At 66.1% G+C, this 54,454-nt stretch carries 63 protein-coding genes and 1 riboswitch (2 of these 64 only partly in view); of the genes, 22 read left to right on the forward strand and 41 right to left on the reverse strand.

The window, feature by feature from the left end:
* Positions 1-1,111, forward strand: the 3' portion of a protein-coding gene (locus DBY63_RS05850; protein ID WP_108581481.1) for a PLP-dependent aminotransferase family protein. It extends 293 nt beyond the left edge of the window; only the last 1,111 of its 1,404 coding nucleotides appear in the window; the start codon falls outside the window, past its left edge; its stop codon occupies positions 1,109-1,111.
* On the opposite strand, the gene DBY63_RS05855 is transcribed toward DBY63_RS05850, so the two are convergent.
* The 3 genes from DBY63_RS05855 to mpl form a co-directional block, all read right to left on the reverse strand.
* On the reverse strand, positions 1,108-1,380 hold the full coding sequence (locus DBY63_RS05855) for a YceK/YidQ family lipoprotein (protein ID WP_027601095.1): 273 nt from the start codon (positions 1,378-1,380) through the stop codon (positions 1,108-1,110). The genes DBY63_RS05850 and DBY63_RS05855 overlap by 4 nt on opposite strands.
* A 194-nt stretch (positions 1,381-1,574) precedes the next feature.
* Entirely contained in the window at positions 1,575-2,207 is a 633-nt protein-coding gene (ubiX, locus tag DBY63_RS05860; protein ID WP_108581567.1) for a flavin prenyltransferase UbiX, read from the reverse strand.
* Positions 2,207-3,562, reverse strand: a complete 1,356-nt coding sequence (gene mpl / locus DBY63_RS05865) for a UDP-N-acetylmuramate:L-alanyl-gamma-D-glutamyl-meso-diaminopimelate ligase (RefSeq protein ID WP_108581482.1) — start codon at positions 3,560-3,562, stop codon at positions 2,207-2,209. Before mpl ends, ubiX begins: the two co-directional genes overlap by 1 nt.
* A gap of 207 nt (positions 3,563-3,769) precedes the next feature.
* Here mpl and DBY63_RS05870 point away from each other — a divergent pair, with 207 nt between their 5' ends.
* Both DBY63_RS05870 and DBY63_RS05875 read left to right on the forward strand, forming a co-directional pair.
* Positions 3,770-4,144, forward strand: coding sequence for a hypothetical protein (locus DBY63_RS05870; protein ID WP_108581483.1), 375 nt, complete (start codon positions 3,770-3,772; stop codon positions 4,142-4,144).
* 130 nt (positions 4,145-4,274) lie between these two features.
* The gene (locus DBY63_RS05875) at positions 4,275-5,435 is read left to right on the forward strand and encodes a C4-dicarboxylate ABC transporter (RefSeq protein WP_108581484.1); all 1,161 of its coding nucleotides are present in this window, start codon (positions 4,275-4,277) and stop codon (positions 5,433-5,435) included.
* 185 nt (positions 5,436-5,620) lie between these two features.
* On the opposite strand, the gene DBY63_RS05880 is transcribed toward DBY63_RS05875, so the two are convergent.
* On the reverse strand, positions 5,621-7,513 hold the full coding sequence (locus DBY63_RS05880) for a sigma-54-dependent Fis family transcriptional regulator (protein ID WP_027598866.1): 1,893 nt from the start codon (positions 7,511-7,513) through the stop codon (positions 5,621-5,623).
* Between the two features lie 247 nt (positions 7,514-7,760).
* On the opposite strand from DBY63_RS05880, the gene DBY63_RS05885 reads away from it, so the two are divergent.
* From DBY63_RS05885 to DBY63_RS05915, 7 genes are all read left to right on the forward strand, one after another.
* A complete protein-coding gene (locus DBY63_RS05885) occupies positions 7,761-9,281 on the forward strand; it encodes an aldehyde dehydrogenase family protein (protein ID WP_007161194.1) in 1,521 nt (506 codons plus the stop codon).
* A 253-nt stretch (positions 9,282-9,534) separates the two neighbouring features.
* Positions 9,535-10,566, forward strand: coding sequence for an alcohol dehydrogenase AdhP (gene adhP, locus DBY63_RS05890; RefSeq protein WP_058791004.1), 1,032 nt, complete (start codon positions 9,535-9,537; stop codon positions 10,564-10,566).
* Positions 10,567-10,741: 175 nt separating this feature from the next.
* Positions 10,742-11,389 (forward strand): DedA family protein, encoded by a 648-nt coding sequence (locus DBY63_RS05895; RefSeq protein ID WP_007161196.1) that lies wholly within the window; start codon positions 10,742-10,744, stop codon positions 11,387-11,389.
* 4 nt (positions 11,390-11,393) lie between these two features.
* Entirely contained in the window at positions 11,394-12,230 is an 837-nt protein-coding gene (locus DBY63_RS05900) for a M90 family metallopeptidase (protein WP_108581485.1), read from the forward strand.
* Positions 12,231-12,281: 51 nt separating this feature from the next.
* Positions 12,282-12,809: an inorganic diphosphatase gene (ppa, locus tag DBY63_RS05905; protein WP_007161198.1), complete on the forward strand. Its 528-nt coding sequence runs from the start codon at positions 12,282-12,284 to the stop codon at positions 12,807-12,809.
* Positions 12,810-13,051: 242 nt separating this feature from the next.
* Positions 13,052-15,235, forward strand: coding sequence for a TonB-dependent siderophore receptor (locus DBY63_RS05910; RefSeq protein ID WP_108581486.1), 2,184 nt, complete (start codon positions 13,052-13,054; stop codon positions 15,233-15,235).
* A 343-nt stretch (positions 15,236-15,578) separates the two neighbouring features.
* Positions 15,579-16,640 carry a DUF748 domain-containing protein gene (locus DBY63_RS05915; RefSeq protein ID WP_077171395.1) on the forward strand — a complete coding sequence of 354 codons (1,062 nt, stop codon included), beginning with the start codon at positions 15,579-15,581 and terminating at the stop codon, positions 16,638-16,640.
* Positions 16,641-16,859: 219 nt separating this feature from the next.
* Here the strand turns inward: DBY63_RS05915 and ilvA are convergent, their stop codons facing one another.
* Complete coding sequence (ilvA, locus tag DBY63_RS05920; protein ID WP_108581487.1) at positions 16,860-18,401, reverse strand: threonine ammonia-lyase, biosynthetic; 1,542 nt, start codon at positions 18,399-18,401, stop codon at positions 16,860-16,862.
* Positions 18,402-18,664: 263 nt separating this feature from the next.
* Here ilvA and DBY63_RS05925 point away from each other — a divergent pair, with 263 nt between their 5' ends.
* From DBY63_RS05925 to DBY63_RS05940, 4 genes are all read left to right on the forward strand, one after another.
* The gene (locus DBY63_RS05925) at positions 18,665-18,907 is read left to right on the forward strand and encodes an exodeoxyribonuclease VII small subunit (RefSeq protein WP_007161201.1); all 243 of its coding nucleotides are present in this window, start codon (positions 18,665-18,667) and stop codon (positions 18,905-18,907) included.
* Entirely contained in the window at positions 18,904-19,782 is an 879-nt protein-coding gene (locus tag DBY63_RS05930; RefSeq protein WP_027601104.1) for a farnesyl diphosphate synthase, read from the forward strand. The genes DBY63_RS05925 and DBY63_RS05930 overlap by 4 nt, the downstream gene beginning before the upstream one ends.
* A 150-nt stretch (positions 19,783-19,932) precedes the next feature.
* Positions 19,933-21,882: a 1-deoxy-D-xylulose-5-phosphate synthase gene (gene dxs, locus DBY63_RS05935; protein WP_108581488.1), complete on the forward strand. Its 1,950-nt coding sequence runs from the start codon at positions 19,933-19,935 to the stop codon at positions 21,880-21,882.
* A gap of 120 nt (positions 21,883-22,002) precedes the next feature.
* Positions 22,003-24,159, forward strand: a complete 2,157-nt coding sequence (locus tag DBY63_RS05940; RefSeq protein WP_108581489.1) for a methyl-accepting chemotaxis protein — start codon at positions 22,003-22,005, stop codon at positions 24,157-24,159.
* On the opposite strand, the gene ribA is transcribed toward DBY63_RS05940, so the two are convergent.
* From ribA to nrdR, 10 genes are all read right to left on the reverse strand, one after another.
* A complete protein-coding gene (ribA, locus tag DBY63_RS05945; RefSeq protein ID WP_027601106.1) occupies positions 24,160-24,786 on the reverse strand; it encodes a GTP cyclohydrolase II in 627 nt (208 codons plus the stop codon). It lies immediately after the preceding gene.
* Between the two features lie 95 nt (positions 24,787-24,881).
* Positions 24,882-25,514, reverse strand: a complete 633-nt coding sequence (locus DBY63_RS05950) for a TIGR02281 family clan AA aspartic protease (protein ID WP_027599166.1) — start codon at positions 25,512-25,514, stop codon at positions 24,882-24,884.
* A gap of 27 nt (positions 25,515-25,541) precedes the next feature.
* Complete coding sequence (locus DBY63_RS05955) at positions 25,542-26,051, reverse strand: phosphatidylglycerophosphatase A (protein ID WP_027599167.1); 510 nt, start codon at positions 26,049-26,051, stop codon at positions 25,542-25,544.
* A gap of 21 nt (positions 26,052-26,072) precedes the next feature.
* Positions 26,073-27,029 (reverse strand): thiamine-phosphate kinase, encoded by a 957-nt coding sequence (gene thiL / locus DBY63_RS05960; RefSeq protein WP_027599168.1) that lies wholly within the window; start codon positions 27,027-27,029, stop codon positions 26,073-26,075.
* Between the two features lie 12 nt (positions 27,030-27,041).
* The gene (nusB, locus tag DBY63_RS05965) at positions 27,042-27,521 is read right to left on the reverse strand and encodes a transcription antitermination factor NusB (RefSeq protein WP_027599169.1); all 480 of its coding nucleotides are present in this window, start codon (positions 27,519-27,521) and stop codon (positions 27,042-27,044) included.
* An 8-nt stretch (positions 27,522-27,529) separates the two neighbouring features.
* Entirely contained in the window at positions 27,530-28,006 is a 477-nt protein-coding gene (gene ribE / locus DBY63_RS05970) for a 6,7-dimethyl-8-ribityllumazine synthase (RefSeq protein WP_007161209.1), read from the reverse strand.
* A gap of 109 nt (positions 28,007-28,115) precedes the next feature.
* Positions 28,116-29,204 carry a bifunctional 3,4-dihydroxy-2-butanone-4-phosphate synthase/GTP cyclohydrolase II gene (ribBA, locus tag DBY63_RS05975; protein ID WP_007161210.1) on the reverse strand — a complete coding sequence of 363 codons (1,089 nt, stop codon included), beginning with the start codon at positions 29,202-29,204 and terminating at the stop codon, positions 28,116-28,118.
* Between the two features lie 10 nt (positions 29,205-29,214).
* Positions 29,215-29,877 (reverse strand): riboflavin synthase, encoded by a 663-nt coding sequence (locus DBY63_RS05980; RefSeq protein ID WP_007161211.1) that lies wholly within the window; start codon positions 29,875-29,877, stop codon positions 29,215-29,217.
* Positions 29,878-30,019: 142 nt separating this feature from the next.
* Positions 30,020-30,178, reverse strand: a riboswitch (FMN riboswitch).
* 56 nt (positions 30,179-30,234) lie between these two features.
* Entirely contained in the window at positions 30,235-31,359 is a 1,125-nt protein-coding gene (ribD, locus tag DBY63_RS05985) for a bifunctional diaminohydroxyphosphoribosylaminopyrimidine deaminase/5-amino-6-(5-phosphoribosylamino)uracil reductase RibD (protein WP_108581490.1), read from the reverse strand.
* The gene (gene nrdR, locus DBY63_RS05990; RefSeq protein ID WP_007161213.1) at positions 31,356-31,826 is read right to left on the reverse strand and encodes a transcriptional regulator NrdR; all 471 of its coding nucleotides are present in this window, start codon (positions 31,824-31,826) and stop codon (positions 31,356-31,358) included. Before nrdR ends, ribD begins: the two co-directional genes overlap by 4 nt.
* Positions 31,827-32,007: 181 nt before the next feature.
* On the opposite strand from nrdR, the gene DBY63_RS05995 reads away from it, so the two are divergent.
* The 3 genes from DBY63_RS05995 to trxA all read left to right on the forward strand — a co-directional run bounded on the left by DBY63_RS05995 (position 32,008) and on the right by trxA (position 34,054).
* Positions 32,008-32,472 (forward strand): YbaY family lipoprotein, encoded by a 465-nt coding sequence (locus tag DBY63_RS05995; RefSeq protein WP_027599172.1) that lies wholly within the window; start codon positions 32,008-32,010, stop codon positions 32,470-32,472.
* Complete coding sequence (locus tag DBY63_RS06000) at positions 32,469-33,116, forward strand: 50S ribosomal protein L11 methyltransferase (protein WP_108581491.1); 648 nt, start codon at positions 32,469-32,471, stop codon at positions 33,114-33,116. The genes DBY63_RS05995 and DBY63_RS06000 overlap by 4 nt, the downstream gene beginning before the upstream one ends.
* 68 nt (positions 33,117-33,184) lie before the next feature.
* Entirely contained in the window at positions 33,185-34,054 is an 870-nt protein-coding gene (gene trxA / locus DBY63_RS06005; protein WP_007161216.1) for a thioredoxin, read from the forward strand.
* A gap of 125 nt (positions 34,055-34,179) precedes the next feature.
* Here the strand turns inward: trxA and DBY63_RS06010 are convergent, their stop codons facing one another.
* Positions 34,180-34,536, reverse strand: a complete 357-nt coding sequence (locus DBY63_RS06010) for a hypothetical protein (protein ID WP_108581492.1) — start codon at positions 34,534-34,536, stop codon at positions 34,180-34,182.
* A gap of 122 nt (positions 34,537-34,658) precedes the next feature.
* Between DBY63_RS06010 and DBY63_RS06015 the strand changes: the two genes are divergently transcribed.
* From DBY63_RS06015 to DBY63_RS06035, 5 genes are all read left to right on the forward strand, one after another.
* Complete coding sequence (locus DBY63_RS06015; protein ID WP_027599174.1) at positions 34,659-35,210, forward strand: DUF2796 domain-containing protein; 552 nt, start codon at positions 34,659-34,661, stop codon at positions 35,208-35,210.
* A 7-nt stretch (positions 35,211-35,217) separates the two neighbouring features.
* Entirely contained in the window at positions 35,218-35,925 is a 708-nt protein-coding gene (locus DBY63_RS06020; protein ID WP_027601111.1) for an ABC transporter ATP-binding protein, read from the forward strand.
* 1 nt (position 35,926) lies between these two features.
* A complete protein-coding gene (locus DBY63_RS06025) occupies positions 35,927-37,180 on the forward strand; it encodes an ABC transporter permease (RefSeq protein WP_108581493.1) in 1,254 nt (417 codons plus the stop codon).
* Between the two features lie 13 nt (positions 37,181-37,193).
* The gene (locus tag DBY63_RS06030; protein WP_108581494.1) at positions 37,194-37,688 is read left to right on the forward strand and encodes a DUF3299 domain-containing protein; all 495 of its coding nucleotides are present in this window, start codon (positions 37,194-37,196) and stop codon (positions 37,686-37,688) included.
* A gap of 97 nt (positions 37,689-37,785) precedes the next feature.
* Complete coding sequence (locus DBY63_RS06035) at positions 37,786-38,475, forward strand: OmpW family outer membrane protein (protein WP_027601114.1); 690 nt, start codon at positions 37,786-37,788, stop codon at positions 38,473-38,475.
* An 89-nt stretch (positions 38,476-38,564) separates the two neighbouring features.
* Here DBY63_RS06035 and DBY63_RS06040 read toward each other — a convergent pair whose 3' ends face one another.
* From DBY63_RS06040 to rpsC, 25 genes are all read right to left on the reverse strand, one after another.
* A complete protein-coding gene (locus DBY63_RS06040) occupies positions 38,565-39,494 on the reverse strand; it encodes an NAD-dependent epimerase/dehydratase family protein (RefSeq protein ID WP_108581495.1) in 930 nt (309 codons plus the stop codon).
* Entirely contained in the window at positions 39,487-40,386 is a 900-nt protein-coding gene (locus DBY63_RS06045) for a sugar nucleotide-binding protein (RefSeq protein ID WP_177411431.1), read from the reverse strand. Before DBY63_RS06045 ends, DBY63_RS06040 begins: the two co-directional genes overlap by 8 nt.
* Positions 40,387-40,473: 87 nt before the next feature.
* Complete coding sequence (gene yccS, locus DBY63_RS06050) at positions 40,474-42,678, reverse strand: YccS family putative transporter (RefSeq protein ID WP_177411432.1); 2,205 nt, start codon at positions 42,676-42,678, stop codon at positions 40,474-40,476.
* Between the two features lie 146 nt (positions 42,679-42,824).
* Positions 42,825-44,282, reverse strand: coding sequence for a catalase (locus tag DBY63_RS06055; RefSeq protein WP_108581498.1), 1,458 nt, complete (start codon positions 44,280-44,282; stop codon positions 42,825-42,827).
* A gap of 200 nt (positions 44,283-44,482) precedes the next feature.
* Entirely contained in the window at positions 44,483-44,872 is a 390-nt protein-coding gene (rplQ, locus tag DBY63_RS06060) for a 50S ribosomal protein L17 (RefSeq protein WP_007161227.1), read from the reverse strand.
* Between the two features lie 44 nt (positions 44,873-44,916).
* Entirely contained in the window at positions 44,917-45,918 is a 1,002-nt protein-coding gene (rpoA, locus tag DBY63_RS06065) for a DNA-directed RNA polymerase subunit alpha (RefSeq protein ID WP_027599182.1), read from the reverse strand.
* Positions 45,919-45,940: 22 nt separating this feature from the next.
* Positions 45,941-46,561, reverse strand: a complete 621-nt coding sequence (rpsD, locus tag DBY63_RS06070) for a 30S ribosomal protein S4 (protein ID WP_007161229.1) — start codon at positions 46,559-46,561, stop codon at positions 45,941-45,943.
* A 16-nt stretch (positions 46,562-46,577) separates the two neighbouring features.
* Positions 46,578-46,967 (reverse strand): 30S ribosomal protein S11, encoded by a 390-nt coding sequence (gene rpsK, locus DBY63_RS06075; protein WP_003281811.1) that lies wholly within the window; start codon positions 46,965-46,967, stop codon positions 46,578-46,580.
* A gap of 30 nt (positions 46,968-46,997) precedes the next feature.
* Positions 46,998-47,354 (reverse strand): 30S ribosomal protein S13, encoded by a 357-nt coding sequence (gene rpsM / locus DBY63_RS06080; RefSeq protein ID WP_007161230.1) that lies wholly within the window; start codon positions 47,352-47,354, stop codon positions 46,998-47,000.
* Between the two features lie 130 nt (positions 47,355-47,484).
* The gene (rpmJ, locus tag DBY63_RS06085; protein WP_002555468.1) at positions 47,485-47,601 is read right to left on the reverse strand and encodes a 50S ribosomal protein L36; all 117 of its coding nucleotides are present in this window, start codon (positions 47,599-47,601) and stop codon (positions 47,485-47,487) included.
* Positions 47,602-47,631: 30 nt separating this feature from the next.
* Positions 47,632-48,963 (reverse strand): preprotein translocase subunit SecY, encoded by a 1,332-nt coding sequence (secY, locus tag DBY63_RS06090; protein ID WP_027599183.1) that lies wholly within the window; start codon positions 48,961-48,963, stop codon positions 47,632-47,634.
* Complete coding sequence (gene rplO, locus DBY63_RS06095) at positions 48,964-49,398, reverse strand: 50S ribosomal protein L15 (RefSeq protein WP_007161232.1); 435 nt, start codon at positions 49,396-49,398, stop codon at positions 48,964-48,966.
* Between the two features lie 3 nt (positions 49,399-49,401).
* Complete coding sequence (gene rpmD / locus DBY63_RS06100) at positions 49,402-49,584, reverse strand: 50S ribosomal protein L30 (RefSeq protein ID WP_007161233.1); 183 nt, start codon at positions 49,582-49,584, stop codon at positions 49,402-49,404.
* A 2-nt stretch (positions 49,585-49,586) separates the two neighbouring features.
* Positions 49,587-50,087, reverse strand: a complete 501-nt coding sequence (gene rpsE, locus DBY63_RS06105; protein ID WP_007161234.1) for a 30S ribosomal protein S5 — start codon at positions 50,085-50,087, stop codon at positions 49,587-49,589.
* A gap of 3 nt (positions 50,088-50,090) precedes the next feature.
* Positions 50,091-50,441, reverse strand: a complete 351-nt coding sequence (gene rplR, locus DBY63_RS06110) for a 50S ribosomal protein L18 (RefSeq protein ID WP_007161235.1) — start codon at positions 50,439-50,441, stop codon at positions 50,091-50,093.
* A gap of 10 nt (positions 50,442-50,451) precedes the next feature.
* Entirely contained in the window at positions 50,452-50,985 is a 534-nt protein-coding gene (gene rplF / locus DBY63_RS06115; protein ID WP_017640286.1) for a 50S ribosomal protein L6, read from the reverse strand.
* An 11-nt stretch (positions 50,986-50,996) separates the two neighbouring features.
* Positions 50,997-51,389 carry a 30S ribosomal protein S8 gene (gene rpsH / locus DBY63_RS06120; RefSeq protein ID WP_017640285.1) on the reverse strand — a complete coding sequence of 131 codons (393 nt, stop codon included), beginning with the start codon at positions 51,387-51,389 and terminating at the stop codon, positions 50,997-50,999.
* A 162-nt stretch (positions 51,390-51,551) separates the two neighbouring features.
* Positions 51,552-51,857: a 30S ribosomal protein S14 gene (gene rpsN / locus DBY63_RS06125; protein ID WP_007161238.1), complete on the reverse strand. Its 306-nt coding sequence runs from the start codon at positions 51,855-51,857 to the stop codon at positions 51,552-51,554.
* 13 nt (positions 51,858-51,870) lie between these two features.
* Positions 51,871-52,410: a 50S ribosomal protein L5 gene (gene rplE, locus DBY63_RS06130; protein WP_007161239.1), complete on the reverse strand. Its 540-nt coding sequence runs from the start codon at positions 52,408-52,410 to the stop codon at positions 51,871-51,873.
* Positions 52,411-52,429: 19 nt separating this feature from the next.
* Complete coding sequence (gene rplX / locus DBY63_RS06135) at positions 52,430-52,744, reverse strand: 50S ribosomal protein L24 (protein WP_007161240.1); 315 nt, start codon at positions 52,742-52,744, stop codon at positions 52,430-52,432.
* Positions 52,745-52,756: 12 nt separating this feature from the next.
* Entirely contained in the window at positions 52,757-53,125 is a 369-nt protein-coding gene (gene rplN, locus DBY63_RS06140; RefSeq protein WP_007161241.1) for a 50S ribosomal protein L14, read from the reverse strand.
* A 12-nt stretch (positions 53,126-53,137) separates the two neighbouring features.
* Positions 53,138-53,404, reverse strand: a complete 267-nt coding sequence (gene rpsQ / locus DBY63_RS06145) for a 30S ribosomal protein S17 (protein ID WP_007161242.1) — start codon at positions 53,402-53,404, stop codon at positions 53,138-53,140.
* Between the two features lie 2 nt (positions 53,405-53,406).
* Complete coding sequence (gene rpmC / locus DBY63_RS06150) at positions 53,407-53,598, reverse strand: 50S ribosomal protein L29 (protein ID WP_007161243.1); 192 nt, start codon at positions 53,596-53,598, stop codon at positions 53,407-53,409.
* Entirely contained in the window at positions 53,598-54,011 is a 414-nt protein-coding gene (gene rplP / locus DBY63_RS06155) for a 50S ribosomal protein L16 (protein WP_007161244.1), read from the reverse strand. The genes rpmC and rplP overlap by 1 nt, the downstream gene beginning before the upstream one ends.
* 12 nt (positions 54,012-54,023) lie before the next feature.
* On the reverse strand, positions 54,024-54,454 hold the 3' portion of the coding sequence (gene rpsC, locus DBY63_RS06160) for a 30S ribosomal protein S3 (protein ID WP_007161245.1). 259 nt of this gene lie beyond the right edge of the window; the window shows 431 of its 690 coding nt (coding positions 260-690); the start codon falls outside the window, past its right edge — the gene reads right to left on this strand; it ends in the stop codon at positions 54,024-54,026.

Raw genomic sequence — 54,454 nt, forward strand, 5'->3', positions numbered from 1 at the left:
GTCGCTGCAGGATCCGGACATCGTGCCCTTCGGCTCGGCTTTTCCCAGCCCCGATCTCTTTCCCCTGGCGCGCCTGGCTCGCAGCATGGCCCACGGCCTGCGCGACCTGCCCGCCCAGGACCTCACCGCCTACGTCACCCCCGGTCATCCCGAGTTGCGCCGGCAGATCGCCCGGCGCTACGGCCTGGCCGGCATGCCGGAGGTCGGCGAAGAACTGGTGATCACCCACGGCGCCCTGGAGGCGCTGAATCTGGGGCTGCAGAGCCTGACCCGTCCCGGTGATCTGGTGGCGGTGGAAAGTCCGGCCTTCTACGCCAGCCTGCAGGTGCTGGAACGGCTGCAGCTCAAGGCGGTAGAGATTCCCGTCGATGCCGAGCGCGGGCTCAACCTGGACGCCCTGGAAGAAGCCCTGAGTCGCCTGCCGATCAAGGCCTGCTGGTTCATGAGCGGCCTGCAGAATCCCACCGGGGTCAGTCTCGACGATAGCGCCCAGCAGCGCCTCTATGGCCTGCTGCAACGCCATCAGGTTCCGCTGTTGGAAGACGATGTCTACGCCGAACTCTACAGCGGCAGCGAACCGCATCGCCCGGTCAAGCGCTTCGACCGCGACGGTCTGGTGCTGCACTGCGGCTCCTTTTCCAAGTGCCTGGCGCCCGGCTATCGCATCGGCTGGATCGCCGCCGGTCGCCAGGCCGGCGCCGTCGCGCGGTTGCGGCTGATGACCACCATCACCCCCTCGATGCCGGCCCAGGCCGCCCTGGCCGACTACCTCCAGCACGGCGGCTACGATCGCCACCTGCGTCGTCTGCGCGTGAGTCTCGATCGCCAGCGCCAGGCCATGCTGACTGCGGCGCGGCGCTACTTTCCCGCCGACACCCACGTCAGCCGGCCCCAGGGTGGCTACTTTCTCTGGTTCGAATTGCCCACCCGGGTGGACAGCCTGGCGCTCTACCGCCAGGCCCTCGCCGAAGGCATCAGCCTGGCGCCGGGCCCGATCTTTTCCGCGCAGCAGGGCTTTCGCCACTGCATCAGACTCAATTGCGGGCATCCCTGGGACGCCCGCAGCGAGGCGGCCATGGCCAGGCTCGGCGAGTTGCTGAAGGCGTTCTAGAGGCCGCCACGCACACTGCCGCGCCCACCGATGGCGGCCGGCAGGGACAGCGGCAGCAGCAGGGTGTCGAGCAGGGCGCTGGCAGGCAGGTCCAGTACCGGCCAGGCCGGTGCCTCGGCGCCAAAGCGCTCCCAAGCGCAACAGCCGCCCTGCAGAGCATAGAGATCCAGCCGCGTGCCGGCATAGACCACCGGCGCGCCGGGCTTGGCGGCGTCCAGGGTGCGCGCCGTGGCGCAGCCGCCGAGGACCAGGACAGTCGTTAGCAGCAGGCCGAGGCGCGCGACGGCCCTAGGTTCTATACGAAAACTGCCTGCGCTCGGTGATGCTGCGTTAGAAATCAGCTGGAATGCCAGCCCAGTCGGAATGCTCATTTACCATTCGTAAACTCGAGCGCGAGCCCGGTCCGCTTCCTCGCTGATTTTTGCCTTGCCTGACCTTCGCTCGGCGACTTTTCGTACAGAACCTAGTCATCGTTGCCGGACAGGTGATGTTCGCCCCAGCGCGGCAGCATGTCCTGGGGGATGCCCAGGGTGTTGAGGATGCGCGCCACCACGAAGTCCACCAGGTCATCGAGGGTTTGCGGCTGGTGGTAGAAGCCCGGCGAGGCCGGCAGGATGGTCACGCCCAGGTTGGACAGCTTGAGCATGTTTTCCAGGTGGATGCTGGAGAACGGCGACTCGCGCGGCACCAGGATCAGTTGCCGCCGCTCCTTGAGGGCCACGTCGGCGGCGCGCTCGATGAGGTTGTTGCTGGCACCGGTGGCGATGGCCGAGAGGGTGCCGGTGGAACAGGGGCAGACCACCATGGCCGCCGGGGCGCTGGAACCGGACGCCGGCGGCGCCATCCAGTCGCTCTGGCCGAACACCCGCACCTGGCCCGGCGCCGCGCCGGTGTATTCGGTGAGAAAGGCCTGCATGGCCTGGGGCTTGGCCGGCAGCACCACGTCGGTCTCGGTGGCCATCACCAGCTGCGCGGCCTTGGAGATGAGGAAGTGCACCTCGCGCTCCTCCTGCACCAGGCAGTCCAGCAGGCGCAGGCCGTACTGGGAGCCGGAGGCGCCGGTCAGCGCCAGGGTGATGCGTTCCGGGCCGGCCATCATGCCTGCTCCAGGGCGGCGGCCAGCTTGCCGTGCAGGCCGCCGAAGCCGCCGTTGCTCATGATCACCACGTGGGTGGGGCCGTCCAGCTCGGCCTGGACCCGGGTGATGATCGCCTCCAGGGAATCGCAGACCACGGCCGGTACGGCGCAGGCCTCGGCGGTGCCGGCCAGGTCCCAGCCCAGATTCGGCGGGGCGTACCAGATGACGCTGTCGGCGCCGGTGACGCTGGCCGGCAGGCCGTCACGGTGGGCGCCCAGCTTCATGGAATTGGAGCGCGGCTCGATGACGGCGATGATCCGCTCGCTGCCGACCCGGGCACGCAGGCCCTGCAGGGTGGTGGCGATGGCGGTGGGATGATGGGCGAAGTCGTCGTAGACGGTCACGCCGCGCACCTCGGCGACCTTTTCCATGCGCCGCTTCACGCTGCGGAATTCGCTCAGGGCCGCGACGCCCAGGCCGGGTACCACGCCGACATGACGAGCCGCGGCCAGGGTGGCCAGGGCATTGGCCACGTTGTGCTGGCCGGTCAGTTCCCAGTTCACCGTGCCCTGCACCGCGCCGTCGAACAGCACCTCGAAGCGCGAGCCGTCGTCGGCCAGCAGGCGGGCCTGCCACTGGCCACCTGCGCCAGTGGTCTGCACCGGGGTCCAGCAACCCATCTCCAGCACCCGCACCAGGGCCGTTTCGGCGGTGGGGTGGATGATCAGGCCGCTGCTGGGGATGGTCCGCACCAGATGGTGGAACTGCCGCTCGATGGCCGCGAGATCCGGGAAGATGTCCGCGTGATCGTATTCCAGGTTGTTGAGGATGGTGGTTCGCGGTCGGTAGTGGACGAACTTGGACCTCTTGTCGAAGAAGGCGCTGTCGTATTCGTCGGCTTCCACCACGAAGAAGGGCGTGCCGCCCAGGCGCGCCGAGATGCCGAAATTCTGTGGCACCCCGCCGATGAGAAAGCCCGGACTCATGCCGGCGTGCTCCAGCACCCAGGCCAGCATGCTGGTGGTGGTGGTCTTGCCATGGGTGCCGGCGACCGCCAGCACCCAGCGGCCCTGCAGGACGTGCTCGGCCAGCCACTGGGGGCCGGAGACATAGGGCAGGCCCTTATCCAGCACGTATTCCACGGCCGGATTGCCGCGCGACAGGGCGTTGCCGATCACCACCAGGTCCGGTGCCGGATCCAGTTGTGCCGGATCGTAGCCCTGGGTCAGCTCGATGCCCTGGGCCTCCAGCTGGGTGCTCATGGGCGGATAGACGTTGGCGTCGGAGCCGGTCACGCGATGGCCGGCTTCCTTGGCCAGCACCGCGAGCGACCCCATGAAGGTGCCGCAGATACCGAGGATGTGGATGTGCATGACAGGCGGGCTCCGCTGCAGATTGAACGGCGGCAAGGTTAGCACGGGGGGCCGCGCCGCCGGAGCGATGGCCGTCGCGGATACCCGGCGCTGCGCCGGCCCCGGACGGCAGGATTTCGACTAGAGTGCGCAAGGCATCCCTGGCTTTGCGGATGCCCAAGTAGCCGAGGCTCCGTTCGCCCTGATAACAAGCACAAGAGGTCGACCATGCTGAAACACCTGCTGATCATCGCTGCAACTCTCTCCTTCGCCAGCCTGGCCCTGGCCGCCGCGCCGACCAAGGTCGCCGACACCGCCCTGGGCAAGGTGCTCGTCGACGGCAAGGGCATGACGCTCTACACCTTCGCCAAGGACAGCGCGGGCAAGTCCGCCTGCAACGGTCCCTGTGCCCAGAACTGGCCGCCCCTGAAGGCCGACGCCGGTGCCAAGGCGGCCGATGGCTACAGCCTGGTGACCCGCGACGACGGCAGCCAGCAATGGGCCTACCAGGGCAAGCCGCTGTATACCTGGGTCAAGGACAGCAAGCCGGGCGATACCACCGGGGATGGCGTCAATCAGGTCTGGCACGTGGCCAGGCCCTGATGCCTGGGCGCTGTCTGCCCCGTGCGGGCAGCGCCTTATCTATCCTATGGTTTAATATTTCATGATCATTCATTTTTAATGATAAGCGAGCAGGCATAGCCTGAGGGCCTTCCCTTTCAGGAGCCCGGCCATGCCGTTTTTCGCCGCTGTCCCAGCGCAGGCCCTCAGACCCTTCAGCCAGCTCGACCGCCCCCTGGAGGTCATCCGCCAGTTCACCCCCAACTGGTTCGCCGTGACCATGGGCACCGGCGTGCTGGCCCTCGCCCTGGCCGCCTTTCCCTGGCGGTTGCCTGGATTGCCCGCCCTCGCCGAGGGCCTCTGGCTGCTCGCTGTGCTGTTGTTCTGCCTGTTCGCCGGGCTCTATGCCGCGCGCTGGCTGCTGTTCTTCGACGAGGCTCGCGAGATCTTCGCCCACGCCACCGTCTCGATGTCTATCGGTACCATCCCCATGGGCCTGGCCACGCTGATCAACGGCCTGCTGCTGTTCGGCCTGCCGCGCTGGGGCGCGGCGGTGCTGCCCCTGGCACTCGGCCTCTGGTGGCTGGATGTGGCCATGGCACTGGCCTGCGGGGTGCTGATCCCCTATCTGATGTTTACCCGCCAGGCGCATCGCATCGACCAGATGACCGCCGTCTGGCTGTTGCCGGTGGTAGCCGCGGAGGTGGCGGCGGCCGGTGGTGGCCTGCTGGTGCCGCATCTGGCGGCCGGCGAGCAATTCACCGTACTCGTCGCCAGCTATGTGCTCTGGGCCTATTCGGTGCCGGTCGCCCTCAGCCTGCTGGTGATCCTGCTGCTGCGCCTGGCGCTGCACAGGCTGCCGCCGGCCAGTATGGCGGCGTCGAGCTGGCTGGCGCTGGGTCCGATCGCCACCGGTGCCCTGGGTCTCCTGGTACTGGGCAGCGCGGCGCCCGCGGTGTTCGCCGCCCATGGCCTGGCCGGCATTGGCGAGATCGCCCGGGGCCTGGGCCTGCTGGGCGCGCTGCTGCTCTGGGGCCTGGGACTCTGGTGGCTGGCGCTGGCGGTGCTGGTGACCCAGCGTCAGGCCCGCGAGGGCATGCCCTTCAACCTGGGCTGGTGGGGCTTCACCTTTCCCCTGGGCGTCTATGCCCTGACCACCCTGCGCCTGGGCGAGGCCCTGGCGGCGCCCTTCTTCACCGGCCTGGGCGCCGCGCTGGTGGTGCTGCTGGCCCTGCTGTGGCTGCTGGTCGCCAGCCGCACCCTGGCCGGCGCCTACCGGGGCGGTCTGTTCGTCTCGCCCTGCATCGCCCACCTGTGCAAGAAGGTGCGCTAGAGCCTTTTCAAAGGCTCGCGAGCTAGAGACAAACAAGGCCTAGGCGGCCCCGCGAAAATAGCTGAGGAAGCGGATCGGACTCGCGCTCGAGTTTACAAAGAGTAAATGAGCATTCCGACGGGGCTGGCCTTCCAGGCCATTTTTAACGCCGTTTGGCCGACGCGCAGCAGACTTTGAACAGGCTCTCAGTCCTGGGGGCGCTGCAGGCCGTGTTGATGCAGCCAGCGATAGAGGGTGTTGCGACTGACCCCCAGGCGCTTGGCGGCGCGGGTCATCTGCCAGTGGCAGTCGTCCAGCACCGCGCGCAGCTCCTCCCGGGCGCTGTCGACCGGCGTCGCGCTGGACGGCAGAGGCAGCCGGGCGCCACGGCAGTCGGCGGGTAGCTCGTCCAGGCCGATATGGCCGTCTTCGCTGAGGGCCACCAGGGTGCGCAGCACGGTGCGCAACTGGCGGACGTTGCCGGGCCAGGGCTGGGCCAGCAGGCAGGCGCGCGCGGCCGGATCGAGGCGGATCGACTCGCCACGCGCCTCTTCGGCCAGCAGCTGATCGAGCAGCTCGCCGCGGTCACTGCGTTCGCGCAGCGCCGGCAGGGTCACCACCAGGCCACGCAGGCGATAGTAGAGGTCTTCGCGAAAGCTGCCGGCGGCCACCAGGGCCTCCAGGTCGCGGTGACTGGCGCTGACCAGGCGCAGGTCCAGGGCACGCGGAGCACCGCCGCCGAGGGGGACCACCTGGCGCTCTTCCAGCACCCTGAGCAAGCGGGTCTGCAGCGCCAGCGGCATGTCGCCGATCTCGTCGAGAAAGAGGATGCCGCCATCGGCCTGCTGCAACTTGCCGGCCATGCCTTCCTTGCGCGCCCCGGTGAAACTGCCGCCGCGATAGCCGAACAGCTCGCTTTCGATCAGCGTCTCCGGGATGGCCGCGCAATTGAGGGCGACGAAAGCCTGGCCGGCGCGACTGCTGGCGCGGTGCAGGGCGCTGGCGAAGGCTTCCTTGCCGGTGCCGGTCTCGCCGTGCAGCAGCACCGGCACGTCGCGCTCCAGGACCTTGAGCGCGCGGGTGAAATCCCGCGCCAGGTCCGGATCGGCCAGGCAGATGCCGCTGGGCAGGGGCGCCTTGGGCACCGCCACCGGGGTGACCGGCCGTACCTGGGGACCGCGCACCAGGCCGTGGAAGCCCTGGCCCTGGCGGCCACGCAGCGCCCAGCAGGCGCTGGGTTGCGGACGGGCGCGCTCCAGCAGGTCGTCCTGCCGCAACTCGAACAGGCTCTCCATCCGCTGCCCCAGCACCGCGCTACGCGCCAGGCCCAGCAGCATCAGGGCGGTCTCGTTGGCGGCCTGGACGCGACCCTCGGCGTCGAAGGCCAGCAGTCCCTCGCTGAGCAGACCGACATAGGCCGCCTGGGCATGGAAGCGCAACAGATAGCCGTCGGCGTAGCGGTCGAGGAAGTAGCAACTCTCGATCAGCTTGGCCGAGAGATTGACCAGCGCCATGGTGTGGAACTGACCCTGGCGCGAGGCTTCCTGGCGGGCGGTGGAGACGTCCAGCACCGCCAGCAGTTCACCGGCCGGATCGAAGACCGGACTGGCCGAGCAGGTCAGCTGGGTATGGCGACTGCGAAAGTGTTCGTCGCGATGGATGGTCAGCGCCTGGCGCTCCACCACGCAGGTGCCGATGCCGTTGGTGCCCTCGCAGGCCTCGCTCCAGTCGGCGCCCAGCCACAGCCCGGCCTGCTGGAAGGTCTCGCGCTCGGCCTCGGCGGTGACGCAATCGAGGATCAGCCCGCGGGCATCGGTGAGCAGCACGGCATGGCCGGCGCCGCCCAGTTGCTGGTGCAGGGCATTCATCTGCCCACGGGCGATCTGCAGGACCCGCTGCTGGCGCTGGCGGTGCTCGTCGAAGCGGGCGCGCTCCAGCACCCAGGGCGCTACCGGAGCGGCCGGGTCGAGCTGGTGTTCGTCGAGACAGCGCCGCCAGGAGCGGGCGATGGCCGGATCGCTGGCCGGGCCGTCGAGGACGGCGCCGCGAGCGAGTTCGAGCACCTGGCTGGCATGACGATCGGACGGGGTGGCGGCCATTGTTGTTGTCCTCCGCGGGGGCGTCTGCGCGGCCCCCAGCATAGGCCAAATCGGTCGGACTGGGCACTCTGTCACCCCCAGGTGACAGGCTGTCACGCCAAGGGGTGACACCTCTGTCACAGTGACAGGGAGCGGCTTTCCCCGAGACAGGCCGCAAGGCCGCAACCATGCGGGTTCGCCCGACTTGGCCCGCACCTTGCTCAGGATCGGTGCGCCGCTTCATACAAGAACAAACAGGAGACCCACCATGCGCTACGCAGCTCCCGGCACCCAAGACGCCCTGCTGACCCTGCAGGCCCGCTACGGCAACTACATCGGCGGCGAATTCGTCGCCCCGGTGAAAGGCCAGTACTTCACCAACACCTCCCCGGTGAACGGCTCGGTGATCGGTGAATTCCCCCGCTCCGACGCCGCCGACATCGAGCGCGCCCTGGACGCCGCCCATGCCGCCGCCGATGCCTGGGGCCGCACCTCGGTGCAGGACCGCTCGCTGATCCTGCTCAAGATCGCCGACCGCATCGAACAGAATCTGGAAAAACTGGCCGTCGCCGAAACCTGGGACAACGGCAAGGCGGTGCGCGAGACGCTCAACGCCGACGTGCCCCTGGCCGCCGACCACTTCCGCTACTTCGCCGGCTGCATCCGCGCCCAGGAAGGCAGCGCCGCCGAGATCAACGATAAGACCGCCAGCTACCATTTCCACGAGCCATTGGGCGTGGTCGGCCAGATCATCCCCTGGAACTTCCCGCTGCTGATGGCCGCCTGGAAGCTGGCCCCGGCGCTGGCCGCCGGCAACTGCGTGGTGCTCAAGCCCGCCGAGCAGACCCCGCTGTCCATCACCCTGTTCGTCGAACTGGTCGGCGACCTGCTGCCGCCCGGCGTGCTCAACGTGGTGCAGGGCTATGGCAAGGAGGCCGGCGAGGCCCTGGCCACCAGCACCCGCATCGCCAAGATCGCCTTCACCGGCTCCACCCCGGTGGGTTCGCACATCCTCTCCTGCGCGGCCAAGAACATCATCCCGAGCACCGTGGAGCTGGGCGGCAAGTCGCCCAACATCTACTTCGAAGACATCATGCAGGCCGAGCCGAGCTTCATCGAGAAGGCCGCCGAGGGTCTCGTCCTGGGCTTCTTCAACCAGGGCGAGGTCTGCACCTGCCCCTCGCGCGCCCTGGTGCAGGAATCCATCTACGCCCCCTTCATGGAAGCGGTGATGAAGAAGATCGCCCAGATCAAGCGTGGCGATCCGCTGGACACCGACACCATGGTCGGCGCCCAGGCCTCCCAGCAGCAATTCGAGAAGATCGTCTCCTACCTGGAGATCGCCCGTCAGGAAGGCGCCGAATTCCTCACCGGCGGCAACGTCGAGAAGTTGCAGGGTGACCTGGCCAGCGGCTATTACATCCAGCCGACCCTGCTCAAGGGTCACAACAAGATGCGCGTCTTCCAGGAAGAGATCTTCGGCCCGGTGATCGGCGTGACCACCTTCAAGGACGAAGCCGAGGCCCTGGCCATCGCCAACGACACCGAGTTCGGCCTCGGCGCCGGCGTCTGGACCCGCGACATCAACCGCGCCTACCGCATGGGCCGGGGCATCAAGGCCGGTCGCGTCTGGACCAACTGCTACCACCTCTACCCCGCCCATGCCGCCTTCGGTGGCTACAAGAAATCCGGCGTCGGCCGGGAAACCCACAAGATGATGCTCGACCACTACCAGCAGACCAAGAATCTGCTGGTCAGCTACGACATCAATCCGCTGGGCTTCTTCTAGGAGCGACCGGCAGACCCCGGGGTACGGCCGCCACTGACTGTGCCCCGGGGCCGACGCCGCTCCGCGAAGACGACGCCTGGATCGCGCGCCTCAGCAGGACGTCGGGGCGCGCCTCCCGCCTGACCTGGATCAACACCCCCTCCCCGTGGGTGGCCGACGCTAGACGCAACGGCCGCCCGTGGTGGACAGGTGCGTCCCGGCGCAGGCCCCGTCTGGCTTCATCCACGCATCATGCCTCCATGAGGGACTCGTCATGCCCAAAACAATGAAAGCCGCTGTCGTCACCGCCTTTGGCAAACCCCTGGAATTCCGCGAAGTCGAGGTGCCGACCCCGGGTGCCGGCCAGGTGCTGGTCAAGATCGCCGCCAGCGGCGTCTGCCACACCGATCTGCACGCCGCCCAGGGCGATTGGCCGGTCAAGCCCAATCCGCCCTTCATCCCCGGCCACGAAGGCGTCGGCCATGTGGTGGCAGTAGGCGCGGGGGTCACCCACGTCAAGGAAGGCGACCGGGTCGGGGTGCCCTGGCTGTATTCCACCTGCGGCCACTGCGAACACTGCCTGGGCGGCTGGGAGACCCTCTGCGAATCCCAGCAGAACACCGGCTACTCGGTGAACGGCGGCTTCGCCGAATACACCCTGGCCGATGCCGGCTACGTCGGCCGCCTGCCGGACAACGTCGGCTTCGTCGAGATCGCGCCCATCCTCTGCGCCGGGGTCACCGTCTACAAGGGCCTGAAGATGACCGATACCAAGCCGGGCAACTGGGTGGTGATTTCCGGCATCGGCGGGCTTGGCCACATGGCGGTGCAGTACGCCCGGGCCATGGGCCTCAACGTGGCGGCGGTGGACGTGGATGACAAGAAGCTCGACCTCGCCCGCCGGCTGGGCGCCGAGGTCACGGTCAACGCCCGCGAGCAGGATCCGGCGGCCTACCTCAAGAAGGAGATCGGCGGCGCTCACGGCGCCCTGGTCACGGCGGTCTCGCCCAAGGCCTTCGAACAGGCCATCGGCATGACCCGCCGCGGCGGCACCATCGCCCTCAATGGCCTGCCGCCGGGCGATTTCCCGCTGTCGATCTTCGACATGGTGCTCAACGGCACCACGGTGCGCGGCTCCATCGTCGGCACCCGCCTGGACCTGCAGGAGGCGCTGGACTTTGCCGGCGAGGGCAAGGTCAAGGCCACGGTGAGCGCCGAACCGCTGGAGAACATCAATGACATCTTCGCCCGCATGCACGGCGGCGGCATCGAGGGTCGGGTGGTGATCGACATGGCGCTGAGCTGAGACCTGGCTCGCCACTCCCGCGCCCATCCGGGCGCGGGACTGAACCTTTGCCCTACCCTGACCTCTGAGCGGCTGGCGTTTTTTCCCGGCGCCGATCTCGACCAGGCCACAAAACCCGGTCCCGGCTGCCTTTATAATCGCCGCCGGACCCTCGCAACCACGGTAGGCACGCCCCATGGAATTCAACCCGATCGATCTGATCCTGCACCTCGACGTCTATCTCAGCGGGTTGGTCGCCCAGTACGGCACCTGGATCTACGCCATTCTCTTCGCCGTGATCTTCTGCGAGACGGGCCTGGTGGTCATGCCCTTCCTGCCCGGCGACTCCCTGCTGTTCATCGCCGGCGCGCTCTCCGCCCTCGGCGACATGGACCCCTATCTGCTGGCCGGACTACTGATGTTCGCCGCGGTGGCGGGCGACAGCACCAACTACCTGATCGGCCGCTTCGCCGGCGACAAGCTGTTCAGCAACCCCCATTCCAAGGTGTTCCGCCGCGACTATCTGCTGCGCACCCAGGCCTTCTACGAGCACCATGGCGGCAAGACCATCACCCTGGCGCGCTTCCTGCCCATCATCCGCACCTTCGCCCCCTTCGTGGCCGGCGTCGGCCGCATGCACTATCCCTACTTCCTGGCGTACAGCGTGCTCGGCTCGCTGCTCTGGGTCGGTGGTCTGGTGAGCCTCGGCTACTTCTTCGGCAACGTGCCCTTCATCAAGCAGAATCTCACCCTGATGGTGCTGGCCATTATCGGCATCTCCCTGCTGCCGATGATCCTCGGTCTGATCAAGAGCCGACGCGCCGCGGTGCAGAGCGGAGTCTGAGTCCTTGGGTTTCTGGCGCGCCTGGCGCGAGCGGCGCCTGCTTGCGCGGGTCGCCATCGCCGACGAGCTCTGGGCGCGCCTGCGTCAGCGCCTGCCGATCCTCGATGGTCTGACCGTCGCGGAAGACGCCTGGCTGCGCGAGCACTGCGTGCTGTTTCTCGCCGAGAAGCGCCTTACCCTGCTCCAGGGGCTGGAACTGGACGACGGCGACCGCCTCTTGCTGGCCGCCCAGGCCCTGCTGCCGCTGCTGCACCTGCCGGAAGCGGTGCTCTATCCCAATGTCCGCGAGATCGTCGTTTACCCGGACGCCTTCGTCAGTCCCCAGCGCCATCGCGACGAGGGCGGTCTGGAGCACGAATGGGACGAGGAACGCGACGGCGAAGCCTGGGATCGCGGCCAGGTGGTGCTGGCCTGGCCCGGCATCCAGGCCAGTGGCGGCTGGGAGGCCTACAACCTGGTCATCCACGAATTCGCCCACATCATCGACCTGCTCGCCGGCGGCCTGTGCAACGGTCAGCCACCACTGCACCCAGGCATGCCCCAGGCGGCCTGGACCGGCGCCCTGCAGCACGCCTATGACGACCTCAATCGCCAACTCGACGCCGATCCGGACGCCGAGACCGCGCTCGATCCCTATGCGGCGGAAAGCCCCGAGGAATTCTTCGCCGTCGCCTGCGAGTACTTCTTCAGCGCGCCCGACCTGCTCGGCGAACACTATCCGGCGGTCTACGCTCAGCTGCAGCAGCTGTTCCGCCAGGATCCGCGCCAGCGTCTCGCCGTCAGCCTGGCGAGCGTGCAACAGCCGACACCCCCGGGGTCCGAGGCTCGAACCCCGATCTGAAAGCGCCTATACTCCCGGCCACTTTTCCCAACCGACCAGAGGGACCCGTTCATGAGCTACAGCAAGATTCCCGCCGGCAAAGACCTGCCGAACGACATCTACGTCGCCATCGAGATTCCGGCCAACCACGCGCCGATCAAGTACGAGATCGATAAGGACAGCGACGCCCTCTTCGTCGACCGTTTCATGGCCACCCCCATGTTCTACCCGGCCAACTACGGCTACATCCCCAACACCCTGGCCGACGATGGCGACCCCCTGGACGTGCTGGTCGTGACCCCCTACCCGGTCGCTCCCGGCGCCGTGATCCGCGCCCGTCCGGTCGGCGTGCTGCACATGACCGACGAAGCCGGCGGTGACGCCAAGCTGATCGCCGTCCCCCACGACAAGCTGAGCGTTCTGTACAAGGACGTGAAGGAATACACCGACCTGCCGGCCCTGCTGCTGGAGCAGATCAAGCACTTCTTCGAGAACTACAAGGATCTGGAGAAGGGCAAGTGGGTCAAGGTCGAGGGCTGGGGCGATGCCGACGCCGCCCGCGCCGAGATCACCAAGGCCGTGGCCGCCTACAAGGGCTGATCCCGGTCCGCCGCAGAAAAGCCCGGCTCGCCGGGCTTTTTTGTGCCTGTGAGTTGGGCAACGGACGGGGCGGTCGGCAGGGAAAGCGTTATCGCGATAGCGCTTGTCGGAACAATGACGTCGCTTATCTGATTTAATGATAACCGTTATCATAAACAAATAAGATCGCTTCCCACTCGTGACCCTGTCATCCGTGGTGGGGACTCCGAGCCCTCGCCCCGTCAGTACAGGATCCGCTCGTCATGGCTCGTTCGCGCTCCGCCTTCAAGCTTTCGCCCCTCGCCCTGTCCATCGCCGCGCTCTGCGCCACCGCAGGCACCTCCGCCCTGGCCCAGACCAAGGGCGATGCCCTGCAGCTAGACGCCACCACGGTGACCGCCACCGAGACGCCCAAGGACGCCCCGCCTCCTGCCTATACCGGCGGCCAGGTGGCCACCGGAGGCAAGCTGGGCGTACTGGGCAATCAGGACAACATGAGCGTGCCCTTCAGCGTCACCAGCTACACCGCCAAGCTGATCCAGGATCAACAGGCCCAGACCGTGGGCGAGGTGCTGAGCAACGACGCCTCGGTGCGTCAGTACAGTGGTTATGGCAACCAGTCGCAGAACTTCGTCATCCGCGGCTACAAGTTGACCGGCGACGACATCTCCTTCAACAACCTCTACGGCGTCATGCCGCGGCAGATCATCGCCACCGAGGCGCTGGAGCGCGTCGAGGTATTCAAGGGACCCAACGCCTTCATCAACGGCGTGACCCCCACCGGCTCCGGTATCGGCGGCGCGGTCAACCTGCAGCCCAAGCGCGCCCAGGACGTGCCGACCCGCAGCTACACCGTCGACTACACCTCCGATGGCCGCCTCGGTCAGCACCTCGACCTTGGCCAGCGCTTCGGCGAGGACAATCGCTTCGGCGCCCGACTCAACCTGATGCAGCGCGAAGGTGACACCGCCATCGACGACGAGAGCCAGAGATCCAAGCTGTTCGTTGCCGGCCTGGACTACCGCGGTGACAATTTCCGCCTGTCCACCGACTTCGGCTACCAGAAGCAGGTGGTCAACAACGGCCGCGACAGCCTGTTGCTCGGCAGCGGCCTGACCCGCGTGCCCCACGCTCCTTCATCCGATACCAACTACAACGCGCCCTGGACCCATACCCAGCTGGAAGACACCTTCGGCATGGTGCGGGGCGAGTACGACCTGAGCGACAGCTGGACCGCCTACCTCGCCCTGGGTGGCAAGCACACCCGCGAAAACGGGACCTACGGCAGCGCTACCTTGAACGACGAGGCGGGAAATCTCACGGTAGGAGGGTCGAAGATCCCTCACGACGATGATTCCCGCACCGTCATGACTGGTCTGAATGGCACCCTGCAAACCGGCCCCGTCAGTCACCAGATCGCTCTTGGTGCGTCCAGCATCTGGACCGAACAGAAGAATGCCTACGATTTCGCCTTCCCTGCGGGCACAAGTAATAGCAATCTTGATCACCCCGTAAAGGTCGCCTATCCGCGCTTCGGCTGGTTCACGGGTGGGGATCTGCATGACCCGGGTACCACCAGCAAGACGACCAACCAGAGCCTGGCCCTTTCCGATACCCTGGGCTTCTTCGATGATCGCCTGCTGACCACGCTGGGCGTTCGTCGCCAATCCTTGCTGGTCGAAGGCTATGCCTATGGCGACGGCCCCCGCACCTCCAAATACGACCAATCCATCACCACCCCGATTTATGGTGTCGTCTACAAGCTGACCGAGCAGATCTCCCTCTATGCCAACCGCATCGAGGGCCTGGCGCCCGGGCCGACCGCCGGCAACGGTGCCTTGAACATCGGCCAGGTCTTCTCGCCGGCCCGCTCCAAGCAGACCGAGGCCGGCATCAAGTACGACCAGGGTACCTTCGGCGCCACCTTTGGCCTCTACCGCATCGAGCAGCCTGCCGACGGCTATATCGATGGCCGGGGAATCTTCGTCCGCAACGGCGAACAGGAAAACCGCGGCCTCGAGCTGAACGTCTTCGGCGAACCCTTGGTGGGCCTGCGCCTGCTGGCGGGCGCCACCTGGATGGATACCGAACTCAAGGGCACCCAGGACGGCAGCAACGACGGCAACCGCGCCATCGGCGTGCCGCGCTTCCAGTACAACCTCGGCGCCGACTGGGACGTGCCCGGCCTCGCCGGCGTGTCGCTCAACGGCCGCCTGCTGCGCACGGGTGGCCAGTACGCGGATGCGGCCAACAACCTGAGCATCCCGGCCTGGACCCGTGTCGACCTCGGGGCGCGTTATCGCTTCAAAGTCGAGCAAAAAGACGTTACCCTGCGCGCCAACGTCGAGAACGTGGCCAACAAGGCCTATTGGGAATCCGCCTTTGGCGGCTACCTGACCCAGGGCGATCCGCGCACCCTCAAGGTGTCCGCCACCCTGGACTTCTGATCGACAGGCGTCCTGGCTCACCGCCAGACGCCACGCGCGATTGCTGTCGCGCCCCTCCTCTCTGCCCGGCAAGGGCAACCCGGGCGGGCCGGGCTCACCAAAAATCAGCTCAACCCGCCCTCGAAAGCCGGCCACAAGCCGGCTTTTTTGCGCCTGCCCGTCAGGCTTCACCGCCGTAGCGCAGCGGTCCGACGACTGGCTTGGCCGTCCGCTGACGGCCAAGCCAGGACAGAGCCTTTCGTTCTCTCTAGCGCTCCTCGATCAACCGACCACGCCCACCTGCGAGAAACTCAGGCCTGCCGCGGAGGGTCGACCGGTAACGAGTCCGTCCCGAGCCGCCACCATGACCCGCCGCCTGCGTCTGCCCCTCTACGTCCTCATCGGTCTGATCGTCCTGCTGCTGTGCCTGCACCTGGCCGCGCCCCTGGTGATCCGTCATTACCTCAATGAGAAGCTGGCGGACATGGGCGACTATCGCGGCCAGGTCACCGACGTGGACCTGGCCTGGTGGCGCGGCGCCTATCGCGTCGAGGGGCTGGAAATCGTCAAGGTCAACGGCAAGGTGCCGGTGCCCTTCCTCAAGGCACCCGGCATCGACATCGCAGTGAGCTGGCGTTCGCTGTGGCAGGAGCATGCCATCGTCGGCCATATCGTCTTCGAACGGCCCGAGCTCAACTTCGTCGATGGCGGCGCACGCAAGGAACAGTCGCAGACCGGCGAAGGCACCGACTGGCAGGACCAGGTGGACAAGCTCATCTCCATCACCCTCGACGAGGTGCGGGTGGTGGATGGGCGGGTGACCTTCCGCAACTTCAACTCCAAGCCCCAGGTGAATCTGGCGGCCACCGACGTCAATGCCAGCCTCTACAACCTGACCAACGCCGCGGATGCCAGGGGCGAACGCATCGCCCGCTTCGAGGGCAAGGCCGCCATCCTCGGCAGCGCGCCGCTGGAGGCCAGTGCCCGCTTCGATCCCTTCAAGGATTTCACCGACTTCGACTTCCGCCTGCGGGTGACCGACATCGACCTGCCCAAGCTCAACGACTTCGCCCGCGCCTACGGCAAGTTCGATTTCCGCGCCGGCAGCGGCGATGTGGTGGTAGAGGCCAAGGCGGTGGACGGTCGGCTCAGCGGCTACGTCAAGCCGCTGATGAAGAACGTCGACATCTTCGATTGGCAGCAGGATGTCGAGAATCGCAACAAGAACGCCCTGGAAAGCGCCTGGGAAGCCGTGGTCGGCACCGCCCAGACGCTGCTGAAGAACCAGCCCCGCGACCAGTTCGCCACCCGGGTGGATCTCTCGGGCAGCGTGAAGAACCAGGACATCAGCCCGCTGCAGGCCTTCTTCAATATCCTGCGCAACGCCTTCGTGCGGGCCTTCAGCGCCCGCTACGACGCGGATTGAGGTCCGGCGTCTTGTGCCCGCTTCGTAGCGTGGAAAACCGCGCAGCGTTTTCCACTGATAGGCCCCAGTGCCAATCGCGGCCATGGGCCGCTCCTACAGGCTCAGGTGTGACCGTAGGTACGAGGTAGGAGCGGCCCATGGCCACGATTTGGCGATACTCCAATCTCCGGAATTGACCACATTTGCGGACCGCCATGGCCGCGATCCCTCTGACTCGGTCTATCCAATGAACAACCGATACGCCGGATTCTCGGTCTCGTCCCAATAGCGATAGCCGATGGCATCCAGGGTAGCCAACAGCTCCGGCCGCTCGGCCTGGCTAGCCTCCAGCGCCGCGAACACCCGCCCATCCGCCGCGCCGTGGTTGCGGTAGTGGAACATGCTGATGTTCCAGCGCCCGCCCAGGCGGTCGAGGAAATCGAACAGCGCTCGGGGCCGCTCGGGGAATTCAAAGCGGAACACCTGCTCCTGGCCGACCCGCGGCGCATGGCCGCCCACGGTGTGGCGGATATGCAGCTTGGCCAGTTCGTTGTCGGTCAGGTCCAGCACCGGGAAGCCCTGGTCGCGCAGGCCCTGGATCAGGGCGTCACGCGGATCGCGCTGGGGATGGGTCTGGACGCCGACGAAGATATGGGCCTCTTCGCCTGTGTGGTAGCGGTAGTTGAATTCGGTGATCTGCCGCCGGCCCAGGGCCTTGCAGAAGGCGCGGAAGCTGCCCGGCCGCTCGGGGATGGTCACGGCGATGATGGCTTCGCGCTGCTCGCCCAGCTCCGCGCGCTCGGCTACGTGCCGCAGCCGGTCGAAGTTGATATTGGCACCCGAATCGATGGCCACCAGCACCTGGCCGCCGGAGCCTTCCCGCTCGGCGTATTTCTTGATCCCGGCCACGCCCAGGGCGCCGGCCGGTTCGGTGATGGAGCGGGTGTCGTCGTAGATGTCCTTGATCGCTGCGCAAATCTCGTCGGAGCTGACGGTGATCACCTCGTCGACATGGCGCCGGCAGATCTCGAAGGTGTGATGGCCGATCTGGGCCACGGCCACGCCGTCGGCGAACAGCCCGACTCGCGGCAGCACCACGCGCTCATCGGCGGCCATGGCCTGCTGCAGGCAGTTGGAATCGTCCGGCTCGACACCGATGACCTTGATCTCGGGCCGCAGGTATTTCACGTAGGCCGCGATGCCGGCGATCAGGCCGCCGCCGCCCACCGGGACGAAGATGGTGTCCAGGCGTCCCGGATGCTGGCGCAGGATCTCCATGGCCACGGTACCCTGGCCGGCGATGACGTCGGGATCGTCATAGGGCGGTACGAAGGTATAGCCCTGCTCCTCGACCAGGCGCAGAGCCTCGGCCAGGGCATCGGGAAAGGCGTCGCCATGCAGCACCACCTCGCCACCGCGGGATTGCACGCCGATGACCTTGAGCTCGGGGGTGGTCCGCGGCATGACGATGATCGCCCGCACGCCCAGCTCACGAGCCGCCAGGGCCAGGCCCTGGGCGTGGTTGCCGGCGCTGGCGGCGATGACGCCGCGGGCCTTTTCGCTGGCCGAGAGGCTGGCCAGCTTGGTGTAGGCGCCGCGGATCTTGAAGGAGAACACCGGCTGCAGGTCTTCGCGCTTGAGCAGCACCTGGCAACCCAGCCGCTCGGACAGCGCCCGTGCCGGTTGCAGGGGCGTTTCGATCGCCACGTCGTAGACGGGGGCTTCGAGGATCTTGCGGGCATAGCGCTGCAAGAGATCGGTGGCGGGTTCCTGGGCGGTCATGGCGGGCTCCTGGGGTGTTTCATCGGGGCCCAGGAGTCAGAAAGTACAAACCCGCCTCTTGGGCGGGTCTGGTTGCGCAGCTAACGCTGTCCCGCCATCAGGTAATGGCGGTAATAATGCTGGGGCGTTGGTGGCTGCGCGTTTTCATGACCGCTACCCTAGGGCCTGGCCGGGCATGGCGTCAAGCGGCGCCGATGGCTGTGGCACAATGGCCGACCCATTGCCCCCTTCCCGCGACCCGATCGCCTCTGTCGAGAATCCCGATGGCCCGCAAGAAAGCTCCCGACTTCGAACAATCCCTGGCCGAGTTGCAGACCCTGGTGGAACGCCTGGAAAGTGGCGAGCTGTCCCTGGAGGACTCCCTCGGCGCCTTCGAACAGGGCATCCGCCTGACCCGCGAATGCCAGGGCGCCCTGGCCCAGGCCGAGCAGAAGGTGCAGATCCTGCTGGAAAAGGACGGCGAACTCAGCGCCGCGCCCTTCGCCCCGGTTGGGGACGACGCATGATCGAGGCCTACCAGCAACGCTGCCAGACCCGCGTCGACACCGCCCTCGCCCCGCTCTTCACCGCCCCGCGCGCCGAACTCGCCCGGCTCTATGCGGCCATGGCCTACAGCGTCATGGGCGGCGGCAAGCGGGTGCGGCCGCTGCTGGTCTATGCCGCCTGCGAAGCCCTGGGCGGCGATCCGGCGCGCGCCGACCAGGCCGCCTGCGCGGTGGAGCTGATCCACGCCTATTCCCTGGTCCACGACGACCTGCCGGCCATGGACGACGACGACCTGCGCCGCGGCCGGCCCACCACCCACAAGGCCTATGACGAGGCCTGCGCCATCCTCGCCGGCGACGGCCTGCAGACCCTGGCCTTCGAGACCCTGCTGGCGGCGCCCCAGGACGCCGCGGTGCGGCTGGAGATGGTCGCGGTGCTGGCGCGCGCCAGCGGCCCGGCGGGCATGGTCGGCGGCCAGGCCATCGACCTGGAATCGGTCGGCCGGCGCATCGACCAGCCGGCGCTGGAGACCATGCACCTGCACAAGACCGGCGCCCTGATCGCCGCCAGCGTGCAACTCGGCGCCCTGGCCAGCGAAGCCGCCGGTGCCGGCGAGCGTGAGGCCCTGGGCCGCTATGCCGAGGCCATCGGCCTGGCCTTCCAGGTCTGGGACGACGTGCTCGACATCGAAAGCGATACCCAGACCCTGGGCAAACGCCAGGGCGCCGATCTCGCCCGCGACAAACCGACCTACCCGGCGCTGCTCGGCCTGGACGCGGCCAAGGCCTATGCCCTGGAGCTGCGCGACACTGCCCTGGCCGCCATCGAGGCCCTGGGCGAGCCCGCCGAACCCCTGCGCGCCCTGGCCCGCTACATCGTCGCCAGGCGCAGCTAGCCGCTTCCCGGCGGAAAAACTCGTGACCCGGGCCGCATTTGCCCCCGGGTCCGTTGTCACAGGGGCATAACAAGACGCCCTGTCCGCTGTTGGGATGCCACGCGGGCATCGGGTAAACTGCCTAATTCTCTGCGCAAAGTGATCAGCCAGATGCCCAAGACGTTTCACGAGATTCCCCGCCAGCGTCCCGCGACGCCCCTGCTCGACCGCATCGACTCGCCGGTCCAGCTGCGCCAGCTCGGTGACGCCGAGCTGGAAGCCGTCGCCGACGAACTGCGCGCCTTTCTCCTGTGGACCGTGGGCCAGACCGGCGGTCACTTCGGCGCCGGCCTCGGCGTCATCGAACTGACCGTGGCCCTGCACTATGTCTTCAACACCCCGGAAGACCGGCTGGTGTGGGACGTCGGCCACCAGGCCTATCCGCACAAGATCCTCACCGGTCGCCGCGAAGGCATGGCCAGCCTGCGCCAGAAGGACGGCCTGGCCGCCTTCCCGCGCCGCAGCGAGAGCGAGTACGACACCTTTGGCGTCGGTCACTCCAGCACCTCCATCGGCGCCGCCCTGGGCATGGCCATCGCCGCCCAGCTGCAAGGCATCGAGCGCAAGTCGGTGGCGGTGATCGGCGACGGCGCCCTGACCGCGGGCATGGCCTTCGAGGCCCTCAACCACGCCTCGGATACCGGCGCCAACATGCTGGTGGTGCTCAACGACAACGACATGTCCATCTCGCGCAATGTCGGTGGCCTGTCCAACTACCTGGCGCGACTACTCTCCAGCCGCACCTACCAGCACCTGCGCGAGAACGGCAAGAAGGCCCTCTCCAAGCTGCCCGGTGCCTGGGAAATCGCCCGCCGCACCGAAGAAGCCGCCAAGGGCATGCTGGTACCCGGCACCCTGTTCGAGGAACTGGGCTGGAACTACATCGGCCCCATCGACGGTCATGACCTGCCGACCCTAGTCACCACCCTGCGCAATCTGCGCGACGCCAAGGGCCCGCAGTTCCTCCATGTCATCACCCGCAAGGGCAAGGGCCTGTCCATCGCCGAGGCAGACCCCATCGGCTACCACGCCATCACCAAGCTGGAGCCGCTGGACGCCAAGCCCAAGCGCCCGGGCGCGCCCAAGTACTCCAATATCTTTGGCGACTGGCTGTGCGACATGGCCGCCGCCGATGCCAAGCTGGTGGGCATCACCCCGGCGATGAAGGAAGGCTCCGATCTGATCCGCTTCGCCGAACGCTATCCCGAGCGCTACTTCGACGTGGCCATCGCCGAGCAGCATGCGGTGACCCTGGCCGCGGGCCTGGCCTGCGACGGCATGAAGCCGGTGGTGGCCATCTACTCCACCTTCCTGCAGCGTGGCTACGATCAGCTGATCCACGACGTGGCGGTGCAGCATCTGGACGTGCTCTTCGCCATCGACCGCGCTGGCCTGGTCGGCGAAGACGGTCCGACCCATGCCGGCAGTTTCGACCTGTCCTACCTGCGCTGCATACCCGGCATGGTGATCATGGCGCCCAGCGACGAGAACGAGCTGCGCCGCCTGCTCACCACCGGCTATTGCCACCAAGGCCCCGCCGCGGTGCGCTACCCGCGTGGCAGCGGCCCCAACGCCGCCCTTGATCCGGGCCTGGAACCCCTGCCCATCGGCAAGGGCGTGGTGCGTCGCCAGAGCAGCCTGAAAAACGGCCCCACCGTCGGCTTCCTGGTGTTTGGCGTGCAACTGGCCGAGGCCCTGCAGGTCGCTGGGCGCCTGGACGCCAGCGTGGCCGACATGAGATTCGTCAAGCCGCTGGACGAAGCCCTGATCCGCCAGTTCGCCGCCGACCACGACCTGCTGGTCACCGTCGAGGAAAACAGCGTCATGGGCGGTGCCGGCAGTGCGGTCAACGAATTCCTGCAGGCCAATGCCCTGGTCCAGCCGGTGCTCAACCTGGGCCTGCCGGACAGCTACATCGAACACGCCAAGCCGGCCGACATGCTGGCCGAGTGCGGTCTGGACGTCGCGGGGATCGAGCGCGCGGTACGCGAGCGCCTGGCACTGCTGGAAGCCGCCCAGGCCGATACCTCGCCACGCCTGGCCCGCGGTGCCTCCGCCTAAAGGGCCGCGCACCGCTGATCTGAAGGCACCGACACCTCATCCAGCCGCTCTAGTGCGCGGCTGGAGCCCCCACCATGCTGGCTGCTGACTGCAATCAGCGTGGCGACAAGGATGGGTGTCATGAGTGACATGGATCTGAGCGGCCCCGAGCGCCGCTGGCTGCCCTGGCTGGGGCGCAATGGAAAGATCGCCCGTGGCTGGGCCTGCCTGCGCAACGGAGGTCGACAGGCACGCCTGGAAAAGACCTTTGCCGGCCTGGCCGGCACCCGTCGTGATCTGCTGCTGACCTGGACCCAGAGACACTGGCAGCAACTGGAACGGATCGCCGGGGCGCTGGAGACCGGCTGGCCCGCGCTGGATCCTCAAATCCTGGACGACGCCCTGCTGCACCTGGGCGCGGCCTCCGAACTCTTCGTGGTGGATACCCAGGGCCTGGTCCTCGCCTCCACCGCACGTCAGCGCCAGGGGCAGCGGCACGACGCCGCGGCCCTCGCCCGCGGTCTGCAGGCGCCCTTTCTGCAAGGCCCCTATCGCGATCCGGTCACCCTCGCCCTGGGCCCGACCACCTCGGCCTTCCACGATGCCGTCACCCTGCTGTTCCACCAGCCGCTGCGCCAAGCCGGCAAGCCGCTGGGCTGTCTCTGTCTGCGCCTGCCCAACGATGTGCTCAGCGATCTCATCCAGCGCGAGGCCGGGCATGTCTTTCCGGATTCCGGCGACAACTACCTGTTCATGGTCAAGGCGGTCGCCGACCCCAGCATAGCGCCCGGCACCGCGCTGTCGCGCTCGCGCTTCGAAGACGCCACCTTCACCGTCGGCGATAACCTCAAGCAAGGGGTCGCCACCCCCTTCGGGACGGTACGGATCCGCGAGCACACCGAGTTCGAGCTGAAATTCACCGCCCCGGCGACCAAGGAACTACACCCTAGGGTGCGCGAGACCATTCGCAAGGGGCGCAATCTGTTCGTCGCCTATCCAGGCTATTCCGATTACCGCCACGTCCCGGTGATCGGCGCCGGCCTTACCCTGCAATTGCCCGGTTCGCCGGATACCTGGGGCCTGCTCTGCGAAGCGGATCTGGAAGAAGCCTATCGTGGCGGCAGCCTGACCCAGCACCTGCTGCTCGGCGCCCTGCTGCTGGGCGCGGGCGCCTGGGGCCTGCAGGTCGCACTCAGCCTCTGGCAACCGCTGTGGCAGAGCGGCTTCGCCCTGGGCAGTGCAGCCCTCGCCCTGGCGCTCTACGGCGGTTTGGTGGTGCGGCCCTGTACCCGTCGCCTGCAACGCCTGGGCGACTTCTTCCTGGACATCGCCGAGTGCGGCGCCAGTCTCGACCAGCGCCTGGATCGCCAGGGCTTTCGCGCCGACGAGACCGGCGAGCTGGCGGTCTGGATCAACAGCTTCGTCGATCGCCTCGACACCTCGCTGCAGACCGTCAAGCAGGTCACCCGCGCCCTCAGCGCCGATGCCGCCAGTCTGCAGCGCGGGGCCCAGCACGCCAGCCAGGAAGCCGAACAGCAATGGCAGGCGGCCGAGGCCAACACCCAGGCCATGCAGACGATGCTGCAGGGCAGCCAGGAGATGGCCGCCCATGTGCGCGACAGCAGTGGCCTCTCGACCCGGGCACGCAACGGCAGCGACCACGGCAATCTTCTGGTCGGCCAGGTGGCCCGCGATCTGGAAATCCTCGATGGCACCATCGGCACCTCGGCCGGCACCATCAGCGCGCTCAACGAGCAGACCCACGCGGTGCGCCATGTCACCGACACCATCCGCGGCATCGCCGAACAGACCAACCTGCTGGCGCTCAACGCCGCCATCGAAGCGGCCCGCGCCGGCGATCAGGGACGCGGCTTCGCCGTGGTCGCCGACGAGGTGCGGCGCCTGGCCAATCATTCGGCGGATTCCACCCGCGAGATCGCCAGCATCCTCGACCAGATCCGCCTGCTGTCGGAACAGGCGGTGGCCGCCATGCAGCGCTGCAAGGCGGACGCCCAGACCTCGCGCAGTCGTTCGGACCAGGCCCAGGAGGCCTTGGGCGCCATCGATCGCGATGTCGGCGCGCTGCAGGAGCACCTGACCCACATCGGCCACACCCTGGAGGCCCTGGATACCAGCGGCAACCAGCTGCAGCTACGCAGCCAGGCGGCCCAGGACCAGGCACGGCGCAGCGCCGAGCTGGCCCAGACCACCCTGGGCGCCAGTCGCAACGTGGATCAACAGGTACTGGAATTGCAGGAAGCCGCGCAGCGCCTGGAACCGGCGCGCGCAGCCGGCTGATCAGGAGGCCGGATCGGCGGTCTCTTCGTTCTGATGCAGATTGCCGAGCATATGGCCGAGCTTGCCGGCCTTGGTCAGCAGATAGCGGCGGTTGTGCGGATTGAGGCCTTCCTGCAGCGGCACCCGCTCAGCGACCGGGATGCCCAGGACCTCGAGCGCCTTCACCTTGCGCGGATTGTTGGTCATCAGCCGCAGCGAGGTGATGCCGAGGTGTTCGAGCATCGGCTTGCACAGCGCATAGGTACGCTGGTCGGCGCCGAAACCCAGGCGCTCGTTGGCTTCCACGGTATCGGCGCCGGCATCCTGCAACTCATAGGCGCGGATTTTGTTGAGCAGGCCGATGCCGCGTCCTTCCTGGCGCAGATAGAGCAGCACGCCACGCCCGGCTTCGGCGATGGCGCGCAGCGCCGCTTCCAGCTGGAAGCCACAGTCGCATCTCAGGCTGAACAGCGCGTCGCCGGTCAGGCACTCGGAATGCAGCCGTCCCAGGACCGGCTCGCCATCGGCCACGTCACCGAAGGTCAGGGCGACGTGCTCCTTGCCATCGGTTTCGTCGAGGAAACCGTGCATGGTGAACAGGCCAAAGGGGGTGGGCAGTTGGGAGGCGGCGACAAAGACGACGGACACCTGCGGGCTCCTGGCGGGTAAAGACGTACATTGTAACCTTTTCCCCGGCTCCGGCGTCATCGCCAGGGGTTATGACGTCGATACCCGATGATCTATCAGCGTGCCTGGACGTAGAAGATGCCCTGGGCCTCGCGCCAGCCCACGCGGTTGAGGAAACTCATGCCCAGCAGGCCCTGGCTGGGATAGTTGCCTTCCAGGACCATGGCGTCCACCCCGACCACCTCGACATCGCCCAGGCGCACCTGCTTGAGCGTGGTGCGCCAGGCGCGGGCATGGCCGCTGGCGGTCTCCACCCAGCCCGGGGTGCCGTCGCGATAGCTGATGCCCAGCTGATCGGCCTGGGCGCCACTCAGGGCGACACTGGTGGCACCGGTGTCCACCAGCAGCGACACCGGACGGCCATTGACGTTGGCGGTGACCTGGTAATGGCCGTTGTTGCTGCGCGGCACGCTGAATTCGCGGCGCTGCGGGGCGCTGTAGCCATCGCTATATTCGCGGTCGAGGGTAAAGGCCTGGGTCCGGCCGTCGATGCGCAGCACCGCCTGCTGGGGATCCGCGCTGACCACCTCGACGTCGTCCAGGCGCTGGCCGACCCGCAGCAACTTGCGCTGGCCATTGACGTTGACCACCGCCGCGCCGTTGAACAACCCCACGACCCTGACCTGGGGTTGCGCCCAGGCGAGCGAACCGACGGCCAACAGCAGGCCGTACGCGCCCAGTCTTTTCACTGCCCTGCTCCTTGGGCCTGCGTCTCGTCAGCCGACGAGATGACCCCAACCGATGTGTAATCCCTGAACCACCAGCCAGGCGAGGATGCCGGCCAGTACATCGTCGACCATGATGCCGACGCCGCCGCGGACATTGACATCCAGCCAGCGGATTGGCCAGGGCTTGCAGATGTCCAGCACGCGGAAGGCGACGAAACCCACCAGCAGCCAGATCAGGCCCGGCGGCGCCAGCCAGAAGGTGATCCAGATGCCGACCATCTCGTCCCAGACGATGCCCTCGTGATCGTGCACACCCAGCTCGCGGGCGACCTTGCCGCATAGCCAAAAGCCGAAGACGGTCAGCAGCACCAGCAGCAGCGGATAGCTCCAGCCGCCGAGCAGCTGCCAGAGCGGCAGGAAGGGCAAGGCGATCAGCGAACCCCAGGTCCCGGGCGCCTTGGGCAGGGTGCCGGAACCCAGGCCGAAGGCCAGGAAGTGCCAGGGATCGCGCCAGACCGACGGAGGGACCGGCTGGGCGGGGGCTTGCTGTTCGCTCAAGAGAGGACTCCGCGCGGGGCGCTAGAAATGTTGGAAGCCGGCCTGCGCCGGGATCATGGGTTGACCGTCGGCGGCGAGGACGACAACGCCACTGCCCGCCTCGACTCGCCCGATCACCTGCGCCTGGGGCCAGGCGGCGGCCAGGGCCGGCGCCTGGTCCGGCGGCAGGGTGAAGACCAGCAGATAGTCGTCGCCTGCGCCGAGGGCCAGGCGCAGCACCTCGTCGGCGGGAAAGAGTTCGGCCAGCGCCGGACTCACCGGCAGCCGCGCCGTCTCCACGACCAGGCGGACGCCGGAGGCCGTGGCGATATGGCCGCAATCGGCCACCAGGCCATCGGAGACGTCCTGGGCCGCCGTCGCCCGACCCCGCAGCCAGAGGCCCAGGTCGAATTGCGGCTGGGGGGCCCAATAGCGTGCCAGCAGGTGCCGACTGGCGGCACCCTCCGCGGCACGCTGACCGAGGACGAAGGGCAAGGCCCCGCCGGCCTCGCCCGGCGCACCGCCCAGGCACAGCAGATCGCCCGGGCGGGCGCCGCTGCGCAAGAGCGCCTGACCGGCCGGTACCTGACCGAAGACCGTGAGGGTGAGGGACAGCGGACCGCGGGTGGTGTCACCACCGACCAGGCGCAGCTCGCACTGCTCGGCCATCTGCGCGAGTCCCGCCGCCAGGCCTTCCAGCCAGGCGGGCTCGATGCTCGGCAGGGTCAGCGCCAGGGTGAAGCCCAGCGGCGTGGCGCCCATGGCGGCGAGGTCGCTGGCGCTCACCGCCAGGGCGCGCTGGCCGAGGCCATGGGCATCCGGGCAGGGATCGGGAAAATGCACCCCGGCGGTCAGGGTATCGGTGGAGACCGCCAGCTGTTCACCCGGGGCGGGTGCCAGCAGCGCGCAGTCGTCACCGATGCCCAGTGCCACGCCGGGTCCGCCACGGGCGCAGGGCGCCGCGGCGAAATAGCGACGGATGAGTTCGAATTCACCCATGCCCGCGGGCGATCAGCGCTTGCCGCGCAACTCGGCGCTGCGCAGCTTGGGCGCCAGCTTGTCCAGCACGCCGTTGACGAACTTGTGGCCGTCGGTGGCGCCGAAGATCTTGGCCAGCTCGATGCCCTCGTTGATCACCACGCGATAGGGCACGTCGATGCGCTTGAGCAGTTCGTAGCAGGACAGTCGCAGCACGGCCAGCTCGACCGGGTCGACCTCGTCCATGGCGCGGTCCAGGCAGGGCAGGATCAGACCGTCGATCTCGCCCTTGTTGGCCGGGACGCCGTGGAGGATTTCATGGAAATAGGCGCCGTCGACCTTGGCGAAATCGTTGTCGACGCGAAACTGCGCCTCGATCTCGTTGATCGCCTGGCCCGCCATGTGCCACTGGTACAGGGCCTGGACCGACAGGCTGCGCGCTTCGCGGCGGGCAGCCAGTTTGCCGGTGGGGGCCTTCTTGCCCGCGGGCTTGCCGGCCGCGGGCGGAGTCAGATCGCCGCTCACTTGGCCTCCAGCTGCGCCAGCAGGCTGACCATTTCCAGGGCGGACAGGGCGGCTTCGGCGCCCTTGTTGCCGGCCTTGGTGCCGGAGCGCTCGATGGCCTGCTCGATGGAATCGACGGTCAGGACGCCGAAGGACACCGGCACGCCGAATTCCATGGAGACCTGGGCCAGACCCTTGGTGCACTCGCCGGCCACGTATTCGAAGTGGGGGGTGCCGCCACGGATCACCGCGCCGAGGGCGATGATGGCGTCGAATTCGTCGCGCTGGGCGATCTTCTGCACCGCCAGCGGGATCTCGAAGGCGCCGGGGACGCGGATGATGGTCAGGTCGTCCGGCTTGATGCCGTGACGCACCAGGGCGTCGATGGCGCCCTGCAGCAGGCTTTCGACGACGAAGCTGTTGAAGCGACCGACCACCAGGGCGAAACGGCCCTGAGGAGCGATGAAGGTGCCTTCAAAGGTCTTGATGTTCATGTGCGGGTCCAGTTGTCAAAGAGCCGGACGGCCGGCAGTGCCAGGCCGTCCGTGGAAATCCAGGTGAAGCGCGCCATGCCACCCGGGCGGGGCGCGCCAGGCGGAAGGGTCATTCTTCAGGAGGCAGATAGTCTACTACTTCCAGGTCGAAGCCGGATATGGCATTGAACTTCATCGGCGAGCTGAGCAGACGCATCTGACGAATGCCCAGGTCGCGGAGGATCTGCGAACCGGCCCCGACGGTGCTGTAGGTGGACAGCGCCTTGGGCACCGGCAGCGGCTCGCGCAGGTGCGCCAGCAGGTCGTCGCCCTCGATCGAGTGACCGAGCAGCAGCACCACGCCGGTGCCTTCCCGGGCCACGCGCTCCATGGCGCTGCGCAGACTCCAGCGACCCGGCTGGTGCACCTGCAGGAGGTCGCGCAGCGGATCCATGTTGTGCACCCGCACCAGCGGCAGCTCCTGGCCGGCCAGGTCGCCACGGATCAGCGCCAGGTGGACGTCGCCCTCCACCTCGTCGCGGTAGGTCACCAGCTTGAACGGACCGAGTTCGGTCTCCAGCTGCTGCTCGTCGATACGCTTGACGGTGTGCTCGTGCAGCAGACGGTAGTGGATCAGATCGGCGATGGTGCCGACCTTGAGGCCGTGCTGCTCGGCGAAGGCTTCGAGTTCGTCGCGCCGGGCCATGGTGCCGTCGTCGTTCATCACCTCGCAGATCACCCCGCTCTCGGCGAAACCGGCCATGCGCGCCAGGTCGCAGGCGGCTTCGGTGTGGCCGGCACGCGCCAGCACGCCGCCGGGCTGGGCCATCAGCGGAAACATGTGGCCGGGGCTGACCACGTCGCCGGCCTTGGCGTCCTTGGCGATGGCGGCCTGCACGGTGCGCGCGCGGTCGGCGGCGGAGATGCCGGTGCTGATGCCTTCGGCGGCCTCGATGGACACGGTGAACTTGGTGCCGAAGCCGGAGGCGTTGCGGCTGGCCATCATCGGCAGGTTGAGGCGCTCGCAGAGGCCCTTGCTCATGGGCATGCAAATCAGGCCGCGCGCGTGGCGGGCCATGAAGTTGATGTGTTCGGCGGTGACGCATTCGGAGGCGATGATGATGTCGCCTTCGTTCTCGCGGTCCTCGTCGTCCATGAGGATGACCATCTTGCCCGCGCGGATGTCCTGGATGATGTCTTCGATGCTGGAAAGTGCCACGGTGTCGTCCTTAGCGCTGCAGATAGCCGTGTTCGGCGAGAAAGTGTTCGGTGACGCCGCCCTTGCTGGACTCGGCAGCCTTGTCGCCCAGCAGCAGGCGCTCCAGGTAGCGGGCCAGCAGGTCCACCTCCAGGTTCACCCGGCGTCCGGGCCGGTAGTCGGCCATGATGGTCTCGCCGAGGGTATGGGGGACGATGGTCAGCTCGAATTCGGCGCCGTCCACGGCGTTCACCGTGAGGCTGACGCCGTCCACGGTGATCGAGCCCTTGAGCGCGATATAGCGGGCCAGCTCGGCAGGGGCGCGCAGGCGGAACTGCACGGCGCGGGCGTTATCGGCGCGGGAGACCACTTCGCCGAGTCCGTCCACGTGGCCGCTGACCAGGTGGCCGCCAAGGCGACTGGTGGGCATCAGCGCCTTTTCCAGGTTGACCCGGCTGCCGGGCTTGAGACCGCCCAGGCTGGTGAGGCTCAGGGTCTCGCGACTGACGTCGGCCCAGAAGCCGTCGCCGGGCAATTCCACGGCGGTGAGGCAGACGCCATTGACGGCGATGCTGTCGCCGAGCTTGACGTCGGCAAGGTCGAGCTTGCCGGTGGCGACATAGAGGCGCACGTCGCCGCCCTTGGGCGTGAGGGCGCGGATCTCGCCGAGGGCTTCGATGATTCCGGTAAACATCAGCTCAGGCCTCCGAGAGGTAGAGCCGGAAAGGCGGTGCAGCTAGACATCGACGAACTCCTGTTTCGGTGAAAAAACAGGGCGCACGGACAGAAGGGAAATCAGACGGACGAGGGGCTCGCACCCCTGCCAGGCGAGGCTATCCCGTTCTCTCTCATCCGGACTATGACCGTCGGCCCCGGAATCCAACCGGGTCTGCTGACCTCCCCCGCCGCAGAGGACGAGAGAGCGCTCGCGGGCTCGTCCCGACTGATCGGGCGTTACCGCCGGTGGGGAATTGCACCCCGCCCTGAGAACTCGCCGCCCGCAGGCAGCGCAGGTTTTGTAACACAGTTCGCCGCCGCGGGGCCAGGGGCGTCAGGTGTCCCTGGCCGGTCGGGCGATCAGGTGCAGGTCCGCGCCCACCGGCGTGGCACTGAGGATTTCCAGCTGCGGCGCCTGGGCCAGGTGCTCCAGCGGCCAGTCCAGCAACGGCCGGGCGCTGGAACCGAGGAACTTGGGCGCCAGGAACAGGTGATATTCATCGACCAGTCCGGCCTGGGCGAAGGCACCGGCCAGACGCGGTCCGGCTTCCACCAGCACATCGTTGACCTGCTCGCGGCCCAGGCGGGTCAGCAGCTCCGCCAGATCGACCTGGCCCTGGGCGCCGGGCAGCGCCAGGTAGTCGTGCCCGGCCGCCGCATAGGCCGGCGCCTCGCCGGCCATACCGACGACCCGCGCCGTGCCGGCCTGGAAAAAGGGGGCGTCCAGCGGTACCCGGCCACGACCGTCCACCAGCAGCCGCTGCGGCGTGCGCAGGGTGGCCAGCTCCAGTTCTGGGCCACTCAGGCCCAATTCGCTCGGGCGCACGGTCAGGCGCGCGCCATCGGCCAGCACGGTGTCGGCGCCGGTGATCACCACCCCCGCCTCGGCACGCAGTCGCTGCACGCTCTGGCGCGCCGCCGGCCCGGTGATCCACTGGCTTTCGCCGTTGGCCATGGCGGTGCGGCCATCCAGGCTCAGTGCCAGCTTGACCCGCACGAAGGGCCGCCCGGTCAGCATGCGCTGGATGAAGCCGGCATTGAGCGCCCGCGCCTCGGCTTCCAGCACCCCGGCGCGGGTAGCGATGCCGGCGGCGGCGAGGCGCGCCAGGCCGCGACCGGCCACCAGCGGATTGGGATCGGTCATGGCCGCCACCACCTCGGCCACCCCGGCGGCCACCAGGGCATCCGCGCAGGGCGGGGTGCGGCCATGGTGGCTGCAGGGTTCCAGGGTCACATAGGCGGTGGCGCCACGCGCGGCCTCGCCTGCCTGGCGCAGCGCATGCACCTCGGCATGGGGACCGCCGGCCTGGCGATGCCAGCCCGCGCCCACCACCTGGCCGTCACGGACGATCACGCAGCCCACCCGCGGATTGGGCGCCGTGCTGTAGCGGCCGCAGGCGGCCAGCGCCAGGGCGCGGGCCATCCAGAATTCGTCGTTCACCGCGTCCGTGTCGCTCATACCGGTTGCTTGCCCGGATCCTGGGCCAGCCGCTCGATTTCGTCGCGGAACTCGGCCAGGTCCTGGAATTGCCGATAGACCGAGGCGAAGCGGATGTAGGCCACCTGATCCAGCTTGCGCAGTTCGTCCATCACCAGTTCACCCACCACCCGCGAACGGATCTCCCGCTCGCCGGTGGCGCGCAGCCGGTGCTTGATCAGGGCGATGGCCTCTTCCAGGCGCTCGACGCTGACCGGGCGCTTCTCCAGGGCGCGCTGCATGCCGGCGCGCAACTTGTCCTCGTCGAAGGGCTGGCGGGTGCCGTCCTGCTTGATCAGCCGTGGCAGGACCAGTTCGGCGGTCTCGAAGGTGGTGAAGCGTTCCTGGCAGGCCAGGCACTCACGCCGCCGGCGCACCTGCTCGCCGGCCGCAACCAGCCGGGAATCCGTGACCTTGGTGTCGTGGGCGCCGCAGAAGGGACAATGCATGGGGGAGTCGACCGCCGGAAGGGAAAGCCCTCATGGTACCCGATCACCCCCTGGCGGGAACCTCCGGGTACCGGACGAATCGACAGCCAGGAGCCGCCGGGCTATAAGAGCGCACTGTGTTCGACGACCCCTCTCCAGCCTCCCGTGCCGCCCTCGCCGGCGGCGACCTCCGGATCCTGCCATGACCCCACGCGTCCTCCTGCCCCTGCTGCTCACCGGTCTGCTCGTGGCCTGCTCCAGCCCACCCGAAACCACGCCGCCGCAGCCCACCACCCCGGCCGACGAGCCGGTCCCGGTGGCCGGCGCTCCCACCCCGGCCAATCTGCGCGAGATCTCCGGGGTGCTGCGCAATGCCCAGGGGCTGGTCCCGGCCGGTGCCCAGGTGGAGATCGCCCTGCTGGCGGTCAATGCCAAGGGCCTGCCGCAGCGCCTGCTGGCCAGCGAGACGGTGACCGGCAAGGGCGCGCCCCTGGCCTTCCGCCTGCCCTTCAATCCGGAGATCTTTCCCACCCGCCCGGATCTCAAGGTGGAATTCCACGCACGCCTGATCCAGGCCGGTCAGCTGGCCAGCTATCTGCCGCCGGTGAATGTCGGCGGACCGACCACGCAGAATCTCGGCGAACTGGTGCTGAACCAGACCCCGTGACGCCCCCGGCCGACCTCGTCGCCGCCCTGACGGCTCTGCTCGGCGACGCCCGCCTCTGTCTGCAGGCGTTGCCCGACAGCGACCTGTCGCTGTGGTTGATCGATCCGGCCAACATGGCGCGGGCCTTTTCCCCCGCGGAAACCCAGCGCCTGTTGGAGGCACCGCCCTACTGGGCCTTCTGCTGGGCCAGCGGCCTGGCCCTGGCGCGCTGGATCGTCGCCCATCCCGAGCACGTTGCCGGGCGCCAGGTCCTGGATTTCGGCAGCGGCTCGGGCATCGCCGGACTCGCCGCCGCCCGGGCCGGCGCGGCGCGGGTGGTCTGCTGCGACCTCGATCCCCTGGCCCTGGCGGCCTGTCGCGCCAATGCCCAGGCCAACGCCATGCAGATCGAGACGCTGGACGATTTCTCTGCCAGCACCGAGCGCTTCGATCTCATCCTGGCCGCCGACGTCCTCTACGACCGTGCCAATCTGCCCTTGCTGGACCTCCTGCAGGCGCGCGCCGAGCGGATCCTGCTGGCCGATTCGCGGGTACGCGACCTCGCCCACCCCGGCTTCACCCGCGTCGCCATGCTCCAGGCCTGCACCCTGCCGGATCTGGCCGAGCCGGACGAATTCCGCCGCGTGGCGCTCTATCGGGGCTGAGCCGGCCCGCCTTGTTTCCAAGCCCGGCGCCCCCACCTATAGTGCAACTTTCGTCTGCCGAGTCCGCCATGAGCCAGGTCCCCTACATTTTCGACGCCACCCTCGACACCTTTCAGCAACAGGTCATCGATGCCTCCTTCAGCACCCCGGTGCTGGTGGACTTCTGGGCCGAGTGGTGCGCGCCCTGCAAGGTGCTGATGCCGCTGCTGGCCAAGATCACCGAGTCCTATGGCGGCGCCCTGCACCTGGCCAAGGTCAACTGCGACATCGAGCAGGAACTGGTGATGAGATTCGGCATCCGCAGCCTGCCCACCGTGGTGCTGTTCAAGGATGGCCAGCCGGTGGACGGCTTCGCCGGCGCCCAGCCGGAATCGGCCATCCGCGCCCTGCTCGAACCCCATGTCCAGGCCCTGCCGCCGGCCGAGGAAGATCCGCTGGACGCCGCCCAGGCCTTGTTCGCCGAGGGTCGTTTCGCCGAAGCCGAGGCGCTGCTCAAGGCCGTGCTGGAAGAAGACAACAGCGACGCCCTGGCGCTGATCCTCTATGCCCGCTGCCTGGCCGAGCGCAATGAACTGGACGATGCCCAGGCCGTGCTGGACGCGGTCAAGGGTGACGAACACAAGCAGGCTCTGGCTGGTGCCCGTGCCCAGCTGACCTTCCTGCGCCAGGCCGCCAGCCTGCCCGAGGTCGCCGACCTCAAGAGCCGCCTGGCTCGCGATGCCGGCGACGACGAGGCCGCCTACCAACTGGCCGTGCAGCAACTGGCCCGCCAGCAATACGAACCGGCACTGGATGGCCTGCTGGAGCTGTTCCGCCGCAATCGCGGCTACGGCGACGACCTGCCACGCAAGACCCTGGTGCAGGTCTTCGATCTGCTGGGCAATGACCATCCGCTGGTCGCCACCTATCGCCGCCGCCTGTACCAGGCGCTGTACTAAGCGCCGGTCAACCATGGCTGCGTCGCCTCGGACGCAGCCTTATCCACCGCGGGCGTCCTCCCAGCGCGGTGGACATTCGGTAGCGTGGAAAACCGCGCAGCGTTTTCCACTCCCCCGCTCCAGCCTCACCCCTGCCAGATATAGAACTGCGCCTCTCCCACCCGCTCCATGCGCACCTGGGGACTGTGCCTCAGCCGCACCAGCAGCTGCTTGGCCACGCCCAGATTGCCGGTGAGCTTTTCCAGCGCCACGAGGATGTCCGGCCCGCTGAGCCGCCCAGCGGAGCTCAGCAGCTTCACCACCTGATCCCAGAGCATGTCGCCACCCGACTTGGGTCCGCTGGACGCGGCGCTCACGGCCGCGGCAGGCAGGGGCGCCTCGGTCGGCCGCAGGGCGGCGGCCAGGCGTTGCCAGTCGGCCTCCTCCAGTTCCACCGTGAGATCCACGGGCTGGCTGCCGATGGTTCCGCGAATGCGTACCATGGTGTTCTCCTCGTCGTGCAGAGGCCCATGCTCCCACAGCCATCGGCCCACGCCAAACCGAGGTTGCAGCGCATAAATGCAACAACATAACATAGCGCCTCTCCACCCTTTGGAAGTCCACCATGCGCCTGCCCCTACTGACCCTCTGTCTTGCCGCCGTGCTCGCCCAACCGGCCTTTGCTCATGGTACCGATGACGACCATGACGAACACGAGCACGGCGCCCTGGGCGCCCATGTGCACGGCGAATCCCACCTCGACGTGGCCCAGACCGACAGCGGCCTGGAACTCCAGTGGCGCAGTCCGGCGGCCGATCTGCTGGGCTTCGAACATGCCCCGCGCAATCGGCAGGAAGAAGACGCCGTCGCCGCCCTGCGCCAGAGTCTAGAAAATCCCCAGGCCCTGGTGAAGCTGCCCGCCGCCGCCGATTGCCGCCTGACCGAAGCCAGCGCCATCAGCCCGCTGTTTGCCAAGGATTCCAGCGCCAGCGGCCATCTCGACGTGGAGGCCAGCATGAGCTTCAACTGCAGCAAGCCGGGCGCGCTCGCCAGCCTGGATCTCTCCGGCTGGTTCGCCCGCTTCCCCAACAGTCACAGCGTCGAGGTCCAGGCCATCGTCGCCAGCGGCCAGCAGGGCGCCGAACTGACCGCCCGGCAGCCGCAACTCAAGTGGTAGGACGGTCGTGACCTCTGCCCCCCTGGTCGAAATCCAGGACCTCGGCTTCGCCTGGCCCGGCCAGGCGGAATGCCTGGACATCCGGCACTTCCAGCTGGCGCCCGGCGAGGCGCTGTTTCTCGAAGGCCCTTCCGGCAGCGGCAAGACCACCCTGCTCGGCCTGCTCGGCGGCGTGCAGCGTCCCAGTCGCGGCCAGGTGCGCCTGCTCGGTCAGGACCTGGGAGCCCTCGCCACCGCCCGGCGCGACCGTTTTCGCGTCGACCACACCGGCTTTCTCTTCCAGCAATTCAATCTGCTGCCCTTTCTCTCGGTCTTGGACAACGTCCTGTTGCCCTGCCAGTTCTCGGCGCTGCGCCGCGAGCGCGCTTCGGCGCGGCATGGCGATCCCCAGGGCGCGGCCCTGACCCTGCTCCGCGCCCTGGGGCTGAGCGATCCCGCGCTGCCCCGCCGTCCGGCCCGCGAACTCTCCATCGGCCAGCAGCAGCGCGTCGCCGCCGCCCGCGCCCTGATCGGCCAGCCGGAACTGGTGATCGCTGACGAACCCACCTCGGCGCTGGACAGCGACCACCGCGATGCCTTCCTGCAACTGCTGTTCGCCGAGTGCGCCGCCGCCGGTGCCGGCCTGCTGTTCGTCAGCCACGACCGCAGTCTGGCCAGTCGCTTCGACCGCCACCTGACCCTGGCCCAGCTCAACGCCGCCCGGCCGGAGACCTAGGATGCCGCTCCTGCAACTGGCCTGGGCCAGCCTGCGCAATCGCCGCGCCACCGCCCTGCTCACCGTCTTCACCATCGCCGTCTCGGTGGCCCTGCTGCTGGGTGTCGAACGCCTGCGCACCGAGGCCAAGGCCAGTTTCGCCAGCACCATCGCCGGTACCGACCTGGTGGTGGGCGCGCGTTCCGGCGCGGTCAACCTGCTGCTCTATTCGGTGTTCCGCATCGGTAACGCCACCAACAACATCCGCTGGGAGAGCTACGAGAAGCTCGCCGCCGATCCCCGCGTCGCCTGGACCATCCCGCTGTCCCTGGGCGATTCCCACCGCGGCTACCGAGTGCTGGGTACCGACGGCAACTACTTCACCCACTACCACTACGGGCGCAACCAGCCGCTGCGGCTGGCCCAGGGCCGGCCCTTCGCCGACGTCTTCGAGGTGGTGCTGGGCGCCGAGGTAGCCAAGGCGCTGCACTATCGGCTGGGCGACAAGGTGGTGCTGGCCCATGGCGTCGCCACCATCAGTCTGACCGAGCACAGCGACCACCCCTTCACCGTGGTCGGCATCCTCGCCCCCACCGGCACCCCGGTCGATCGCACCCTGCACATCCCACTGCGCGGCATGACCGCCCTGCACCTGGACTGGCGCGGCGGCCTGCCCGGGCCTTCGCTGAGCGACGCCGAGGTGCGCCGGCGCGATCTCACGCCCCAGGACCTGACCGCCGCCCTGGTCGGCCTCAAGAGTCGGGTGGCCACCTTTGCCGTGCAGCGCGCGGTCAACGAGTACCGTGGCGAGCCGCTGCTGGCCATCCTGCCCGGTGTGGCCCTGCAGGAGCTCTGGGGAATGCTCGGCACGGCGGAACAGGCGCTGCTGGTGATGTCGCTGTGCGTGGTACTCACCGGGCTGGTGGGCATGCTCACCGCCCTGCTCGCCAGCCTCAACGAAAGACGCCGGGAGATGGCCATCCTGCGCTCGGTGGGCGCCCAGCCGCGCCACCTGTTCGGCTTGTTGCTGGCAGAGGCCCTGACCCTCACCCTGGCCGGCTGTCTCGCCGGGCTGGCGCTGCTCTATGGCGCCATCGCCCTGGGCCGGCCCTGGCTGCTGGCGGAATACGGCCTGGCATTGCCGCTGGACTGGCCCTCGCTCTACGATGGGCAACTGCTCGGCGGTATCCTGCTCGCAGCCCTGGTGCTCGGCTGCATCCCGGCCTGGCGTGGCTGTCGCCAGGCCCTCACGGACGGGTTGTCCGTGCGACTCTAGACGAGGCCCCACCATGCGCCTGGCGCTCCTGCTGTTGCTCTGCTGGCTGCCCTGGGCCCAGGCCGAACCCCGCCAACTCGCCTGGCGCGAACTGGTGCCGGCCGATGCGCCGCGCTTCAATCCCGGCAGCGTCGACCACGGCCTCGGCGAAGACGGCCCGGCCGCCAGCCAGCCCTGGCCGGACGCCCCCACGGTGGCCGCCCTGGATGGCCAGGAGGTGCGCCTGCCCGGCTACGTGGTGCCGCTGATGGTCACCGACGAGGGCGAGGTCACCGAATTCCTGCTGGTCCCCTATTACGGCGCCTGCATCCACGTACCGCCGCCGCCGGGCAACCAGATCGTCTACGTGAAAGGCAGCCACGACCTCTGGCTGTCCAAACTGCACCTGCCCTATTGGGTGGAAGGCCGCCTGGGCGTGGGCAGCCAGCGCAGCGAGGTGGCCGTCGCCGGCTATTGGCTGCAGGCCCTACGCATCCAGCCCTACATTCTCAAGGGCGACGGTTCCTGAGGCGATCTGCCCCACCCTTGAGCGAGATCAAGAGTCCGCCGTTTCAGCTTCGCTAGGCTGCTCCCAGCCCTTTTTCAATGCCTTCGGAGCCCTCGCCATGCGTCCCCTCTTCCGTCTCAGCCTGCTCGCCCTCGCCCTGGCCGCGCCCTTCGCCCAGGCCCACCAGGCCGGCGACATCATCCTGCGCGCCGGCGCCATCACCGTGGATCCCCACGAGCGCAGCTCCGACGTCAAGATCGACAGAGGCGCCCTGAGCGGCGCCAATCTGGGCGGCAAGGCGACCATGGACAGCGACACCCAGCTGGGGCTGAACGTCGCCTACATGCTCACCGATCACCTGGGCCTCGAATTGCTGGCGGCCACGCCTTTCGAGCACCAGGTCAACATCAAGGGCACCGGGCTGGACGCCGCCAACGGCAAGCTCGGCAGCCTCAAGCACCTGCCGCCGACCCTGAGCCTGGTCTATTACCCGCTGGACGCCAAGGCGACGTTCCAACCCTATGTCGGCGCCGGCCTCAACTACACCTGGATCTACGACGAGCATGTCGGCAGCGGCGCCAGCGCGGCCGGCTTCGACAACTTCCGCGCCGACAACTCCTGGGGCTGGTCCGCCCAGGTCGGCGCCGATCTCATGCTCACCGACCGGGTGATGCTCAACGCCCAGATCCGCTATATCGACATCGCCACTACCGCCCATGTCGACAACACCGCCCTCGGCGCCCGCGCCAAGGTCGATCTGGACGTGGATCCCTGGGTCTACATGGTCGGCCTGGGCTATCGCTTCTAGGCCAGCGCAAGCCACTCGCCCGCAGGTTGGCGCTGGGCAGCTCCAGCGTCGACGCCCAACCGGCCAGGGAGTGCCCCTGGCCGCGTCCGCTAATCCCGCAGCAGTGCTGCCAGCCCCGTGCCCATGCTCGTGGGCTGACTGAAATCGAAGCGCTCGCGCAGGCGGCGGTTGTCCGCCTTCGAATGGCGGATGTCCCCGGCCCGCGCCGCGCCATGGGTTACCGGCGGCAGGCCACCCAGCACCTGGCCGATCTCCGCCAGCAGGCCGTTCAGGCTGATGGTCTCGCCGCGCCCCACGTTCACCGCCCCGGCCGTCACTTCGGGGGCTTCCAGCGCCTGCACCAGGATGTCCACCAGATCGGCGACATAGACGAAATCGCGGGTCTGCTCGCCATCACCGAACACCGTGATCGGCGTCTGCCGGCGGGCGCGTTCGGTGAAGATGCTGATCACCCCCGAATAGGGCGAAGACGGATCCTGACGCGGACCATAGATGTTGAAGAAGCGGAAGATCGCCGGCTCCAGACCGTGCTCGCGACGATAGAAGTCGAAGTAGTATTCGCCCGCCAGCTTGTCCGCCGCATAGGGCGTCAGCGGCGCCTTGGGCAACTCCTCGTCGATGGCCTGCCCCTGGCCGTTGGCGCCATAGACCGCCGCGCTGGAGGCATAGACCACCCGCTTGATCCCGGCCTTGCGCATGGCCTCGCACAGATTCAGGGTGCCGATGAAGTTGGCCCTGTGGGTGCCCACCGGGTCCTCCACCGACGCCTGCACCGAGGCCACCGCGGCCAGGTGCACCACCGCCGCGCAGCCGGCCATCGCCGCTTCCAGGGTCGCGACATCGGCCACGTCTCCCACCCGCAATTCGATGCGGTCGTCGTCCAGCGGCAGATTCTCGCGCTTGCCGGTGCTCAGGTCGTCCAGCACCCGCACCCGCCTGCCCCGCGCCAGCAGCGCGTCGGCCAGGTGGGAGCCGATGAAACCGGCACCGCCAGTGATCAGAATGGGCGCATCACTCATCTAAACCTACCTCGTCCTGCCGAAAGCCCTGCAACAGCGCCGGCAGCTCCTGCTGCCAGCGCCGCGCCTTGATGCCAAAGGTGTTGAGCAGCTTGCGACTGATCAACACCCCCTGTTGTGGCTCTTCCGCGGCATCCGCACGCTCGAGGTGCGTCACCTCCTGCCACTCGCAGCGCACCGGCCGGTCGAATTCCTGCCAGAGCTGGGCGACGGTCTCGGCCAGACCCAACTCCGACACCGCTTCCTGGGCGCCGTAGTGATAGGTCCCCCAGAGCGGTGCGCCGCAGTCGAGCTGCTTGACCACGGCCAGCAGCACCCGGGCGGCATCGCCCACGGTGGTCGGATTGCCGCGCCGGTCGCCCGCCATCGGCACCACCTGCTCGGTGCCCAGCTGCCGCAGCAACCGCCCCAGGCGACCGTCACGGGAGTCATCCAGGACCCAGCCCAGGCGCAGCAGGATGTGCATCGGGCACAGCGCCCGCACCAGCTGCTCGACCCGCCAGAGCGCCTCGCCCCGTGCCCCGGGGGGCCGCGGAAGATCCTTTTCACTATAGCCGGCCACGCGCGAGCCATCGAACAGCTGATAGCTGGACGGCTGGATCAGCGGAATCTGATAGTGCTGGCAGAGGCCGGCCAGGCGTTGCACGGCCAGCGCCTGGCGCTGCATCAGCGCCGGATCGAAGTCCGCGGCCTGCAGCCAGTCGTGGTAATAGGCGAGATTGATCACCGCCCCTGGTCGGACCCGGTCGAGGACCTCGGTCAGCCCCGCGGCGTACCAGCCCTCCGTGGGAGTCTCGGGGGCGACGAATTCGATGCCCGCTTCGGCACCGGCGGCGAGTAGCGCCTTGCCCAGGGCGCTCTCCCCGCCCACTACTAGAAGACGCATACGCATGTGTTGGAACAGCCTTCAAACCAGCATAAACAGGCGTCGAAAGACTCGACGGACATCGGTCAACATAGCGCGTCGCGCCAACCTTGCTCAAGCATCGGCGGTACCTGCGGCCGGTTGCTCGCGGGTTTGTTCGCGCAGGGTATGGTTGGCGGCGCTCTTGAGATTGGGCAGCAGGCGGCAGATCAGCGCCAGCTGGGTGCACACCAGCCGGTAGCCGTCGTCGTTGTCCTCGGCCGCGGCCTCCAGTTCATCGGCCAGGCTGGTCTCCTCCTCGGCGGTCGGCGGCAGACTGCGGCGTTCCGCCACCGCCGCCGCGATGGACTCCATACCCTCGGCGATGCGGGTCACGGCGCGCTCCACCAGGGCATCGTGCTCGGCCGCCTCCAGCTGGCGGCGATGGGCGCCCAGGGCCGACAGGTAGCCCAGCAGGGTGTTGGACAGCGCCAGATAGCGAAAGCCCGCTTCCAGGTTACGACGGAAGTGCCCGGGATCGCGCAGCATGTTGGCCAGCGCGGCCGACAGCGTCGCATCGGCGTTGTGGGCGTTGCGCCGCGCCACCCGGTAGTCGAGATCGTCACGCTTGCCGGTGCGGTACTGCTCGTGCAGTCGGCGCAGATAGAGCGCATTGGTACGCAGGGTATTGGCCATCACCTGGTGCAGCCGCCGCCCCTGCCAGTCCGGCAGGACGAAGAACACCGCCAGTACCGCGATCAGGCAGCCCAGCAGGGTATCCAGCAGCCGCGGCCAGATCAGCATGAAACCGTTGCCCACCTGGTTGAAGCAGAACAGCACCATGAGGGTGATGGCCGCGGTGGCGACGGTGTAGCGATCCGTCCGGGTGATAAAGAACACCAGGCCGCCCACCAGCGCCAGCAAGAGCTGGATCTCCGGCTGCCCGAACAGCTCCAGCAGGGCGCTGCCCAGCAACAGCCCGATCACCGTACCCACGATCCGCTGCACCAGCCGCACCCGGGTCGCTCCGTACTGTGGCCGGCAGACGAACACCGTGGTCAAGAGGATCCAGTAGCCGTTCACCGGGTGGATCAGGTGCAGCACGCCATAGCCGGCCATCAGCGCCAGCGCCATGCGCAGGCCATGGCGGAACAGTAGCGAGGTCGGGGTCAGCTGCAGGCGGATACGCTGGAACACCTCGCGCAGGGAGCGTGCCGCCGGATCCAGCAGGCTGGTGTCCAGATCCGCCGCCCCCGAATCGCTATTGCCCGCCTCGGAGAATTGCCGCTCCAGGGTCGAAAGATTGTGCCCGAGCAGGTCCAGGGAGCGTAGCAGGCCCCGCCAGCGCGGATTCTGCTGCTGCTTGAGATACTCCAGCGAGGCCTGCAGATCGGTCAGTCCCTGCTGACTCTGCTGGCCGTATTCGAAAGGCTGTCCGAGCCGGATCGCCTCGCCCATGTTGAGGCAGGCCGTGGCCTGCAACTTGAGCAGGCGCTGGCAGCGAAAGAGGATGTCGCTGTGAAAGAAGGCCTCGGTCAGGGCACTGTAGGGATAGTGCGAAGAGCTGGCGCGCTCGTGGATGTCCTGTGCCATGAAATACAGGCGGAAATAGCGCCCCGAACGCGCACCGGGCCGTCCCGAGCGGCCGAAGCGATTGAGGATGGTCGCCTTGGCCTGGTTCAGCGCCTGCACCACCTTGCCGTTCTGCTGGGCCAGCAGCACCCGCCGCCGGTGCAGGTCCACCCCGCGCACCGGCTCGAGCATCTCGGCCTTGAGCCTGAGTAGCGTCCCCAGTTCGCCATAGAGAGCGGACAGATTCTGTCGCACCGGCTGGTGGGCGAAGAGCGCGCACCAGAGCACCGAGAGCAGGCCGTACCACAATGCCCCGGCCAGCAGGTGTGCCGGCTCGTACCACAGCGGCACCTGGGCGCCGAGGCGCTGATCCACCCCGATCATGGCATAGATGGACAGGATCACCGTGGCCTGGGCCACCGAGGCGTAGCGCTCGCCGATGGCGCCCAGCATCGTCAGGCTGAAGGTGGCCAGGCCCAGGCCCACCACGAAGATCCAGGGATAGGGAAACAGCAGCTCGACCGCGAAGGCCGCCACGGTAAAGCACAGCAGCGTCACCGCCAGCGACTTGAGTCGCCCCAGCCAGCTGTCGTCGGTTTCCGCCAGGGCGCTGGCGATGATGCCGAGGAATACCGGCGACAGCGCGCGCAGATCGCCCAGCGACCAGCAGACCACCATGGCGCCGCTCAGGGCGACAAAGACGCGAACGCCATAGCTGGCCTTTTCGTGCGCCCAGAGCTGGCGCAAAGACACTCCAAACACAGTCATGACGGGAGAGCGAGCCTCGTGTTTTCGCGCTTGATGCGAACCTTAGCACTGCGACGTCGCAAGCGGCGTCCGAGACAGCCTTTCCCGCACTTTTTTCGCGGACGAAAAAGAGCCCGGCGGTTGCCGGGCTCTTTTCTACCCCTGGATCAGGCCACTTCGCTGGGATCTATCCCGAGGCCCTTGGCCACGCCCACGCCATAGGCGGGATCGGCCTTGAGGAAGTGACCGATCTGCCGCAGCTGCACCTCGCGGGTCACCGTACCCAGGGCGCCGACGATGTTGCCGATCAGCAGCGCCTGCTGGTCGGCATTCATCAGGCGGAACAGCGCTCCGGCCTGGCTGAAGTAGTCCGCGTCCACCCGGTGATCGTAGCGATCGGCCGGCCCGGCGAAATTCAGCGCCGGCTCGCGATACTGGGGCGCCTGCTTGGGCGTGTGGCCATAGCTGTTCGGCTCGTAGTTCGGCTGCGAACCGCCATTGCCATCGAATCTCATGGCCCCGTCACGCTGGTTGTTGGCGTAGGGGCAACGGGGTGCGTTGACCGGCAGTTGCTGATAGTTGGTGCCCACCCGGTAGCGCTGGGCGTCGGCATAGGCGAATACCCTGCCCTGCAGCATGCGATCGGGCGACAGCCCCACGCCCGGCACCACGTTGCTCGGCGCAAAGGAGGCCTGCTCCACCTCAGCGAAGTAGTTCTGCGGATTGCGGTTGAGCTCCAGCACCCCCACCTCCTGCAGCGGATAGTCCTGCTGCGACCAGACCTTGGTCACGTCGAAGGGATTCGACGCACGGCTAGCTGCTTCCTGTTCGCTCATCACCTGGATGCACAGCGTCCAGCGCGGGAATTCGCCGCGCTCGATGGCCTGGAACAGGTCGCGCTGGCTGTAGTCCGGGTCGGTACCGGCCAGGCGTGCCGCGTCGGCAGGCGCCAGGTTCTTGATCCCCTGCTGGCTCTTGAAGTGAAACTTCACGAAGTGCCGCTCGCCCTGGGCGTTGATCAGGCTGAAGGTATGGCTGCCGAAGCCATGCATGAAGCGATAGCCGTCCGGAATGCCGCGATCGGAGAACAGGATGGTGACCTGATGCAGCGATTCGGGCGACAGCGACCAGAAATCCCACATCATCTGCGGACTCTTCAGGTTGCTCCAGGGATCGCGCTTCTGGGTATGGATGAAGTCGGGGAATTTCAACGGATCGCGGATGAAGAACACCGGGGTGTTGTTGCCGACGATGTCCCAATTGCCTTCTTCGGTATAGAACTTCACGGCGAAACCGCGGGGATCGCGCTCGGTATCCGCCGAGCCGCGCTCACCGCCCACTGTGGAAAAGCGCAGGAGGGTCTCGGTCCGCTTGCCGACCTCGGCGAACAGCCTGGCGCTGCTGAGGTGCGTGATGTCCCGGGTGACGGTAAAGGTGCCATAGGCTGCGGAGCCCTTGGCATGCACGCGTCGCTCGGGAATGACTTCACGGTTGAAATGCGCCAGCTTCTCGATCAGATGGAAGTCGTCGAGCATCAGCGGACCGCGCGGACCGGCGGTGCGGGAATTTTGGTTATCGGCCACCGGAATGCCGCTGGCGGTGGTGAGGATCTTGGTATCAGTCACAGGTATCTCCCTCTGAAAAGCGTTGGCTGATCGCTTGAGGGAAGTATCGCCACGGCAATACTTTAGGACTAATTTATTGATCCTAGCATCCTGATAGAAAAATCTGCGATCAGAAGTTGGATGCGAAGGGCCTGGTCTTCACCAAACGCCAGGCATGAAAAAGCCGGGCAAGAGCCCGGCTTTTTCCAGAACGCAGCTACTTATTCAGCAGCCTGTTCCACGGTACCGCCGACCGGACGATCGATCAGCTCGACATACGCCATGGGCGCATTGTCGCCAGCGCGGAAGCCGCACTTCAGGATACGCAGGTAGCCACCCGGACGGTTGGCGTAGCGCTTGCCCAGGTCGTTGAACAGCTTGCCAACGGCAGCTTTCGAACGGGTACGGTCGAAAGCCAGACGACGGTTGGCGACGCTGTCTTCCTTGGCCAGGGTGATCAGCGGCTCGGCAACGCGGCGCAGTTCCTTGGCTTTCGGCAGGGTAGTTTTGATCAGCTCGTGCTCGAACAGCGACACAGCCATGTTCTGGAACATGGCCTTGCGGTGTGCGCTCGTGCGGCTCAGATGACGACCACTTTTACGATGACGCATGATTGAAATTCCTTCCCAAACTATCGTTCGGTGAACAATGACGATCAGGCAGTAGCCTTGTCGTCCTTCTTAAGGCTTGCAGGGGGCCAGTTGTCCAGGCGCATACCGAGCGACAGACCACGGGAGGCCAGGACGTCCTTGATTTCGGTCAGGGACTTCTTGCCCAGGTTCGGGGTCTTGAGCAGCTCCACTTCGGTACGCTGAATCAGGTCACCGATGTAGTAGATGTTCTCCGCCTTGAGGCAGTTGGCCGAACGAACGGTCAGTTCCAGATCGTCCACCGGACGCAGCAGGATCGGATCGATCTCGTCTTCCTGCTCGACCACGACCGGCTCGCTGTCGCCCTTGAGGTCGACAAACGCTGCCAGCTGCTGCTGCAGGATGGTGGCGGCACGACGGATGGCTTCTTCCGGATCCAGGGTACCGTTGGTTTCCAGGTCAAGCACGAGCTTGTCCAGGTTGGTACGCTGTTCGACCCGGGCGTTTTCCACCACATAGGCCACGCGACGAACCGGGCTGAACGAAGCATCGAGCTGCAGACGACCGATTGCGCGGGTTTCGTCTTCTTCGCTCTGACGCGCGTCGGCGGGCTCATAGCCACGACCGCGGGCGATTTTCAGCTTCATGTTCAGCGAACCGTTGTCCGCCAGGTGGGCGATGACGTGCTCACCGTTGACGATCTCGACGTCGTGATCGACCTGAATGTCAGAGGCCAGAACCGGCCCCTGACCTTTCTTGCTCAGGCTCAGGGTGACTTCGTCACGGCCGTGCAACTTGATGGCCAGACCCTTGAGATTGAGCAGGATCTCGATCACGTCTTCCTGCACGCCTTCGATGGCGCTGTACTCGTGCAGGACACCGTCGATCTCTGCTTCGACTACCGCGCAGCCAGGCATGGAGGACAACAGGATACGCCGCAGCGCGTTGCCCAAGGTATGGCCGAAACCACGCTCGAGAGGCTCGAGGGTGATCTTGGCACGGGTCTGACTAACCGCCTGCACATCGATATGGCGGGGGGTCAGGAACTCATTTACCGAACTCTGCATGGATGCACCTACTTTCTAGCCCTTACTTGGAGTAGAGCTCGACAATCAGGTTTTCGTTGATGTCGGCGGAGAGATCACCACGGGCCGGCACGCTCTTGAAGGTGCCTTCCTTTTTCTCGGTGCTCACTTCGACCCACTCAACACGGCCACGCTGGCCGCACAGCTCGAGAGCTTGAGCGATACGCAGCTGGTTCTTGGCCTTCTCGCGGACCGCGACGACGTCGCCGACCTTGACCTGATAGGAGGGAATGTTGACGGTCTGACCGTTGACGGTGATCGACTTGTGGGAGACCAGCTGGCGCGATTCAGCGCGAGTGGCACCAAAGCCCATGCGATACACCACGTTGTCCAGACGGCACTCGAGCAGTTGCAGCAGGTTTTCACCGGTAGCGCCCTTGCGACGGGCAGCTTCCTGGTAGTAACCGGCGAACTGACGCTCGAGGACACCGTACATGCGGCGGACTTTCTGCTTTTCACGCAGCTGCAGACCGTAGTCGGACAGACGACCGCGACGCTGACCATGCTGGCCAGGAACGGTTTCCAGCTTGCACTTCGAGTCGAGGGCACGAGCGCCGCTCTTCAGGAAGAGGTCAGTGCCTTCGCGGCGGGACAGTTTGCACTTGGGACCAATGTAACGAGCCATTTCTCACTGTCTCCTATTACACGCGACGCTTCTTCGGCGGACGGCACCCGTTATGCGGGATGGGCGTCACGTCGGTGATGCTGGCGATCTTGTAACCACAGGCATTCAGGGCGCGAACAGCGGACTCGCGGCCGGGGCCGGGACCTTTGACGTTCACGTCCAGATTCTTCAGACCATATTCCAGAGCGGCTTGGCCGGCACGTTCGGCTGCAATCTGGGCAGCGAACGGGGTGCTCTTACGGGAGCCACGGAAGCCGGAGCCACCGGAGGTCGCCCAGGACAAAGCGTTGCCCTGACGATCGGTGATGGTCACGATGGTGTTGTTGAAAGACGCATGGATGTGGGCGATGCCATCAACCACTGTCTTTTTGACTTTCTTACGAGGACGAGCAGCAGGTTTTGCCATGACTAGATTCCTGTCGATTCGCGGATGCGATTACTTGCGGATCGGCTTGCGCGGGCCCTTACGGGTACGGGCATTGGTCTTGGTGCGCTGACCACGGACCGGCAGACCACGGCGGTGACGCAGACCGCGGTAGCAACCCAGATCCATCAGGCGCTTGATGTTCATGTTGATTTCGCGGCGCAGGTCACCCTCGGTGAGGATTTTGGCGACCTCGTTACGCAGCTGATCGACCTGCTCGTCGCTCAGTTCTTTGATCTTGGCGGTCGGCTCGATGCCGGTGGCCGCGCAGATCTTCTGAGAGGTGGTGCGACCGACACCATAGATGTAGGTCAGCGAGATAACAGTGTGCTTGTTATCTGGAATGTTGACGCCTGCAATACGGGCCATTCAGAAAAACTCCAATTGACAGCTACCGACGCCCCGGAAGCCAAGAAAAGGGCGCGCGATATTAACGCTGTAGGAACAAATGATCAACCCGGCAGCACACTAGCTGCCGGGTTAGACGCGTGATTCACACTCAGCCTTGGCGCTGCTTGTGACGCGGTTCAGCGCTGCAGATCACGCGCACGACGCCTTCGCGGCGAATGATCTTGCAGTTACGGCACAGCTTCTTGACCGATGCACGAACTTTCATGACAACTCCTCTAACCTTACGGGTAACGGATCAGCGCATCATGCCGCTGCCGTAGCCCTTCAGGTTGGCTTTCTTCATCAGGGACTCGTATTGATGAGATACGAGATGGGATTGGACCTGGGACATGAAGTCCATGACCACTACCACCACGATCAGCAACGAGGTCCCGCCGAGATAGAACGGCACGTTCGCCGCGACCACCAGGAACTGGGGCAACAAGCACACCGCCGTCATGTACAGGGCACCGAACATGGTCAGTCGGGTCAGCACGCCATCGATATAGCGCGCGGACTGCTCACCAGGACGAATACCCGGGATGAACGCCCCGGATTTCTTCAGGTTCTCTGCCACGTCCTTGGGGTTGAACATCAGCGCCGTATAGAAGAAGCAGAAGAAGATGATCCCTGCACTAAACAGCAAGATGTTCAGCGGCTGACCGGGCGCGATGGCCTGAGCCACGTCCTGCAACCAACCGAGACCTTCGGACTGACCGAACCACGAACCGAGCGATGCCGGAAACAGCAGGATGCTGCTGGCGAAGATCGCCGGGATGACCCCGGCCATGTTCACCTTGAGCGGCAGATGGCTGTTCTGCGCAGCGAAGACCTTGCGACCCTGCTGACGCTTGGCGTAGTGCACGGCGATACGACGCTGCCCACGCTCGATGAACACCACGAAGGCGATGATGGCGACCGCCACCACACCGACCATGATCAGCGCGAAGATGTTGATATCGCCCTGCCGTGCCGACTCGAAGGACTGACCGATGGCGCGAGGCAAGCCCGCGACGATACCGGCGAAGATCAGCATCGAGATGCCGTTGCCGATACCGCGCTCGGTGATCTGCTCACCCAGCCACATCATGAACAGTGCGCCGGCGACGAAGGTGGTGACAGCTACGAAGTAGAAGCTGAAGCCCACACTGAACGCCACGCCCTGACTGGCAAGTCCAACCGACATCCCGGTGGCCTGAACGAGCGCCAGAACCAGTGTGCCGTAACGGGTGTACTGGCTGATCTTGCGACGACCAGACTCACCCTCTTTCTTCAATTGCTCCAGCTGTGGGCTGATCGCGGTAAGCAGCTGCATGATGATCGATGCCGAGATGTACGGCATGATCCCCAGTGCAAAGATGCTCATCCGCTCCAGCGCACCGCCAGAGAACATGTTGAAGAGGCTAAGAATGGTCCCCTCGTTCTGCCTGAACAGTGCGGCCAGCTGATCGGGATTGATACCCGGAACAGGGATGTGCGCACCGATCCTGTAGACGATGATCGCCAGGAACAGGAATCGGAGGCGGGTCCACAGCTCGGACATACCACCGGTCTTGCTGAGCGCAGAGAGAGCACCTTGCTTAGCCATTTATTCCTCGATCTTGCCGCCAGCTGCTTCGATGGCTGCACGTGCGCCCTTGGTGGCACCAATGCCCTTCAGGGTGACGGCACGAGTGACGTCGCCGGACAGCACAACCTTGACACGCTTGATGTCTCGGCTGATCACGTTGGCGTCTTTCAGCGCCTGCAGATCGACGACATCGACATCAACCTTGGCCAGCTCGGAGGTACGAACCTCGGCGCGGTCCAGGGCCTTCAGCGAAACGAAGCCGAACTTGGGCAGACGACGGTGCAGCGGCTGCTGGCCGCCCTCGAAGCCGGGGGCAACCTTACCACCGGAACGGGAGGTCAGACCCTTGTGGCCGCGGCCACCGGTCTTGCCCAGGCCGCTACCGATACCACGACCGGGACGCAGCTTCTCGCGGCGAGCGCCGGGAGCGGAACGCAGATCATTCAATTTCATGACTTAACCCTCCACACGCAGAAGGTAATAGGCCTTGTTGATCATGCCGCGATTCTCAGGGGTGTCCTGAACTTCGACGGTGTGACCAATGCGACGCAGGCCGAGACCCTTGACGCAAGCCTTGTGATTGGCCAGACGGCCATGGACGCTCTTGATCAGCGTGACCTTGACGGTTGCGTTAGCCATGATCAGAGAATCTCCTCGACGCTCTTGCCACGCTTGGCGGCAACAGCTTCCGGCGCCTGCATGTGCTTGAGACCTTCGAAGGTCGCGTACACCACGTTTACCGGGTTGGTGGAGCCGTAGCACTTGGCCAGGACGTTCTGCACACCAGCGACTTCCAGCACGGCGCGCATGGCACCGCCGGCGATGATGCCGGTACCGTCGGAAGCGGGCTGCATGTACACCTTGGAGGCGCCATGGGCGGCCTTGACCGGGTACTGCAGGGTGGTGCCGTTCAGATCCACCTGGATCATGTTGCGGCGAGCAGCTTCCATAGCCTTCTGGATGGCAGCAGGCACTTCACGCGCCTTGCCACGGCCGAAGCCAACGCGGCCTTTGCCATCGCCAACCACGGTCAGAGCGGTGAAGGCGAAGATACGGCCGCCTTTCACGGTTTTGGCTACGCGGTTAACTTGAACCAGCTTCTCGATGTAGCCTTCGTCGCGCTTTTGATCGTTATTTGCCATGACTTAGAACTCCAGCCCGCCTTCACGAGCAGCGTCGGCCAGCGCTTTGACGCGACCATGGTACTTGAAGCCAGAACGATCAAAGGCCACCTGGGTAACGCCAGCGGCCTTGGCACGCTCGGCGACCAGCAGACCAACTTTCTTGGCCGCCTCGACGTTGCTGGTAGCGCTTTCGCGCAGTTCTTTGTCCAGCGTAGAAGCGCTGGCCAGGACCTTGCTGCCGTCGGCCGCGATGACCTGGGCATAGATGTGCTGGGAAGAGCGGTACACGCACAGACGCACCACTTCCAGCTCGCGCATCTTCAGGCGAGCCTTGCGAGCGCGACGCAGTCTGGTTTCTTTCTTGACGGTCATTTGCTATGCCCTACTTTTTCTTGGCTTCTTTACGGTGGACGACTTCGTCGGCATACCGTACGCCCTTGCCCTTGTAAGGCTCCGGCGGACGGAAACCACGAATCTCAGCCGCAACCTGGCCGACCAGCTGCTTGTCGATACCCTTGATCAGGATTTCGGTCTGGTTGGGGGTTTCTGCGGTGATGCCTTGCGGCAGGTCGTAGTCCACAGGGTGAGAGAAGCCCAGAGCGAGGTTCAGCACCTGACCTTTGGCTTGGGCCTTGTAGCCCACACCGACCAGTTGCAGCTTGCGCTCGAAGCCCTGGCTGACGCCGACCACCATGTTGTTGACCAGGGCACGGGTAGTGCCGGCCATCGCACGGGTCTGCTGATCGCCATTGCGAGCAGCGAAACGCAGCTCACCGGACTCTTGAGTGACTTCAACGGACGGATGGACCTTCAGCTCCAGAGCGCCCTTGGCACCCTTGATCGAAAGGGCCTGACCGGCCAGATTAACTTCGACGCCTGCAGGCAGTCTTACAGGGTTTTTAGCAACGCGAGACATGCTGATTCCCCTTAGAAGACTGTGCAGAGCACTTCGCCGCCAACACCAGCAGCACGGGCTGCGCGATCAGTCATCACACCTTTGTTGGTGGAAACGATCGACACGCCCAGACCGCCACGCACTTTCGGCAGCTGGTCAACGGCTTTGTACTGGCGCAGACCGGGACGGCTGCTACGCTTCAGCTCTTCGATGACAGGCTTGCCTTCGAAGTACTTCAGCTCGATGGACAGCGACGGCTTGGATTCCGCGCTGACCTGAAAATCCGCGATGTAACCTTCGTCCTTGAGGACTTTGGCGACGGCAGCCTTCAGCTTGGAAGAAGGCATGCTCACAACGGCCTTTTCAGCCATCTGGGCATTACGGATACGAGTTAGCATGTCTGCTAACGGGTCCTGCATACTCATGGGCTATTAGCTCCTAATACAGAAATTGAGCCTACCGGCTCTCAAAATCACCCCTCGGCAATAGGCCGATTCGGGCGAGCCGAGCATTCTAGAGATCGGCCTGAAACGAATCAAGCCCCAAAAGGGGCTTGATTCAGTTACCGCGATGAAAGGCGCTAGCTGTTACCAGCTGGCCTTCACCAGGCCGGGCACGTCACCGCGCATGGCTGCTTCACGCAGCTTGATGCGGGACAGACCGAACTTGCGGTACACGCCATGCGGACGACCGGTCAGGCGGCAGCGGTTACGCATGCGGCTGGCGCTGGCGTCACGGGGCTGCTTCTGCAGGGCGACCTGGGCATTCCAACGCTCCTCGGGGGAGGCGTTGACGTTACCGATGGTCGCCTTCAGCTCGGCGCGCTTCTTGGCGTACTTGGCAACCGTTTGCTGACGCTTCAGCTCACGGTTAATCATGCTTTGCTTAGCCATTTGAAGACCTCAATCAGTTACGGAACGGGAAGTTGAACGCGCGCAGCAGCGCACGGCCTTCCTCGTCGGTACGAGCGGTGGTGGTCAGGGTGATGTCCATGCCACGCAGCGCATCGATCTTGTCGTAATCGATTTCCGGGAAGATGATCTGCTCTTTCACGCCCATGCTGTAGTTGCCACGACCATCGAAGGACTTGGCATTCAGGCCGCGGAAGTCACGTACGCGCGGCAGGGAGATGGACAGCAGACGATCCAGGAATTCATACATGCGATCGCTACGCAGGGTCACCTTGACGCCAATCGGCCAGCCTTCGCGAATCTTGAAGCCAGCAATGGAATTGCGGGCATAAGTCACGACCGGCTTTTGACCAGCGATCTTTTCCAGGTCAGCTACAGCGTTGTCGATGATCTTCTTGTCACCGACTGCTTCGCCCAGACCCATGTTCAAGGTGATCTTGGTGATGCGCGGAACTTCCATCACGTTACCCAGCTGAAGCTGCTCTTTCAGCTTGGGCGCGATTTCCTTCCGATAAATCTCTTTCAATCGAGCCATGGTGATCTACCTAGCAGCTTCAGGCCTGGACCGCTTTTTGGGTCGACTTGAAGATACGAATCTTCTTGCCGTCTTCGACTTTGAAACCAACGCGGTCAGCCTTGTTGGTCTCGGAGTTGAAAATGGCAACGTTGGAGACATGCAGAGGGGCTTCTTTCTCTACGATGCCACCCTGAACGCCCAGCATGGGGTTGGGCTTGGTGTGGCGCTTGACCAGGTTGACCCCGCCAACGACCAGACGGTCATCGGCGAGCACCTTCAGCACCTTGCCACGTTTGCCCTTGTCCTTGCCGGCAATGACGATTACCTCGTCGTCACGACGAATCTTTTGCATGTCGGCTACTCCTTACAGCACTTCGGGGGCAAGGGAGACGATCTTCATGAACTTCTCGGAGCGAAGTTCACGGGTCACCGGCCCAAAGATACGGGTGCCAATCGGCTCTTGCTTGTTGTTCAGCAGAACCGCGGCGTTGCCGTCGAAGCGGATGATGGAACCGTCGGTGCGGCGGACGCCGTGCTTGGTACGCACGACGACAGCAGTCATCACCTGACCTTTCTTCACCTTGCCGCGCGGAATTGCTTCCTTGACGGTGACCTTGATGATGTCGCCGATGCCGGCGTAGCGGCGGTGGGAACCGCCGAGCACCTTGATGCACATCACGCGACGAGCGCCGCTGTTGTCGGCGACGTCAAGCATGGATTGAGTCTGGATCATGGCTCTCTACCCTTATACCTGAACGGCGCGCTCGACGACGTCAACCAGGGTCCACGCCTTGGTCTTGGCCAGCGGGCGGGTTTCGCGAATGGTGACCAGGTCACCAATGCGGCACTGATTGGTTTCGTCGTGAGCGTGCAGCTTGGTGGAACGCTTCACGTATTTGCCGTAGATCGGGTGCTTTACGCGACGCTCGATCAGTACGGTCACGGTTTTGTCCATCTTGTCGCTGACCACTCGGCCGGTCAGCGTACGGACAGTTTTTTCAGCTTCAGCCATGATCACTTACCTGCTTGCTGGTTCAGCACAGTCTTGACGCGAGCGATGTCGCGCTTCACTTGCGAGAGCATGTGAGACTGACCCAACTGGCCAGTTGCCTTCTGCATACGCAGATTGAACTGGTCACGCAGCAGGTTGAGAAGCTGCTCGTTCAGCTCCTCTACGGATTTCTCACGCAAATCTTTCGCTTTCATCACATCACCGTCCGCTTAACAAAGGAGGTTTCGACGGGAAGCTTGGCAGCGGCCAGGGCGAATGCCTGACGAGCCAGATCCTCGGAAACACCCTCGATCTCGTACAGGACCTTGCCCGGCTGGATCTGGGCTACCCAGTACTCGACACTACCCTTACCTTTACCCATCCGCACTTCGAGAGGCTTCTTGGTGACAGGCTTGTCAGGGAAGACGCGGATCCAGATCTTGCCGCCACGCTTCACGTGACGGGTCAGCGCACGACGTGCGGATTCGATCTGGCGAGCGGTCAGACGGCCACGGCCGACAGCCTTCAGCGCGTACTCGCCGAAGCTGACCTTGCTACCGCGATGAGCCAGACCACGGTTGTGGCCGGTCATCTGCTTGCGGAATTTTGTACGCTTGGGTTGCAGCATGTTGCGTACTCCTTACTTAGCAGCAGCTTTTTTGCGCGGAGCCGGGGCGACGGGCTTGAGCTCTTCCTGGCGGCCACCAATGACCTCACCTTTGAAGATCCAGACCTTCACACCGATCACACCGTAGGTGGTGTGAGCTTCCGCAGTGGCGTAGTCGATATCGGCACGCAGGGTGTGCAGGGGCACACGACCTTCGCGATACCACTCGGTACGGGCGATTTCAGCACCGCCCAGACGACCGCTCACTTGAATCTTGATGCCTTTGGCACCAATGCGGATCGCGTTCTGCACGGCGCGCTTCATGGCGCGACGGAACATCACACGACGCTCAAGCTGCTGCGCAACGCTCTGCGCAACCAGGGCACCATCGAGCTCCGGCTTGCGGATCTCTTCGATGTTGATGTGCACGGGCACACCCATTCTTGCGGTCAGGTCCTGACGCA

The organism is Pseudomonas sp. RIT411, assembly GCF_003057735.2.
Classification (GTDB): domain Bacteria; phylum Pseudomonadota; class Gammaproteobacteria; order Pseudomonadales; family Pseudomonadaceae; genus Chryseomonas; species Chryseomonas oryzihabitans.

Excerpts from the sequence above, each read along its gene's own strand:
- ubiX (WP_108581567.1), bottom strand. The coding sequence starts at position 2,207 with ATGGCCGGCCCGGAACGCATCACCCTGGCGCTGACCGGCGCCTCCGGC.
- mpl (WP_108581482.1), bottom strand. The coding sequence starts at position 3,562 with ATGCACATCCACATCCTCGGTATCTGCGGCACCTTCATGGGGTCGCTC.
- DBY63_RS05870 (WP_108581483.1), top strand. The coding sequence starts at position 3,770 with ATGCTGAAACACCTGCTGATCATCGCTGCAACTCTCTCCTTCGCCAGC.
- DBY63_RS05875 (WP_108581484.1), top strand. The coding sequence starts at position 4,275 with ATGCCGTTTTTCGCCGCTGTCCCAGCGCAGGCCCTCAGACCCTTCAGC.
- DBY63_RS05880 (WP_027598866.1), bottom strand. The coding sequence starts at position 7,513 with ATGGCCGCCACCCCGTCCGATCGTCATGCCAGCCAGGTGCTCGAACTC.
- DBY63_RS05885 (WP_007161194.1), top strand. The coding sequence starts at position 7,761 with ATGCGCTACGCAGCTCCCGGCACCCAAGACGCCCTGCTGACCCTGCAG.
- adhP (WP_058791004.1), top strand. The coding sequence starts at position 9,535 with ATGCCCAAAACAATGAAAGCCGCTGTCGTCACCGCCTTTGGCAAACCC.
- DBY63_RS05895 (WP_007161196.1), top strand. The coding sequence starts at position 10,742 with ATGGAATTCAACCCGATCGATCTGATCCTGCACCTCGACGTCTATCTC.
- ppa (WP_007161198.1), top strand. The coding sequence starts at position 12,282 with ATGAGCTACAGCAAGATTCCCGCCGGCAAAGACCTGCCGAACGACATC.
- DBY63_RS05910 (WP_108581486.1), top strand. The coding sequence starts at position 13,052 with ATGGCTCGTTCGCGCTCCGCCTTCAAGCTTTCGCCCCTCGCCCTGTCC.
- DBY63_RS05915 (WP_077171395.1), top strand. The coding sequence starts at position 15,579 with ATGACCCGCCGCCTGCGTCTGCCCCTCTACGTCCTCATCGGTCTGATC.
- ilvA (WP_108581487.1), bottom strand. The coding sequence starts at position 18,401 with ATGACCGCCCAGGAACCCGCCACCGATCTCTTGCAGCGCTATGCCCGC.
- DBY63_RS05925 (WP_007161201.1), top strand. The coding sequence starts at position 18,665 with ATGGCCCGCAAGAAAGCTCCCGACTTCGAACAATCCCTGGCCGAGTTG.
- DBY63_RS05930 (WP_027601104.1), top strand. The coding sequence starts at position 18,904 with ATGATCGAGGCCTACCAGCAACGCTGCCAGACCCGCGTCGACACCGCC.
- dxs (WP_108581488.1), top strand. The coding sequence starts at position 19,933 with ATGCCCAAGACGTTTCACGAGATTCCCCGCCAGCGTCCCGCGACGCCC.
- DBY63_RS05940 (WP_108581489.1), top strand. The coding sequence starts at position 22,003 with ATGAGTGACATGGATCTGAGCGGCCCCGAGCGCCGCTGGCTGCCCTGG.
- thiL (WP_027599168.1), bottom strand. The coding sequence starts at position 27,029 with ATGGGTGAATTCGAACTCATCCGTCGCTATTTCGCCGCGGCGCCCTGC.
- ribE (WP_007161209.1), bottom strand. The coding sequence starts at position 28,006 with ATGAACATCAAGACCTTTGAAGGCACCTTCATCGCTCCTCAGGGCCGT.
- DBY63_RS05980 (WP_007161211.1), bottom strand. The coding sequence starts at position 29,877 with ATGTTTACCGGAATCATCGAAGCCCTCGGCGAGATCCGCGCCCTCACG.
- ribD (WP_108581490.1), bottom strand. The coding sequence starts at position 31,359 with ATGAGCGACACGGACGCGGTGAACGACGAATTCTGGATGGCCCGCGCC.
- nrdR (WP_007161213.1), bottom strand. The coding sequence starts at position 31,826 with ATGCATTGTCCCTTCTGCGGCGCCCACGACACCAAGGTCACGGATTCC.
- DBY63_RS05995 (WP_027599172.1), top strand. The coding sequence starts at position 32,008 with ATGACCCCACGCGTCCTCCTGCCCCTGCTGCTCACCGGTCTGCTCGTG.
- trxA (WP_007161216.1), top strand. The coding sequence starts at position 33,185 with ATGAGCCAGGTCCCCTACATTTTCGACGCCACCCTCGACACCTTTCAG.
- DBY63_RS06010 (WP_108581492.1), bottom strand. The coding sequence starts at position 34,536 with ATGGTACGCATTCGCGGAACCATCGGCAGCCAGCCCGTGGATCTCACG.
- DBY63_RS06015 (WP_027599174.1), top strand. The coding sequence starts at position 34,659 with ATGCGCCTGCCCCTACTGACCCTCTGTCTTGCCGCCGTGCTCGCCCAA.
- DBY63_RS06025 (WP_108581493.1), top strand. The coding sequence starts at position 35,927 with ATGCCGCTCCTGCAACTGGCCTGGGCCAGCCTGCGCAATCGCCGCGCC.
- DBY63_RS06030 (WP_108581494.1), top strand. The coding sequence starts at position 37,194 with ATGCGCCTGGCGCTCCTGCTGTTGCTCTGCTGGCTGCCCTGGGCCCAG.
- DBY63_RS06035 (WP_027601114.1), top strand. The coding sequence starts at position 37,786 with ATGCGTCCCCTCTTCCGTCTCAGCCTGCTCGCCCTCGCCCTGGCCGCG.
- DBY63_RS06040 (WP_108581495.1), bottom strand. The coding sequence starts at position 39,494 with ATGAGTGATGCGCCCATTCTGATCACTGGCGGTGCCGGTTTCATCGGC.
- DBY63_RS06045 (WP_177411431.1), bottom strand. The coding sequence starts at position 40,386 with ATGCGTATGCGTCTTCTAGTAGTGGGCGGGGAGAGCGCCCTGGGCAAG.
- yccS (WP_177411432.1), bottom strand. The coding sequence starts at position 42,678 with ATGACTGTGTTTGGAGTGTCTTTGCGCCAGCTCTGGGCGCACGAAAAG.
- rplQ (WP_007161227.1), bottom strand. The coding sequence starts at position 44,872 with ATGCGTCATCGTAAAAGTGGTCGTCATCTGAGCCGCACGAGCGCACAC.
- rpoA (WP_027599182.1), bottom strand. The coding sequence starts at position 45,918 with ATGCAGAGTTCGGTAAATGAGTTCCTGACCCCCCGCCATATCGATGTG.
- rpsD (WP_007161229.1), bottom strand. The coding sequence starts at position 46,561 with ATGGCTCGTTACATTGGTCCCAAGTGCAAACTGTCCCGCCGCGAAGGC.
- rpsK (WP_003281811.1), bottom strand. The coding sequence starts at position 46,967 with ATGGCAAAACCTGCTGCTCGTCCTCGTAAGAAAGTCAAAAAGACAGTG.
- rpsM (WP_007161230.1), bottom strand. The coding sequence starts at position 47,354 with ATGGCCCGTATTGCAGGCGTCAACATTCCAGATAACAAGCACACTGTT.
- rpmJ (WP_002555468.1), bottom strand. The coding sequence starts at position 47,601 with ATGAAAGTTCGTGCATCGGTCAAGAAGCTGTGCCGTAACTGCAAGATC.
- secY (WP_027599183.1), bottom strand. The coding sequence starts at position 48,963 with ATGGCTAAGCAAGGTGCTCTCTCTGCGCTCAGCAAGACCGGTGGTATG.
- rplO (WP_007161232.1), bottom strand. The coding sequence starts at position 49,398 with ATGAAATTGAATGATCTGCGTTCCGCTCCCGGCGCTCGCCGCGAGAAG.
- rpmD (WP_007161233.1), bottom strand. The coding sequence starts at position 49,584 with ATGGCTAACGCAACCGTCAAGGTCACGCTGATCAAGAGCGTCCATGGC.
- rpsE (WP_007161234.1), bottom strand. The coding sequence starts at position 50,087 with ATGGCAAATAACGATCAAAAGCGCGACGAAGGCTACATCGAGAAGCTG.
- rplR (WP_007161235.1), bottom strand. The coding sequence starts at position 50,441 with ATGACCGTCAAGAAAGAAACCAGACTGCGTCGCGCTCGCAAGGCTCGC.
- rplF (WP_017640286.1), bottom strand. The coding sequence starts at position 50,985 with ATGTCTCGCGTTGCTAAAAACCCTGTAAGACTGCCTGCAGGCGTCGAA.
- rpsH (WP_017640285.1), bottom strand. The coding sequence starts at position 51,389 with ATGAGTATGCAGGACCCGTTAGCAGACATGCTAACTCGTATCCGTAAT.
- rpsN (WP_007161238.1), bottom strand. The coding sequence starts at position 51,857 with ATGGCTAAGCAAAGCATGATTAACCGTGAGCTGAAGCGTCAGCAAACG.
- rplE (WP_007161239.1), bottom strand. The coding sequence starts at position 52,410 with ATGGCTCGATTGAAAGAGATTTATCGGAAGGAAATCGCGCCCAAGCTG.
- rplX (WP_007161240.1), bottom strand. The coding sequence starts at position 52,744 with ATGCAAAAGATTCGTCGTGACGACGAGGTAATCGTCATTGCCGGCAAG.
- rplN (WP_007161241.1), bottom strand. The coding sequence starts at position 53,125 with ATGATCCAGACTCAATCCATGCTTGACGTCGCCGACAACAGCGGCGCT.
- rpsQ (WP_007161242.1), bottom strand. The coding sequence starts at position 53,404 with ATGGCTGAAGCTGAAAAAACTGTCCGTACGCTGACCGGCCGAGTGGTC.
- rpmC (WP_007161243.1), bottom strand. The coding sequence starts at position 53,598 with ATGAAAGCGAAAGATTTGCGTGAGAAATCCGTAGAGGAGCTGAACGAG.
- rplP (WP_007161244.1), bottom strand. The coding sequence starts at position 54,011 with ATGCTGCAACCCAAGCGTACAAAATTCCGCAAGCAGATGACCGGCCAC.